At 69.8% G+C, this 57107-nt stretch carries 54 protein-coding genes and 2 tRNA genes; 33 read left to right on the forward strand and 23 right to left on the reverse strand.

Features of this window, described 5'->3' with window-relative positions; all coding sequences use genetic code 11:
- The first annotated feature begins 199 nt into the window (after positions 1–199).
- From AWC02_RS22555 to egtE, 7 genes are all read left to right on the forward strand, one after another.
- Positions 200–1648 (forward strand): catalase, encoded by a 1449-nt coding sequence (locus AWC02_RS22555; protein WP_085128686.1) that lies wholly within the window; start codon positions 200–202, stop codon positions 1646–1648.
- 22 nt (positions 1649–1670) lie between these two features.
- Positions 1671–2303 (forward strand): sensor domain-containing protein, encoded by a 633-nt coding sequence (locus AWC02_RS10295; RefSeq protein WP_419179238.1) that lies wholly within the window; start codon positions 1671–1673, stop codon positions 2301–2303.
- A gap of 63 nt (positions 2304–2366) precedes the next feature.
- The gene (gene egtA, locus AWC02_RS10300) at positions 2367–3653 is read left to right on the forward strand and encodes an ergothioneine biosynthesis glutamate--cysteine ligase EgtA (RefSeq protein ID WP_085128688.1); all 1287 of its coding nucleotides are present in this window, start codon (positions 2367–2369) and stop codon (positions 3651–3653) included.
- Positions 3650–4930: an ergothioneine biosynthesis protein EgtB gene (gene egtB, locus AWC02_RS10305; RefSeq protein WP_085128689.1), complete on the forward strand. Its 1281-nt coding sequence runs from the start codon at positions 3650–3652 to the stop codon at positions 4928–4930. The genes egtA and egtB overlap by 4 nt, the downstream gene beginning before the upstream one ends.
- On the forward strand, positions 4930–5622 hold the full coding sequence (egtC, locus tag AWC02_RS10310; RefSeq protein ID WP_085128690.1) for an ergothioneine biosynthesis protein EgtC: 693 nt from the start codon (positions 4930–4932) through the stop codon (positions 5620–5622). The genes egtB and egtC overlap by 1 nt, the downstream gene beginning before the upstream one ends.
- Positions 5619–6584 carry an L-histidine N(alpha)-methyltransferase gene (egtD, locus tag AWC02_RS10315; RefSeq protein ID WP_085128691.1) on the forward strand — a complete coding sequence of 322 codons (966 nt, stop codon included), beginning with the start codon at positions 5619–5621 and terminating at the stop codon, positions 6582–6584. Before egtC ends, egtD begins: the two co-directional genes overlap by 4 nt.
- Positions 6581–7663, forward strand: coding sequence for an ergothioneine biosynthesis PLP-dependent enzyme EgtE (gene egtE / locus AWC02_RS10320; protein WP_085128692.1), 1083 nt, complete (start codon positions 6581–6583; stop codon positions 7661–7663). The genes egtD and egtE overlap by 4 nt, the downstream gene beginning before the upstream one ends.
- Positions 7664–7680: 17 nt before the next feature.
- Here egtE and AWC02_RS22155 read toward each other — a convergent pair whose 3' ends face one another.
- Positions 7681–10143 carry a DUF7159 family protein gene (locus tag AWC02_RS22155; RefSeq protein WP_085128693.1) on the reverse strand — a complete coding sequence of 821 codons (2463 nt, stop codon included), beginning with the start codon at positions 10141–10143 and terminating at the stop codon, positions 7681–7683.
- 300 nt (positions 10144–10443) lie between these two features.
- On the opposite strand from AWC02_RS22155, the gene glpK reads away from it, so the two are divergent.
- Positions 10444–11961, forward strand: a complete 1518-nt coding sequence (gene glpK, locus AWC02_RS10330) for a glycerol kinase GlpK (RefSeq protein ID WP_085128694.1) — start codon at positions 10444–10446, stop codon at positions 11959–11961.
- Complete coding sequence (locus AWC02_RS10335; protein WP_085128695.1) at positions 11962–12693, forward strand: HNH endonuclease family protein; 732 nt, start codon at positions 11962–11964, stop codon at positions 12691–12693.
- Between the two features lie 40 nt (positions 12694–12733).
- Here AWC02_RS10335 and AWC02_RS10340 read toward each other — a convergent pair whose 3' ends face one another.
- The gene (locus AWC02_RS10340) at positions 12734–13564 is read right to left on the reverse strand and encodes an RDD family protein (protein WP_085128696.1); all 831 of its coding nucleotides are present in this window, start codon (positions 13562–13564) and stop codon (positions 12734–12736) included.
- A 59-nt stretch (positions 13565–13623) separates the two neighbouring features.
- On the opposite strand from AWC02_RS10340, the gene AWC02_RS10345 reads away from it, so the two are divergent.
- The gene (locus tag AWC02_RS10345; RefSeq protein WP_085128697.1) at positions 13624–14616 is read left to right on the forward strand and encodes a stage II sporulation protein M; all 993 of its coding nucleotides are present in this window, start codon (positions 13624–13626) and stop codon (positions 14614–14616) included.
- A 37-nt stretch (positions 14617–14653) separates the two neighbouring features.
- Here the strand turns inward: AWC02_RS10345 and AWC02_RS10350 are convergent, their stop codons facing one another.
- Genes AWC02_RS10350 through AWC02_RS10370 form a run of 5 tightly spaced genes read right to left on the reverse strand, consistent with a single transcriptional unit; the run spans position 14654 to position 19676 of the window.
- Positions 14654–15973 (reverse strand): DUF58 domain-containing protein, encoded by a 1320-nt coding sequence (locus AWC02_RS10350; protein WP_085128698.1) that lies wholly within the window; start codon positions 15971–15973, stop codon positions 14654–14656.
- Positions 15970–16947: an AAA family ATPase gene (locus AWC02_RS10355; RefSeq protein WP_085128699.1), complete on the reverse strand. Its 978-nt coding sequence runs from the start codon at positions 16945–16947 to the stop codon at positions 15970–15972. The genes AWC02_RS10350 and AWC02_RS10355 overlap by 4 nt, the downstream gene beginning before the upstream one ends.
- On the reverse strand, positions 16944–18044 hold the full coding sequence (locus AWC02_RS10360; RefSeq protein ID WP_085128815.1) for a DUF4350 domain-containing protein: 1101 nt from the start codon (positions 18042–18044) through the stop codon (positions 16944–16946). Before AWC02_RS10360 ends, AWC02_RS10355 begins: the two co-directional genes overlap by 4 nt.
- A gap of 5 nt (positions 18045–18049) precedes the next feature.
- Positions 18050–18658, reverse strand: a complete 609-nt coding sequence (locus AWC02_RS10365; protein ID WP_085128700.1) for a DUF4129 domain-containing protein — start codon at positions 18656–18658, stop codon at positions 18050–18052.
- A gap of 10 nt (positions 18659–18668) precedes the next feature.
- Positions 18669–19676, reverse strand: a complete 1008-nt coding sequence (locus tag AWC02_RS10370; protein WP_237160419.1) for a hypothetical protein — start codon at positions 19674–19676, stop codon at positions 18669–18671.
- A gap of 150 nt (positions 19677–19826) precedes the next feature.
- On the opposite strand from AWC02_RS10370, the gene AWC02_RS10375 reads away from it, so the two are divergent.
- On the forward strand, positions 19827–20291 hold the full coding sequence (locus AWC02_RS10375; RefSeq protein WP_085128701.1) for a GatB/YqeY domain-containing protein: 465 nt from the start codon (positions 19827–19829) through the stop codon (positions 20289–20291).
- Here AWC02_RS10375 and AWC02_RS10380 read toward each other — a convergent pair.
- From AWC02_RS10380 to ponA2, 5 genes are all read right to left on the reverse strand, one after another.
- Positions 20288–20689 (reverse strand): hypothetical protein, encoded by a 402-nt coding sequence (locus AWC02_RS10380; protein ID WP_085128816.1) that lies wholly within the window; start codon positions 20687–20689, stop codon positions 20288–20290. The genes AWC02_RS10375 and AWC02_RS10380 overlap by 4 nt on opposite strands.
- Positions 20690–20798: 109 nt before the next feature.
- Positions 20799–20872 (reverse strand) — tRNA-Pro (locus AWC02_RS10385).
- Between the two features lie 336 nt (positions 20873–21208).
- Positions 21209–22315 (reverse strand): L-cysteine desulfhydrase Cds1, encoded by a 1107-nt coding sequence (cds1, locus tag AWC02_RS10390; protein ID WP_085128702.1) that lies wholly within the window; start codon positions 22313–22315, stop codon positions 21209–21211.
- Positions 22312–23277, reverse strand: coding sequence for a metallophosphoesterase (locus AWC02_RS10395; protein WP_085128703.1), 966 nt, complete (start codon positions 23275–23277; stop codon positions 22312–22314). Before AWC02_RS10395 ends, cds1 begins: the two co-directional genes overlap by 4 nt.
- Positions 23278–23312: 35 nt before the next feature.
- Positions 23313–25733: a transglycosylase/D,D-transpeptidase PonA2 gene (gene ponA2 / locus AWC02_RS10400; protein ID WP_085128704.1), complete on the reverse strand. Its 2421-nt coding sequence runs from the start codon at positions 25731–25733 to the stop codon at positions 23313–23315.
- A gap of 393 nt (positions 25734–26126) precedes the next feature.
- Between ponA2 and AWC02_RS10405 the strand changes: the two genes are divergently transcribed.
- Complete coding sequence (locus tag AWC02_RS10405; RefSeq protein ID WP_085128705.1) at positions 26127–26462, forward strand: WhiB family transcriptional regulator; 336 nt, start codon at positions 26127–26129, stop codon at positions 26460–26462.
- A gap of 30 nt (positions 26463–26492) precedes the next feature.
- Here the strand turns inward: AWC02_RS10405 and bagB are convergent, their stop codons facing one another.
- Both bagB and bagA read right to left on the reverse strand, forming a co-directional pair.
- The gene (gene bagB, locus AWC02_RS10410) at positions 26493–27650 is read right to left on the reverse strand and encodes an ATPase BagB (protein ID WP_085128706.1); all 1158 of its coding nucleotides are present in this window, start codon (positions 27648–27650) and stop codon (positions 26493–26495) included.
- On the reverse strand, positions 27647–28669 hold the full coding sequence (gene bagA, locus AWC02_RS10415) for an ATPase BagA (protein WP_179960844.1): 1023 nt from the start codon (positions 28667–28669) through the stop codon (positions 27647–27649). Before bagA ends, bagB begins: the two co-directional genes overlap by 4 nt.
- Positions 28670–28716: 47 nt before the next feature.
- On the opposite strand from bagA, the gene AWC02_RS10420 reads away from it, so the two are divergent.
- Genes AWC02_RS10420 through AWC02_RS10430 form a run of 3 tightly spaced genes read left to right on the forward strand, consistent with a single transcriptional unit; the run spans position 28717 to position 30122 of the window.
- A complete protein-coding gene (locus AWC02_RS10420) occupies positions 28717–28878 on the forward strand; it encodes a Sp36 family protein (protein ID WP_105295166.1) in 162 nt (53 codons plus the stop codon).
- Positions 28875–29339, forward strand: coding sequence for a RidA family protein (locus tag AWC02_RS10425; protein WP_085128707.1), 465 nt, complete (start codon positions 28875–28877; stop codon positions 29337–29339). Before AWC02_RS10420 ends, AWC02_RS10425 begins: the two co-directional genes overlap by 4 nt.
- 6 nt (positions 29340–29345) lie before the next feature.
- Entirely contained in the window at positions 29346–30122 is a 777-nt protein-coding gene (locus AWC02_RS10430) for an MBL fold metallo-hydrolase (protein WP_085128708.1), read from the forward strand.
- 2 nt (positions 30123–30124) lie between these two features.
- Here AWC02_RS10430 and crp read toward each other — a convergent pair whose 3' ends face one another.
- Positions 30125–30799 (reverse strand): cAMP-activated global transcriptional regulator CRP, encoded by a 675-nt coding sequence (crp, locus tag AWC02_RS10435; RefSeq protein ID WP_013830875.1) that lies wholly within the window; start codon positions 30797–30799, stop codon positions 30125–30127.
- 102 nt (positions 30800–30901) lie between these two features.
- Positions 30902–31042: a hypothetical protein gene (locus tag AWC02_RS21905; RefSeq protein WP_165757884.1), complete on the reverse strand. Its 141-nt coding sequence runs from the start codon at positions 31040–31042 to the stop codon at positions 30902–30904.
- 132 nt (positions 31043–31174) lie between these two features.
- On the opposite strand from AWC02_RS21905, the gene nth reads away from it, so the two are divergent.
- The 4 genes from nth to marP are packed head-to-tail and all read left to right on the forward strand — an operon-like array spanning position 31175 to position 34486.
- On the forward strand, positions 31175–31855 hold the full coding sequence (gene nth, locus AWC02_RS10440) for an endonuclease III (RefSeq protein WP_109559667.1): 681 nt from the start codon (positions 31175–31177) through the stop codon (positions 31853–31855).
- A 15-nt stretch (positions 31856–31870) separates the two neighbouring features.
- Complete coding sequence (locus AWC02_RS10445; protein ID WP_085128710.1) at positions 31871–32494, forward strand: TlpA family protein disulfide reductase; 624 nt, start codon at positions 31871–31873, stop codon at positions 32492–32494.
- Positions 32495–32531: 37 nt separating this feature from the next.
- Complete coding sequence (locus tag AWC02_RS10450) at positions 32532–33296, forward strand: NUDIX hydrolase (protein WP_085128711.1); 765 nt, start codon at positions 32532–32534, stop codon at positions 33294–33296.
- On the forward strand, positions 33293–34486 hold the full coding sequence (marP, locus tag AWC02_RS10455; RefSeq protein ID WP_085128712.1) for an acid resistance serine protease MarP: 1194 nt from the start codon (positions 33293–33295) through the stop codon (positions 34484–34486). Before AWC02_RS10450 ends, marP begins: the two co-directional genes overlap by 4 nt.
- 19 nt (positions 34487–34505) lie before the next feature.
- Here marP and AWC02_RS10460 read toward each other — a convergent pair whose 3' ends face one another.
- Positions 34506–35465, reverse strand: a complete 960-nt coding sequence (locus AWC02_RS10460) for an alpha/beta fold hydrolase (protein WP_085128713.1) — start codon at positions 35463–35465, stop codon at positions 34506–34508.
- Positions 35465–36025: a phage holin family protein gene (locus tag AWC02_RS10465; protein ID WP_085128714.1), complete on the reverse strand. Its 561-nt coding sequence runs from the start codon at positions 36023–36025 to the stop codon at positions 35465–35467. Before AWC02_RS10465 ends, AWC02_RS10460 begins: the two co-directional genes overlap by 1 nt.
- Before the next feature lie 211 nt (positions 36026–36236).
- Here AWC02_RS10465 and AWC02_RS10470 point away from each other — a divergent pair, with 211 nt between their 5' ends.
- Positions 36237–36953, forward strand: coding sequence for a chymotrypsin family serine protease (locus AWC02_RS10470; RefSeq protein WP_082109454.1), 717 nt, complete (start codon positions 36237–36239; stop codon positions 36951–36953).
- A 9-nt stretch (positions 36954–36962) separates the two neighbouring features.
- Here the strand turns inward: AWC02_RS10470 and acs are convergent, their stop codons facing one another.
- The gene (acs, locus tag AWC02_RS10475) at positions 36963–38927 is read right to left on the reverse strand and encodes an acetate--CoA ligase (protein ID WP_085128715.1); all 1965 of its coding nucleotides are present in this window, start codon (positions 38925–38927) and stop codon (positions 36963–36965) included.
- A 40-nt stretch (positions 38928–38967) separates the two neighbouring features.
- Here acs and AWC02_RS10480 point away from each other — a divergent pair, with 40 nt between their 5' ends.
- Complete coding sequence (locus tag AWC02_RS10480; RefSeq protein WP_085128716.1) at positions 38968–39714, forward strand: oxidoreductase; 747 nt, start codon at positions 38968–38970, stop codon at positions 39712–39714.
- Positions 39715–40139: 425 nt separating this feature from the next.
- On the opposite strand, the gene AWC02_RS10490 is transcribed toward AWC02_RS10480, so the two are convergent.
- Positions 40140–41006 (reverse strand): HAD-IB family hydrolase, encoded by an 867-nt coding sequence (locus AWC02_RS10490; protein ID WP_085128717.1) that lies wholly within the window; start codon positions 41004–41006, stop codon positions 40140–40142.
- Positions 41007–41450: 444 nt separating this feature from the next.
- Here AWC02_RS10490 and ssd point away from each other — a divergent pair, with 444 nt between their 5' ends.
- The 7 genes from ssd (at position 41451) to AWC02_RS10525 (ending at position 46018) form a co-directional block, all read left to right on the forward strand.
- Positions 41451–42518, forward strand: a complete 1068-nt coding sequence (gene ssd, locus AWC02_RS10495) for a septum site-determining protein Ssd (RefSeq protein WP_419179239.1) — start codon at positions 41451–41453, stop codon at positions 42516–42518.
- Positions 42503–43678, forward strand: coding sequence for a TadA family conjugal transfer-associated ATPase (locus AWC02_RS10500; RefSeq protein ID WP_085128719.1), 1176 nt, complete (start codon positions 42503–42505; stop codon positions 43676–43678). Before ssd ends, AWC02_RS10500 begins: the two co-directional genes overlap by 16 nt.
- The gene (locus AWC02_RS10505) at positions 43675–44487 is read left to right on the forward strand and encodes a type II secretion system F family protein (RefSeq protein ID WP_085128720.1); all 813 of its coding nucleotides are present in this window, start codon (positions 43675–43677) and stop codon (positions 44485–44487) included. Before AWC02_RS10500 ends, AWC02_RS10505 begins: the two co-directional genes overlap by 4 nt.
- The gene (locus tag AWC02_RS10510) at positions 44484–45071 is read left to right on the forward strand and encodes a type II secretion system F family protein (RefSeq protein WP_109560963.1); all 588 of its coding nucleotides are present in this window, start codon (positions 44484–44486) and stop codon (positions 45069–45071) included. Before AWC02_RS10505 ends, AWC02_RS10510 begins: the two co-directional genes overlap by 4 nt.
- Before the next feature lie 97 nt (positions 45072–45168).
- Complete coding sequence (locus AWC02_RS10515) at positions 45169–45336, forward strand: DUF4244 domain-containing protein (protein ID WP_085128819.1); 168 nt, start codon at positions 45169–45171, stop codon at positions 45334–45336.
- 6 nt (positions 45337–45342) lie between these two features.
- Positions 45343–45690, forward strand: coding sequence for a TadE family type IV pilus minor pilin (locus tag AWC02_RS10520; RefSeq protein ID WP_085128721.1), 348 nt, complete (start codon positions 45343–45345; stop codon positions 45688–45690).
- Between the two features lie 16 nt (positions 45691–45706).
- Positions 45707–46018: an Rv3654c family TadE-like protein gene (locus tag AWC02_RS10525; RefSeq protein ID WP_237160420.1), complete on the forward strand. Its 312-nt coding sequence runs from the start codon at positions 45707–45709 to the stop codon at positions 46016–46018.
- A gap of 34 nt (positions 46019–46052) precedes the next feature.
- Here AWC02_RS10525 and AWC02_RS10530 read toward each other — a convergent pair whose 3' ends face one another.
- Positions 46053–47111, reverse strand: a complete 1059-nt coding sequence (locus tag AWC02_RS10530) for a PAS domain-containing protein (protein WP_085128820.1) — start codon at positions 47109–47111, stop codon at positions 46053–46055.
- 290 nt (positions 47112–47401) lie between these two features.
- Complete coding sequence (locus AWC02_RS10535; RefSeq protein ID WP_085128723.1) at positions 47402–49762, reverse strand: DEAD/DEAH box helicase; 2361 nt, start codon at positions 49760–49762, stop codon at positions 47402–47404.
- Positions 49763–50075: 313 nt separating this feature from the next.
- Here AWC02_RS10535 and AWC02_RS10540 point away from each other — a divergent pair, with 313 nt between their 5' ends.
- From AWC02_RS10540 to topA, 3 genes are all read left to right on the forward strand, one after another.
- The gene (locus tag AWC02_RS10540; RefSeq protein WP_003925183.1) at positions 50076–50279 is read left to right on the forward strand and encodes a cold-shock protein; all 204 of its coding nucleotides are present in this window, start codon (positions 50076–50078) and stop codon (positions 50277–50279) included.
- A gap of 135 nt (positions 50280–50414) precedes the next feature.
- Entirely contained in the window at positions 50415–51026 is a 612-nt protein-coding gene (locus AWC02_RS10545; RefSeq protein WP_085128724.1) for a hypothetical protein, read from the forward strand.
- Between the two features lie 114 nt (positions 51027–51140).
- Positions 51141–53948 (forward strand): type I DNA topoisomerase, encoded by a 2808-nt coding sequence (topA, locus tag AWC02_RS10550; RefSeq protein WP_085128725.1) that lies wholly within the window; start codon positions 51141–51143, stop codon positions 53946–53948.
- Here topA and AWC02_RS10555 read toward each other — a convergent pair whose 3' ends face one another.
- On the reverse strand, positions 53949–55625 hold the full coding sequence (locus AWC02_RS10555) for an adenylate/guanylate cyclase domain-containing protein (RefSeq protein ID WP_109560964.1): 1677 nt from the start codon (positions 55623–55625) through the stop codon (positions 53949–53951).
- A 17-nt stretch (positions 55626–55642) separates the two neighbouring features.
- On the opposite strand from AWC02_RS10555, the gene AWC02_RS10560 reads away from it, so the two are divergent.
- Both AWC02_RS10560 and AWC02_RS10565 read left to right on the forward strand, forming a co-directional pair.
- The gene (locus tag AWC02_RS10560; protein ID WP_085128822.1) at positions 55643–56869 is read left to right on the forward strand and encodes a DNA polymerase III subunit delta'; all 1227 of its coding nucleotides are present in this window, start codon (positions 55643–55645) and stop codon (positions 56867–56869) included.
- Between the two features lie 29 nt (positions 56870–56898).
- Positions 56899–56974: transfer RNA gene (locus AWC02_RS10565), tRNA-Thr, on the forward strand.
- The last annotated feature ends 133 nt before the right edge of the window (positions 56975–57107 follow it).

The raw sequence follows: 57107 nt of genomic DNA on the forward strand, positions 1-57107 counted from the left end.
CACCGTACTAGCACACCGCACGATGCAGTATCGACCGTTCGGTCGACAGCGAAGCCGTCCGTCCCGCCGCATCGCTGATCGGCCACGGCACGCGGTCGCGCCGGCAGCCGGCCGGCCGAAAAAGGAAATAAGCACGCTCGTCAGGTTTTAGTCACACGCTTTGCGTCAACAGCTCTTGAACGGCAAGAGGAGACAGCAGATGACCGAGCACCACACCACCACCGATGCCGGAATTCCGGCGCCCAGCGACGACGAATCGCTGACCGTCGGCCCGGACGGGCCCATTCTGTTGCAAGACCACTATCTGATCGAGCAGATGGCGATGTTCAACCGGGAGCGGATCCCGGAACGGCAGCCGCACGCCAAGGGCGGTGGCGCGTATGGGCATTTTGAAGTCACCGCGGACGTCACCCGCTACACCAGGGCGGCGGTCTTTGCGCCCGGCGCCAGGACCGAAACCCTGACCCGGTTCTCCACCGTCGCGGGCGAGCGGGGTAGCCCCGACACCTGGCGGGACCCGCGCGGTTTCGCGACCAAGTTCTACACCACGGAGGGCAACTTCGACATGGTCGGCAACAACACGCCGATCTTTTTCCTGCGTGATCCGCTGAAGTTCCAGCACTTCATCCGTTCCCAGAAACGCCGCGCGGCCAACAATCTGCGCGACCACAACATGCAGTGGGACTTTTGGACGCTCTCACCCGAATCCGCCCACCAGGTCACCTGGTTGATGGGTGATCGCGGGATTCCGAAAAGCTGGCGCCAGATGAACGGCTACTCCAGCCATACCTACAGCTGGATCAATGCGGCCGGCGAGATCTTCTGGGTGAAATACCACTTCATCAGCGATCAGGGCGTTGAGTGTCTTACGCAGGAGGAGGCCGACCGGCTGGCCGGCGTCGACGCCGACTACCACCAGCGTGACCTCTACGACGCGATCGAGCGCGGCGAGCATCCGAGCTGGACGCTGAAGATGCAGATCATGCCGTTCGAGGAGGCGAAGACCTACCGCTACAACCCATTCGATCTCACCAAGGTCTGGCCGCACGGCGACTACCCGCTGATCGATGTCGGCAAGCTGACGCTGGACCGCAACGTCACCGACTATCACAGCGAGATCGAGCAGGCGGCGTTTCAGCCCAACAACACGGTTCCCGGAACCGGCTTGAGCCCGGACAAGATGCTGCTGGCCCGAGGTTTCTCCTACGCCGACGCCCACCGGGCCCGGATCGGGACGAACTACAGTCAATTGCCGGTCAACGCACCGAAAGTCGAGGTGCACAGCTATTCCAAGGACGGTGCCATGCGGTTCGTCAACGTGACGGACCCGGTGTACGCGCCGAACTCGATGGGCGGTCCCAAGGCCGACCCGGCCCGGGCCGCCGAAGTGCGGTGGTACTCCGACGGGGATATGGTGCGCGCCGCCTACACCCTGCGCCCCGATGACGACGATTTCAGCCAGGCTCGCACCCTGGTTCGTGACGTTCTCGACGACGATGAACGCAAGCGGTTGGCCGCCAACATCATTGGCCACGTCTCGGCGGGTGTCACCGAACCGGTGCTGTCGCGGGTGTTCGAATACTGGCATAACGTCGACCCCGATCTGGGGAGCGCGGTCGAGACCGGGGTTCGGGCCAACCTTGCTTGACGGCCGGCGGGCCACCGCAACCCTGCGGGTAGGGCTGGGCCTGGCTGCGGCGGGTGTGGTGGTCGCTCCGGTGGCCGGCGCCGGCCCCTCGGAGCCGGGCGTGGTGTCCTATGCGGTACTGCCCAGGGGGTCGGTGGGCAACATCGTCGGTGCTCCGATGACGTTCGAAGCCGTCTCGGGAGAGCCGTTCCAAGCGTTCTGGGTCGACGACCCGGCGTGCAACAACTGGGCCGATATCGGCCTGCCCGAGGTCTTCAACGACCCTGACCTGGCGTCCTTCAACAGCGCGGTCACCCAGACATCGGCCACCGATCAGGGCCATTTCGTCAAGCAGGCGGTGGGGGTGTTCGCCAGCAACGAGGCGGCCACCGGCGCCTACCACCGTGTCGTGGACCGAACCGTCGGCTGCTCGGGCCGCACCACCGCGATGCACCTGGCCAGTGGAGTCACGCAGGTCTGGACATTCGGCGGCGGACCGGCCACCGCAACCGACGCGGCCTGGACCAAGCAGGAGGCCGGCACCGACCGACGCTGTTTCAACCAGACCCGATTGCGGGCCAACGTGTTGCTGCAAGCCAAGGTCTGCCAGTCGGGCAACGCCGGCCCGGCGGTAAATGTGCTGGCCGGCGCCATGCAGAACTCTTTGGGTCAGTAAACGCCGGACAACGTGTCGGTGCACTCCGGTAGCGTCGGGAGGATCGACGGGGGAGGGGTTGAGATGGGTTTCGCCGCGGCGACGCAGTTGTCCCGCGGCGATGAACCGTGCCTGGGCGGGCCGGAACTGTCCGGTGCCGCCGACGCGGCCGACTACATCATCCAACGTTGCCTCACCGATGCCCCGCATGGCCGGGTAGGCCTGGAAATCGAGGCGCACTGCTTCGACCCGGCCAATCCGCACCGGCGCCCCGGCTGGGCCGAGATCGGTGACGTACTGCGTCACATGCCGGCGTTGCCCGGAGGCAGTGTTGTCACCGTCGAACCGGGCGGCGCCGTGGAGCTCTCCGGCCCGCCGCTGGACGGCGCCCTCGCCGCGATCGAGGCGATGACCGCCGATCAGGCGGTACTGCGGTCCACGTTCGCCGACGCCGGGCTCGGTCTGGTGCAACTGGGCGCCGACCCGCTGCGGCCAACCGAGCGGGTCAACCCGGGCGAGCGTTACGCCGCCATGGAACAGTTCTTCGCGGCCAGTCACACCGGTTCGGCAGGGGCGGCGATGATGACGTCGACGGCGTCCGTGCAAGTCAATCTGGACGCCGGCGCCCGGGCCGGCTGGGCTGACCGGGTGCGGCTGGCCCACGCGCTGGGACCGACGATGGTCGCGATCGCCGCTAATTCGCCGCTGCTCAGCGGTGTCTTCTCCGGTTGGTGCTCCACTCGGCAGCGGGTATGGAGCCGGCTGGATTCGGCTCGCTGCGGCCCGGTCCTGGCCCTTGAGGGCACCGACCCCGCCACCGACTGGGCGCGCTACGCGCTCAAGGCGCCGGTCATGCTGGTGCACACACCCGAAGCGATTCCGGTCAGCAGCTACGTGCCGTTCGCCGACTGGGCGGACGGGCGGGTTCGCCTCGGCGGCCGCCGTGCCGGCATCGAAGACCTCGACTACCACCTGACCACTCTGTTCCCGCCGGTCCGCCCGCGGGGCTGGCTGGAGATCCGTTACCTCGACAGCGTCGGCGACACACTCTGGCCGGCGCTGGTCTTCATGTTGGCCACCCTGCTCGACGACCCGGTCGCCGCCGGCAGTGCCGCCGAAGCCGTCGAACCCGTCGCGACCGCCTGGGATGTCGCCGCGCGAGTCGGCCTGGCCGACCCGCGGCTGCACACGGCCGCCGGGCACTGCGTTCGCCTGGCCGCCGAACGGGCGCCGGAGCCGCTGAGCGAGGGGATGCATCGGCTGGCTGTCATGGTCGAGCGCGGCCGCTGCCCGGCCGACGACGTCACCCAGGAAGCGGCTCAGGCCGGCGTCCCGGCGCTGGTGACCCGGTTGGCCCGCGGGCAGTCATGACCGCACGGGAAACCTTGGTCCGCGACCTGACGCGGGCGCGTGAGCGCACGCTGGCGCTCGTGGCCCTCGATGACACCGAGCTGCTGCGCCAGTACGACCCGCTGATGAGCCCGCTGGTGTGGGACCTGGCGCACATCGGCCAGCAGGAGGAGCTGTGGCTGCTGCGCGAGGGAGATCCCGCACGGCCGGGCATGCTGCCCGCGGATGTCGAGGGCCTCTACGACGCCTTCACCCACCCGCGTGTCAGTCGGGTCGACCTGCCGCTCTTGGCGCCGCAGCAGGCCCGGAAGTACTGCGCCACAGTGCGTTCCAAAGTTCTCGACAAGATCGGTGCGCTGTCCGATGAGAACGGGGACGGGTTCGTCTTGGCCATGGTGCTCAGCCACGAGCACCAGCACGACGAGACCATGCTGCAGGCGCTGAACCTGCGTGCCGGCGTGCCCGTGCTGGGCGCGGGCGGCGCAGTGCCCACCGGCCGGCCCGATCTTGCGGGCACCTCGGTGCTGGTGCCCGGCGGCGAATTCGTGCTCGGCGTCGACGCCGAGCACGAGCCCTCGTCGCTGGACAACGAGCGCCCCGCGCACCGTGTCGAGGTGGCGGCGTTCCGGATCGGACGGGTGCCGGTGACCAACCGGGAATGGCGGGCATTCATCGCCGACGGCGGCTACCGGCAACGGCACTGGTGGAGCGAGCGCGGCTGGCGCCACTGCGTAGAGGCCGGGCTGACGGCGCCGCAGTTCTGGTGTCCCGACCTGCGGTCTCGGGTACGGTTCGGTCACACCGAGGAGCTGCCAGACGACGAACCGGTCCAGCATGTCAGCTACTTCGAGGCGCAGGCGTACGCGGCATGGGCCGGCGCTCGGCTGCCCACCGAGATCGAATGGGAGAAGGCCTGTGCCTGGGATCCGGCGACCGCGACACGCCGGCGCTATCCGTGGGGCAGCGCCGAACCGTCGGCCGCACTGGCCAACCTGGGCGGGACGGCGCTGCGTCCGGCGCCGGTGGGGGCATACCCGGACGGGGCCTCAGCCTACGGAGCCCAACAACTGCTCGGCGATGTCTGGGAGTGGACCAGTTCGCCCCTGCAACCGTGGCCCGGCTTTCGCCCCATGATCTACCAGCGGTATTCCGAGCCGTTCTTCGGCGGCGACTACCGGGTTCTGCGTGGCGGATCGTGGGCGGTTGCGGGCGAGATCCTGCGGCCGAGCTTCCGCAACTGGGACCACCCCTACCGGCGGCAGATCTTCGCCGGTGTGCGACTGGCCTGGGACGCCTGATGTGCCGGCACCTGGGCTGGCTGGGACGGCCGCGAACACTGGCCGAGCTGGTCCTGCAACCGCCATGCGGGCTGCTGGTGCAGTCCTATGCGCCGCGGCGGCAGAAGCACGGCCTACTCAACGCCGACGGTTGGGGCGCGGGCTTTTTCGACGGCGCGACGCCGCGTCGCTGGCGCAGCGCGGCACCGCTGTGGGGTGACACCTCGTTCGCCTCGGTGGCCCCGGCGCTGGCCAGCCATTGCGTCGTGGCCGCGGTGCGTTCGGCCACCGTCGGCATGCCCATCGAGGCCAGTGCCACCGCACCCTTCACCGACGGCACGTGGCTGCTGTCGCACAACGGTGTGGTCGACCGCACGGCGTTACCAGGCGTCACGGCGGCGGAATCGGTCTGCGACAGTGCACTGTTGGCCGCGGCGATATTCGAACGCGGGGTCGAGTCGTTGGGTGCCGTGGTCGCCGAGGTGGGCACGTCCGACCCGCAGGCCCGACTGAACATCTTGGCCGCCAACGGCACTCGGATGCTGGCCACGACCTGGGGGGATACCTTGTCGATGTTGCGCAGTGCGGACGGCGTCGTGCTGGCCAGTGAGCCCTACGACGACGACCCCCGCTGGGTGGACATACCCGACCGGCATCTGATCGAGACTTCCGGCGGCGAGGTCCGCCTCACCGCGTTGGACACGGCCCCGTGACCGTCTCGATCGCCAATCACCTGGCTGCCGACGCGGCTCGCAGCGCGCTGCGGCAAGACGTCCGGCACGGGCTGGTGCAGATCCCGAAGTCCCTGCCGCCCAAGTGGTTCTACGACGACATGGGCAGCGAGCTGTTCGACAGGATCACCCGACTGCCCGAGTACTATCCCACCCGCGCCGAGGCGCAGATCCTGCGGACTCGTTCCGCGGAGGTCGCGGCCCTGTCCGGCGCGGACACCCTGGTGGAGCTGGGCAGCGGAACCTCGGAAAAAACCCGCATGCTGCTGGATGCGTTGCGTGACACCGGGACGCTGCAACGGTTCGTCCCGTTCGATGTGGACGCCGGCGTGCTGGAGACGGCCGGGGAGGCGATCGCCCGCGACTATCCCGGGGTGCAGGTGCACGGCGTCTGCGGCGACTTCGAACATCATCTGGCGCAGATCCCCGACGGCGGCGTAAGGCTGTTCGTATTCCTGGGTTCGACCATCGGCAACCTGACACCCGGACCACGTGCTGACTTCCTGGCGGATCTGGCGGCCGTCATGCGCGGCGGCGACGCCCTGCTGCTGGGCACCGACCTGGTCAAGGACACCGACAGGCTGTTGCGCGCCTACGACGATGCGGCCGGCGTCACCGCGGAGTTCAACCGCAACGTACTCGCGGTGGTGAACCGCGAACTGCATGCCGACTTCGATCTGGATGCCTTCGCCCATGTGGCGCGGTGGAACCGCAGCGAACAGCGCGTCGAGATGTGGCTGCGTGCCCGCAGCGCGCAGCACGTGGCCATCGGGGACTTGGACATGGCTGTCGACTTCGCCGCGGGCGAGGAGATGCTGACCGAGGTGTCCTGCAAGTTTCACCCGGACCAGGTGGCCGCGGAGCTGGCCGCCGCGGGACTGCGGCGCCGCCGGTGGTGGACCGACACCGCCGGTGATTTCGGCTTGTCACTGTCCATCAAATGAGCCTGGCCGCCACCTGGCGCGCGGCGCGCCCACCGGCCGCGGGACTGCACCTGGACAGCGCGGCCTGCTCAAGGCAGAGCTACGCAGCGCTGGATGCCGCCGCCCGCCACGCCCGTCACGAAGCCGAGGTCGGTGGCTACGTAGCTGCCGAGGCGGCCGCACCGGTGCTCGATGCCGGCCGGGCAGCCTTTGCGGCATTGACCGGCATCCCCGACGGCGCGGTGGTGTTCACCACCGGCTCGCGAAACGCGCTGGAGATACTGCTGTCCCGTTGGCCGGGCACTCATCGCACGCTGGCCTGCCTGCCCGGCGAGTACGGGCCCAATCTGGCCGTGATGGCCGCCCAGGGTTTCACCCGGCGGATGCTGCCGGTGGACCGGGCCGGCCGGCTGCTGCTCGACGAAGCGGCAGCAACCCTGGGCGCCGCCCCACCCGATCTGGTACACCTGACCCCGATCGGCAGTCACCGGGGGCTGGTTCAGCCGCTGGCTGAGATGGTCGAGATGTGCCGCGGGCTCGGCATTCCCCTGGTGGTGGATGCCGCGCAGGCGCTGGGCCAGATCGACTGTGCGGTCGGGGCGGACGCCGTCTATTCGTCGTCACGCAAGTGGCTTGCCGGTCCGCGCGGCGTCGGAGCCCTGGCGGTTCGTTCCGAGCTGGCCGAACTGGTGGCGCCGGGACCGGCGGCCGGTGACGTAAATGTGGCGGCACAGGTGGGGTTCTGCGTAGCGCTGGGGGAATACCTGACAGCCGGCCCCGCAGCGATGCGCACCGCGCTGGCCGCAGTGGGCGCCCGCAGCCGCCGCGTGCTGGCCCAGCTGCCCGACTGGCGGGTGGTCGAACCTGACGACGAACCGAGCGCCATCACCACCCTGGCCCCGCTCGGCGGCGCCGACCCGGTGGTGGTGCGTGCGCGGCTGATCGCCGAGCACGGGATCGTCACCACGGCGGCCGGCCTCGAACGCGCACCAGGCGAACTCACCGCTCCCGTGCTGCGGATCTCACCCCACATAGACGCCACCCAAACGGACCTGGAGGTGTTCGCGGCGGCGTTGGCCGGCGGCGCGGGCGCAGGCTGAGTGCCGCACCTACGGTGCTAGTGGCCGAACAGGCCGCCGCCGCGGCCGCCGAACAGCCCGCCGCCTCCGCCGCCGAACAGCCCGCCGCCGGGTTTGCCGCCGCCGAACAGCCCGCCGCCGGGTTTGCCGCCGCCGAAGATGCCGCCGGGTTTGCCGCCGCCGAAGATGCCGCCGGGCTTGCCGCCGCCGAAGATACCGCCCGGATTGCCGCCGCCCAGCTTAGGCAGGGAGGGCGCGGCCGGCGCGGGAAGCGAGGGCAGCGAAGGCGCCTGGGGTGCCGGAAGTGACGGCAGGGCCGGAAGCGCCGGGGACTTGGGCGCCGGGAGGCTGGGCAGCGCCGGCGGCTTGAACGCCGGAATGCTGGGTGCCGCCGGCATCGCCGGCGCGCTCGGCGCCGGGATCGCCGGAAGCCCCGGGAAGATCGGCGCGTTGGGTGCCAGAAGGGCCGGTAGGCCGACGGGCGGAGCCGGGTTCGGCGGCGCGATAGGCAGGTTCGGCAGCTGCAGCGGCGGGCTCGGGTTGGCCACCGGCGGGCTGGGCAGCTGGAACGGCGCCTCGGGCAGCTTGATCGGCACGTCGGGAACCGCGGCCGGCGGGTCGGGCAGCTTCACCGGCAACTCCGGCAACGTGATCGGGACGTTCGGCACGTTGGCCGGCGGGTCGGGCAATTGGATCGGGGGGTTGGGCTTGACCACGGGAAGGTCCGGCTTGATCACCGGGGGGTTGGGTTTGACCACGGGAAGGTCCGGTTTGATCACCGGGGGGTTGGGTTTGACCACGGGAAGGTCCGGCTTGATCACCGGGGGAGTGGGTTTGACCACGGGTGGGTCGGGCAGTTCGATCGGTGGGTTGGGTTTGATGACCGGCGGAATGGGTTTGACGACTGGGGGGTTGGGTTTGACCACGGGCGGGTCGGGCAGTTCGATCGGTGGGTTGGGTTTGATGACCGGCGGAATGGGCACGACGACTGGCGGGTTGGGGTTGACCACCGGAGGGTCGGGCAGCTCGATAGGGGGTTGCGGATTGACCTCCGGAGGATCGGGTCGCACCACCGGCGGGACTGGCGCCGCGGGCTTCTTCCCGGGCAACCCCCGCAGGAATGACAAGCCGGACAGGCCCGCAAGGACAGGCCGGTGCGGGGCCGGCCGCGGGAGCGGCGCCAGCAGGAACGGCAAGGGAGCTTGTACCGCCGGCGCCGCAAGCCCCACCGGCGGGTCGAACACCGGGGCCGGCACGGACGCCGGCCCCATCATTGCCTCCGCGGCAACCGCGATCGGTGCGGGCAGCCCCGGCAATGGGACGCTCGCGGGGACCGCCGCCGGCAGGTCCGGCGTCCCCGGCAGGTCCAGCGGCGCCGGGAGATCCACCGGCGGAAGCGGAATCGGGTTCGCCGGCGCCGGACCCATCACCGGAGGTGCTCCCCCGAAGGGTTCGCTGGCCGGCACCTGAAGGTTGGGTGCCCGGTGCGGAATGGTCAACGCCCGGCCCAGTTCCGGCCGCAACGCAACCAGGTTCGGGGTGATATCCAGCGTCATCGCCACCATCAGCGCCGATGCCGCCGCAAAGGTGGCCGACGCCAGCGCCGCACCGGCCACCAGCAGCGGGCGACGGGGCGGCTGATCCGCGGGCGGCAGGATTTCGGTGACGGCTTCGGCCTCCTCGTCGGGAACAGCGCTGTACGCCATGTCATCGGCGGCGAAACCGGGAATGTCGTAGTAGCTCAGGCCCAGAGCATCGGACGCGGGTTCTCGGGTGTAGGCCAGCGCCGCGGCCGAGGTAGGCGTGCCGGCACCGATCAGGCGGACTGAGGCCAGCGCCGCGCCCCGAGCCAGGGCCGCGTGGGGCTGCTCGGGCTCGCACACCTCGTGGGGAATGGTCGCCTCCAGCCGCGGCCGCAGCGCGGTCGAATCGCCCTCGGAACAGATCAGGAACAGGCCGTCCGGGCACGTCGGCGCCGCGTTCAGGCGGTCGGCAGCGGTGTCGACCGCGGCGGTGGCGTCGCCGTCGTCGAGGTGCTGGCGGAAGATCCGGGTGACGGTGCCGTCGGTGCAGTCGATCATGGCGAGGGTGGCCGCTTCCGGCTCCACGGACAACAGGCCCATCCGGTCGCAGCCGACCGTCTGGCCCAGATTGTGGGTCAGGCTCGCCGCCGCAAGCACCGGGGAGATCAGCGCAACGTTCTCCATGCCGGCGAGGGCACCACTGGAAAGCCGCGAACTCAGGGCGGCTGCGTCCAGTGCGTCAGTCGCGGTAACCCCGGTCGATACCAGGTGATGACCGGCCGCCTCGGCGGTGTCGCGGGCCTGCAGGATCGCCGCGATCAAGGCGTCGACGGCGGCGAACCGTACGGAATTCTCGGAGGGCACGTCGATGCTGAGCTCTTGCAGGGTGACGCCGTCCCCGCGTTCGCCGCAGACCAGGACGGTGTGGATGGTGGTGGGTTCGCTCGACGCAAGTGCCACACCAAGGACGACGTCCATTGATCCTCCGGATTCAGTTCTGACCTGCACGCGGGGGGTTCGCGGCGGGCTGTGCAGCGAACTCATCGGCGGCGTTGCGACACCGTTTGTTCACCAACATGACATCTACTCGCGATATCTCGAAATATGCGTCTGGGTGAATGAATAGCAACTGATGGCTTCGTGAATAAAGCCTAATTTTGTGCGCTGGTGGGCACGGCCGCCGCGATCCTGGCTCGTACCGCCACTCGAGCGGACAACCTGGGCCATGATGGACGCGGCACCGACCAGCACCGGTAGGGACAGGGACAGGAGTCAGACTTGGCCGATTTCGTCGCGTCGATCGACCAGGGCACCACCAGCACCCGCTGCATCATCTTCGACCACGACGGCGCCGAAGTGGGCCGTCACCAGCTCGAGCATGAGCAGATTCTGCCGCGTGCGGGCTGGGTGGAGCACGATCCGTTCGAACTGTGGAACCACACCGCGGCGGTGCTCGTCTCGGCGCTCAACACCACCAAGCTCCACGCGTCGGATCTGGCGGCGATGGGCATCGCCAACCAGCGCGAAACAACGGTGGTCTGGAACAAAAAGACCGGCCAGCCCTACCACAATGCGATCGTCTGGCAGGACACTCGCACCGACGGCATCGCGGCGGCACTTGAGCGCGACGGCCACGGCGAGGTGATCCGGCGCAAGGCGGGCCTGCCGCCGGCTACCTATTTCTCCGCGGGCAAGCTGCAATGGATTCTGGACAACGTCGAGGGGGTGCGCGCCGATGCCGAACGCGGCGACGCGCTGTTCGGCACCTGCGACAGCTGGGTGCTGTGGAACCTGACCGGGGGGCCGCGCGGAGGCGTGCACCAGACCGACGTCACCAACGCCAGCCGCACCATGTTGATGAACCTCGAAACGCTGGACTGGGACGACGAGCTGCTGGCGTTGTTCTCCATCCCGCGGTCGATGCTGCCGCGCATCACGGCGTCATCGACGCGGCGTCGGCACCCTGTCACCGCCAGCACCGGTCCGATACGTGGCGAAGTACCGATCGCCGGGATTCTCGGCGATCAGCAGAGCGCCATGGTCGGTCAGGTGTGCCTGTCGGCGGGCGAGGCCAAGAACACCTACGGGACCGGAAACTTCCTGCTGCTCAACACCGGTGAGCAGATCGTCCGCTCCGACAACGGCCTGCTGACCACGGTCTGCTACCAGTTCGGCGACGCCAAGCCCGTTTACGCGCTCGAGGGGTCGATCGCTGTCACCGGATCCGCGGTGCAATGGCTGCGCGACCAGTTGGGGATCATCAGCGGTGCCACGCAGGTCGAGACACTGGCGCGCCAGGTGGCCGACAACGGCGGAATGTACTTCGTGCCGGCGTTCTCCGGACTGTTCGCGCCGTACTGGCGGTCCGATGCGCGCGGCGCGATCGTCGGGCTGTCCCGGTTCAACACCAACGCGCACCTTGCCCGGGCCACCCTGGAGGCCATCTGCTACCAGAGCCGGGACGTGGCTGAGGCGATGGAAGCCGACTCCGGTGTGCACCTTGGCGTTTTGAAGGTCGACGGCGGTATCACCGCCAATGCCCTGTGCATGCAGATTCAGGCCGATGTGCTCGGCGTCGACGTGGTCAAGCCGGTGGTGCCAGAAACCACCGCACTGGGTGCGGCCTATGCCGCCGGACTCGGCGTCGGGTTCTGGAAGGGGCCTGAGGACCTTCGTGCCAATTGGCGCGAAGACAAGCGCTGGACGCCGAACTGGTCGGACGAGCAGCGCGCCGAGGGTTACGCCGGATGGCGAAAGGCTGTGCAGCGCACGCTGGATTGGGTCGAGCTTCCCTGAATGGCCGCACCCAGGCGGTGGGTGCCCGCCGCGCTGGTTGCGCTGGTCGTGGCGGCGGCGCTCGGCTGGGCGTGGTACCAGCGCGAGGGGACGGCAGGGGGCTGGCAGCCACCGGGCCCCGGGTCCTCAGGTGTTTCGCCTGCGCCGAGCGTGACACCCGACCCGGGCTACGACGACGCTCGTCGGATGCTTCAAACGCTCCCGGTCAAGGCATGGGATCGGCAGCAGGACTTCAAGCGCTACCGGTTCGGTGAGCGGTGGAGCGACGATGTCGACGTCGAGCTCGGCCACAACGGCTGTAACACCCGCGACGATATCCTGCGCCGCGATCTGGCTCGGATCGAACTGCGGCGGGGCACCTGCCTGGTGCAGAGCGGCATCCTGCATGACCCGTACTCCGGGGAGACCATCGCATTCGTCCGTGGCCCGGAGACATCCCAGACTGTGCAGGTCGACCATCTGGTGTCGCTGGCCGACGCCTGGTACAAAGGGGCGCGGTCCTGGGACGACCGGCGCCGCCGCGATTTCGCCAACGACCCGCGAAACCTGCTCGCCGTCAGCGCACAGGCGAACTTCGACAAGGCGTTTCGCGACGCGGCCGGCTGGCTGCCGACGAACACCGCGTTCCGATGCGAATTCGTGGCGCGCCAGGTCGCGGTCAAAACGGTTTACCGACTGTGGGTTTCATCCAACGAAAAGGCCGCGATGGAACAGGTGCTGCACCGCTGTTGATGCATTGACCGGTCGCACTGACGGATCGCGGCAATCGCCGTCAGTTCGGGGGAAAGAATCCGCCGACGTTCGGTGGCGGCCAGGGTGCCCGCGGCCCCGGAAAATACGGGCCGGACGACACGGCCTGCAGCCGCGTCAGCTCGCGTCGATGCCGCTCGGCCAACACCGCGGCCAGCACCAGCTCCGGCGGGGCGTCCGGGGGCGGCGGCGGAGAGATGTGCGCGAGCACCTCCCCGGAGATCCGGTAGGCCATCATCTGCCGGGTATGCGGGTCCAGTTGTGCCGCGCGACCCAGGAACTGCCTTGCCAGCTCCGCGGATTCGGCACGAAGTCCCGACAATTGCAGGGTCGAGGCCCACCAGGCCAGCCCGGGCGGCATAACCGGCGGCGGCGCCGACGCCGGAGCGCGTTCGCTGACGACCACCGTACCGGCGAAGATGTCGCCCAGGCGCTTTCCGCGTGGCGACAGCAGGCTGCAGACCACCGCGGGACTGCCGGTGAGAGCCCAGATTTCGATGACCGCAGCCAGCGCCCGCACGAGTGCCTGCCGAAAGCGTTCCGGGCTGCCGTCATCGGAAACCACCCGCAGTCCCATCGCCATCTTGCCCAGCGAGCGCCCCCGGGTGACCGTCTCCATCGTGACCGGGTAACCGACCAGGAGCAAGACGGCGAAGATGATCATGATCGCGGTGGTCAGCGCATCATCGAACCGGCCAAGGGTGCTGGCCCACAGGACGATCGCGCAGACGTACCCCACCAGCACCACACCGATGTCGATCACCGCGCTGACCGCGCGTACCGGCAGCTGCGCAATCGCGATGTCGAGCACGACCGCGTCGCCGGTCACCAGCTCAGGGCTGCGATACGACATAGCCTTGACGCTACTCGCGAACCGGTGCCGTCGGCGTGCCCGCCGCTAGGCTCGGCAATGTGGATGTCGACGCGTTCGTGCTGACCCATCGACCGACCTGGGAGCGGCTGGAAACGCTGGTCAAGCGTCGGCGGCGGCTCACCGGTGCCGAGGTGGACGAACTGGTCGACCTCTACCAGCGGGTGTCGACCCACCTGTCGGTGGTGCGGGCATCGTCGCCGGATGCGGCGCTCATCGGCCGGCTCTCCAGCCTGGTGGCGCGGTCGCGGGGCGCGGTCACCGGTGCCCACGCCCCCCTGGCCTCGGAATTGGCCCGCTTCGTCACGGTCTCGTTTCCAGTGGTGGCCTACCGGGCGTGGCGATGGTGGCTGGCAACCGCGGTGGCGTTTCTCACGGTCTCAGCGCTCATAGCCTGCTGGGTGGCCGGCAATCCCGATGTCCAGGCGTTGATCGGTACGCCCGCCGAGATCGATCGCTTGGTTAGCCACGATTTCGCCGCCTACTACAGCGATCACCCGGCGGCGTCGTTTGCCCTGCAGGTCTGGGTGAACAACGCCTGGGTGGCTGCACGTGCCATCGCCTTCTCGGTTCTCCTGGGCCTGCCGATCCCGGTGATGCTGTTCGCCAACGCCGCCAACGTCGGGGTTGCTCTGGGGCTGATGTTCCACGCGGGCCGCGGCGGTTTCATGCTGGGTCTGCTCGCCCCGCATGGTCTGTTGGAGCTGACAGCGGTGTTCCTCGCCGGGGCGGTGGGGATGCGCCTGGGCTGGACGGTGATCGCCCCGGGCGATCGGCCCCGCGGCCAGGTGCTCGCCGAACAGGGCCGGGCGGTGGTGGCGGTCGCCGCCGGCTTGGTGGTGGTTTTCGCCGTGGCCGGGTTCCTCGAGGCCGTGGTGACCCCGTCGCCCTTGCCGACGTGGATGCGGATCGGCATCGGTGTGCTGGTAGAAGCGGGGTTCCTGGCATACGTGGTGGTGTTCGGGCGCAGGGCGGTGGCCGCCGGCGAGTCGGGCGACATCGCCGACGCGCCCGATATCGTCCCCACCCGCTGACTTGGATGGCGGTGCCCCGCTGCCCCGATGGCGACCGCTAAAGCCGGCCGGCGGCCTTGAGTGCCAGATAGGCGTCGGCCAGCGCGGGCGCCAGCTCATCGGGCGGGGCATCGATGACGTGCACACCGCTGCGCCGCAACCGCGACGCCACGGCATGGCGGTCGTTGCGGGCGCGCTCGGCGGCGCCCGCGTCGTAGACCGCGGCCGCGTCGCCACGTCCGTGAGCCAACCGTTCCACGCGCGGATCGGCGACCGCGGCAACGATCACCTGGTGTGCGAGCGTCAGTGTCGGCAACACCGGCAGCAGGCCCTCCTCCAGGGCGGAGGCGTTGAGATCGGTCAACAGCACCACCAGGTTCTGGCGACGTGCCCGGCGGGCCAGGGTGGCCACCATCGCCGCGGCGTCGGATTCGACCAGTGCCGGCTGCAGCGGCGCCATCGCATCGACCAATTGGGCGAACAACCGGGTCCGGGACGCCCCGAACACCCCGGCCCGCGTCACCTGATCGTGGGCGAGCAGATCGACGTGGTCACCGGCGCGCAATGCCAACGCGGCCAGCAGGAGTGCGGCATCCATCGACCAATCCAGCCGCGGCCAGCCCGCCGGGTCGCGCGCGGTCGGGTCCACCCCGATCCGGCCGGCGGATGTCCGGCCGGTGTCGAGGACGATCACGACGCGGCGGTCGCGCTCGGGTCGCCAGGTGCGCACCACCACATCACATCGCCGCGCGGTGGCGCGCCAGTCGATGGAGCGGACGTCGTCGCCGGCGACGTATTCGCGCAGCGAGTCGAACTCGCTGCCCTGACCGCGCACCAGCGCCGGCAGATTTCCGTCGACCTCCCGCAGCCGGGCCAGCCGGGCCGGCAGATGCCGGCGGGACAGAAACGGCGGGAGCACCCGCACCTGCCCGGGTACCTGCCGGGAACGCTGCCGGCCCGCCAGGCCCAGCGGACCCAGAGATCGCACAGTGACTCGGGCGGCGCGCTGATCACCGCGGCGGTTCGGCCGCAGTTCGGTGACCGACTGACATTGCTGGCCGGCCGCCAGCACAAGGGGCTGCGAGCGTGGGGTGGCACAGGCGCTGGGCGGCCACGCATCCCGGATCTGCCCGCGGAACCGGCGGCCGCCGTTGACAATCCACAACGAGGTGGTCATTGTCTGGCCGAGCCGGACCGCGCCCTGCATGGACCGCTCGATGCGCAGCGCCGCGGGATCTGTCGTCAACGCGATATCGAGCACCACGGCCACCGCGAGACCGCTCAGCAGCAGCACGAAAGCCGCCGCGGGCCACGGCGCCAACGCAACCGGCACTGCGCCCAGCAGTGCGATCAACGCAGCGCGGCCGGTCAGAATCACCAGCGCGGCACCGGAACCGAGGCCAAGATGGCGTCGAGAACGCCGTCGGCGGTGGCGCCTTCGAGTTCGGCCTCGGGGCGCAGCATCACCCGGTGACGCAGCGTCGAGCGGGCCATCGCCTTGACGTCGTCAGGGGTCACGTAGTTGCGTCCCGACAGCCACGCCCATGATCGCGAGGTGGCCAGCAACGCGGTCGCGCCGCGCGGCGAGACCCCGAGCTGCAGCGCGGGTGAATGCCGGGTCGCGGTGACCACATCGACGATGTAGCCCAGCACCTGGTCGGCCACCAGCACCTGGCGCACCGCGTCGCGGCCCGCCGCCAGGTCCTGCGCTCCGGCCACCTGCGTCACGGCGGACAGGTCGTGCGGGTCGAAGCCGTGCGCATGCCTAGACAAGATGTCGATCTCGGCCTCGCGCGCCGGCAGCGGCACCGTCAACTTGAGCAGGAACCGGTCGAGCTGGGCCTCCGGCAGCCGGTAGGTGCCCTCGTACTCGATCGGGTTCGCGGTGGCGGCGACGATGAACGGATCGGGCAGCGGTTTGGTCGAGCCATCCACGCTGACCTGGCCTTCCTCCATCGCCTCCAGCAGCGCCGCCTGGGTTTTGGGTGGGGTGCGATTGATCTCGTCGGCCAGCAGCAGATTGGTGAAGACCGGGCCGGGACGGAACGCGAACTCGGCGGTGTGGGTGTCATAGACCAGCGATCCGGTGATGTCTCCGGGCATCAGGTCCGGAGTGAACTGGACCCGCTTGAAGTCCAGCTGCAACGCTGCGCTCAGGGTGCGGACCAGCAGCGTCTTCGCCACACCGGGCACACCTTCGAGCAGCACATGGCCGCGACACAGCAGGGCGATCACCAGGCCGCTGACCACGGCGTCCTGGCCGACCACCACCTTGGCGACTTCGCTGCGCAACGCCGCCAGCGCTTCACGGGCCGCGGCAGCCGCGGGATTGTCTGCAGGAGTGTGAGTCACGAGTAGGTGACCTGCCTTTCGATGTCATCGAGTGCATTGGCCAGGGCGACGAGGGCGTCGTCGGAGTCCGGGGGAGGGCCGAACAGTAAGTGCCACAACCAGTCCGGATGGGCTCCCACGCGCGGCGCCACTGCGGCGACCACCGCGGACGGCGCGGGACCCGGCCCCAGTCCCAGCAGCGGCGTCAGCCGGCGCAGCGTCGCGGCGCGCAGGGCGGCCGCGGCTCGGTCGCGTGCCCGGTGCGCGCGGTAGAGCCGGCCAAGGCCCTCGACGGTCTCGGATGCGCGCACGACGACGGGCAGCTGTTCGGCGACCAGCGGACCGAGGCGGCGGCCCTTCCACAGCGCTGTCAGTGCCAGGGCGACGCACAGCTGCCACACCAGCCATCGGACGTTCGACGGGATCAGATCGGCGAGCTCGGTCTGCCCCGAACGGGCTCCCTGAACATGCTGGGGCGCAAACCAAACCAGGCGGTCGGCGGTACCGGCCAGATTCATCGCCAGCGCCGCGTTGCCCTCCCGAGCCAGGTCGGCGTTGGTCATGAAGGAATCGCTGCCGACCACGGTGACGGTCCGCTTGCCCTGGCGGTAGCGCACCAGCGCCCCGTCGTAGCAGCTGTCCACCGGCTGACCCGGGAGGGCGATGTAGGTCTGCGTGGTCCGCAGGTCGACCGGCCCCGCCCGTCTGGCCTCCCGCAGGCCGCAATCCGGCTGGTGGGTGAACGCTCGAGCGGGACCCGACCGAATACCGGGGGCCAGGATGCGGCGGGCCGGGGCGTCCGGTGCCATCAGCAGCAGGTCGCCCGGCAGCCCGGCCAACCGGTTCAGCAGCTGGTCATCGGCGATGCGCGGCGTCCGGGCCACCAGCACCAGCCCGTGGGGACGGGCCTGGCGGACGACGTCATCGACGGTGCCCGCGGGTATCACCTCGACGCCGCGGTGACGCAGCAGGGCGACCAACGCGTGCGCGCCGTCCGGGCCGGTGGCGTTGGGATCCATCCGGCCGCCGGGCCGCTGCGCGGTCAGGTAGGCGCCCACCGCCGCGACCACGACGATCACCGCCAGGGCCAGTGCCGCCCACAGCCACGTTCGCCGCATGGTCGTCACCGGTACTGCCGGACCCGGGTCATGGCCTGTAGCCGATCGTCGAGGTCCGCGACGATCCGATACCCCTGGGCGGTGGCGGGCAGTTCGCCGTAGCTGACATCGTTGAACGTCTCGGCGGCCCGCATCAGTTCACCGGCCAGGCCGGGTAGCGCCGCGCCGGCGTCGCGGGCCAGTTCGGTCGCGGTCCGGCCGGGGGCAGGGCGAATGAGCCCGGCCTCTTCGAGTTCGCGGGCCACCGCTCGCAGTCGGTGCCGGATCGCCGCGCCCCAGTCACCGGCGGCGGCATGAAGTTGCGCGGTGGCCCGGTGTTCGGCGGCGCTGTGCTGCGTCGGGCCGTACAGCGCGGCGTCGCGGTGGCCGTCGTGCAGCATCCGCCGAGTGACGTGGATGGCAGCGGCCACGGCCGCCGCGAGGAGTATCAGCAACAGGCTGATGGTGAACCAGCCGCCGGGCAGCTCCGCTCCTGTGACCACCAGGCGCCGGAGCAGAGTCTCGATGAAGTCAAGGAGCTGATCCTTGGGTGACGGCCGTGGGTACATCGGTTTTGCCAGTTCACGTTCGGCCGCCTCGCGGGCGGTCTCCCGGTCGACGTCGACGATGGGCACCCGGGGCTCCTCAGCCGGGCGGCCGGGTCAGCCACAGGTTGTCGGACCATCCCCCGACGTACCCGCTGGCTACGCCGGTTCGCAGCACCAAGTCGAATGCCTCGCCCCGGATACGGCGATCGGCGTACAGCAGGACCGAAACGCCGGCGGTGAACGGCAGCACGATGATCTGACCGATCGTCGCGCCGATCCGGGTGAACAGGCTCAACTGCGCACCGCCGGCCAGGGCGTCCGCGCCGTCGCTGGCCACCAGCCCGACGATGTTGAACGGAAACGCGACCGCGCTGCTGACCAGGGCGGTGATCAGGGCGGTGAGCGCCAGGATGCCCAGCACCCGCCAGAAGCTGTTGCGCACCAAGAAGAACGAGCGCCGCATCGCCTCGAATATCGGCTGACGCTCCAGCACGATCACGGTCGGGGCGAAGACCAGCACTACGTAGCCGTAACCGAGTGCCGCGATCAAAGCGAGCGCCATGGGCAGGCCGATCAGCACCGCGGCGCCGGTCCCGCCGACACCTGCGGCAAACGCGATGGTCACCGCGACAAAGCCGCACAGCAGCACCATGGCCAAACCGACCAGGGCGGTCAACCCGATCAGCGGGCCGAAGCGGCCCCGCACGGTGTCCCAGGCTTCGGTGATGGTGGTGGGTGAGCCGAATACCGCGCGCCCGACCACGACCGTCAGCATTCCGGTCATCACAATGGTGCCCAGCGCGGTCACGATGCCGGCGCCGGCGTAACCAGTCAGCCACACCAGCACGTCACCGCCGGAGAGTTCCGCAGACGATCGACCCGAATCCAAGGCGCCGATCGACGTCAGCAGGCCGTACATGGCGATCCCGCTGATGACCTGGGTGGCCACCACAACGACGGTGGTGAGACCGAGCACGGTCTTGGGATTGGCCCGAATGTAGCCGACGGCGCCGTTGTAGATGTCGGTCAGGCTCAGCGGGCGCAGGGGAATGATGCCCGGTTTGAGTTCGGGCTGCGGGTATCCCGGATTGGGCCCGTAGCCCATGGGCGAGGGGCCATAGCCCCAGGCGTGGCGTAGCCCGGAAACGGGGGGCCATATCCGGGCGGCGGGCCGTAGCCGGGAGGCGGAAACCCAGGCTCGGGATAGCCGGGCGGCGGCGTATTCACCATGTGGCTGAGCGTAGCGTTATACGGCATGGCGGAACTCAAATCCCAGTTGCGGGCGGATCTGACGACGGCGATGAAGTCGCAGGACAAACTGCGCACGGCGACCCTGCGAATGCTGCTGTCGGCGATCCAGGCCGAAGAGGTCTCCGGCAAGCAGGCCCGGGAACTCACGGACGCAGACGTTTTGAAGGTCCTGGCCCGAGAAGCCCGCAAGCGTGCGGAGTCCGCGGCGATCTACACCCAGAACGGCCGGGGTGAACTGGCCGCCCAGGAACACGCCGAGGCCCGGATCATCGACGAGTACCTGCCTGCGCCGCTCACCGAAGCCGAACTGGCCGACGTCGTCGACACCGCTCTGGCGCAGGTGGCCGAGGAGATCGGGGAGCGGCCGCACATGAAGCACATGGGCCAGGTGATGAAGGCCGCCACCGTGATCGCCGCGGGCAAGGCCGATGGCTCTCGGCTCTCGGCCGCGGTCCGGGAACGGCTCTAGGAACCGGTCTTCGGCAACGGCCGGCTCAGCAGAGCATCGATGAACGCATCGGGATCGGTGACGCTGACGTAGAGGCGGCGAACCGGCCTGTTGAACAGGCCGGCTGTGGGCGCCTTCGTCGGCTTGACGGGCTGACCCAACAGGATCTCGACCAGGCCGTCACGCGAACCGTTGACCAGCCAGCCGTTACACGCCTGATGGACGCCCCAGCCCCACATGCGTTCCGGCGCCGGCCGCGCGGAATCGATGTTGCTCAGCGCAATGTCCATGGCGAAGGCCCAGCCGCTGCGGACCTGCAGAAACCCGTCGGCCACCCGGATGCTCGCCCGGCGAGGACCCAGGCCGAGCACGGTCGCCAGCGGGCGATACCACCGGTCGTAGCGCATCGCGAAGTCCACGATCGACATTGTCTACGGCCGATACAGCCGGTGGACCGCTTTGGCGTACCCCAACGTAAAAAGGCCCCGACCGGATTGACCGGTCAGAGCCCTCTACCTAGAACCTGAGTCGGGGTGGCGGGATTCGAACCCACGACCTCTTCGTCCCGAACGAAGCACGCTACCAAGCTGCGCCACACCCCGTGTGAAGCCACGACAGCGTATCGCACCGGCCCGCCGCTCACCCAAACGGCTGGTGAGAGCCACGGCTGGGCGCGGCTTCCCCGCGTTCGCCCGATACCGCGCAACCACCGCCGGGCGAGGTCTGGGTCACGGACGCCGCAGCGCCATGAAACGCCCCACAATCCGGCGTGGGGGGCTGAAAACCGGGGCCGACCTGGGCCAGACTGTGTAACCAGGATTTAAGTGCAAAGGGAGTCAAATCATGACGCTGTTAGGCGGAGCGGTGTACGCCGGATTCTTCGCTCTGGCCGCGCTGTGGCTCGCGGCCACCAACCCCGACGCTGCCGAGCAGCGGGTTCAGGCGAAGGCGAACCGGCAGGATCGCTCGAACTCGGCCAATACCGCCGCGGGACCGGTCGGATCGACCCCCTGCTGCGCCAGCCAGTCGTCGTCGTAGTAGGTGTCGGCGTAGCGATCACCGCTGTCGGCCAGCACCGTGACCACCGATCCGCTCCGGCCGGTGGCAACCATCTCGGCCAGCAGCGCGAACGCCCCCCAGACATTGGTCCCGGTCGAGGGGCCCACCCGACGGCCTAAGACGGCGCTGACGTGCCGCGCGGTGGCCACCGAGGCGGCGTCGGGCACCTGGATCATCCGGTCCACGACGTCGGGCAGAAACGACGGTTCCACCCGCGGCCGGCCGATGCCCTCGATGCGCGACGACCCCTCGACCACCAGGTCATACCGGCATTGCGTGTAGGCGGGGTAGAAGGCCGAATGCTCCGGGTCCACCACACACAACCGGGTCGGGTGCCGCCGGTAGCGGAGGTAGCGGCCGATCGTCGCGCTGGTTCCGCCGGTACCGGCACCAACCACGATCCACTCCGGGACGGGGTGGGTTTCGTCGCGCATCTGGTCGAATATCGACTCGGCGATGTTGTTGTTGCCGCGCCAGTCGGTGGCCCGCTCGGCGTTGGTGAACTGATCCAGGTAGTGCCCACCGGTGTCGGCGGCGATGCGCGCCGCTTCGGCGTACACATCGGCTGAATGCGCCACGAAATGACATTGGCCGCCCTGCGCCTCGATCAGGGCCACCTTCGACGCGCTGGTGGCGGTCGGCATCACCGCGATGAACGGCAGGCCCAGCAGGGCCGCGAAATAGGCCTCGGACACCGCCGTGGAGCCCGACGACGCCTCGACCACCGTGGTGCCCTCGGCGATCCAGCCGTTGCACAGCCCGTAGAGGAACAGCGAGCGGGCCAGCCGGTGCTTGAGGCTGCCGGTGATGTGGGTGGACTCGTCTTTGAGGTAGAGCGCCACATCGACTTCGCCTGCCCACGCAGCCGGCAGCGGGTAACGCAGCAGGTGCGTGTCGGCGCTGCGCCGCGCGTCGGCCTCGATCAGGCGGATCGCATTGTCGGCCCAGCGGCGGGGATGCTGGTGGTCGGCAAACCGTTCGGTCAACGGGCCGAGACGGAAGGCTGGGTCGAGCCGCGGGTGAGCCGGGAGTCGTCACCGCCGGTCGGTGCAGCCACCAGGGTCAACAGGCTGGCCTCGGGGCGGCAGGCGAACCGCACCGGCGCGAACGGCGAGGTGCCGATCCCCGCCGAGACGTGCAGCCGCATCTGGGCGCCCCATTGCGACGGGCCCTTGGCCCGTGAGCGGTCCAGCCCGCAGTTGGTCACCAGGGCGCCGTAGAACGGCACGCACAGCTGACCGCCGTGGGTGTGGCCGGCCATCACCAGCTGATAGCCGTCGGCGGCGAAGCGGTCGAGCACGCGTGGTTCCGGCGAATGGGTGAGACCGAGGCGCAGGTCGGCGGTCAGGTCGGCCGGGCCGGCGATGGTGTCGTAGCGGTCCCGCTCGATGTGCGGGTCGTCGACGCCGGCCGCCGCGATGCGATGCCCGGCCACGTCGAACTCGCGACGGTTGTGGGTCAGGTCCAGCCAGCCGCGCTCGGTGAACGCCGCCCGCAGGTCCTGCCAGGGCAGCGGGACGCCGTGGATCCGATGCGTCGGCTTGGTCAGGTACTTCGCCGGATTCTTCAGCCGCGGCCCGAAGTAGTCGTTGCTGCCGAACACGAACACGCCCGGCACCGACAGCAGATCGCCCAGGGCCTGCACCACCGCCGGCACCGCCTTGGGGTGCGCCAGGTTGTCGCCGGTGTTGACCACCAGGTCGGGTTCCAGGCGCACCAGTTCCCGCAGCCAGGCCTGCTTGCGGCGCTGGCCGGGCCGCATGTGGATGTCGCTGATGTGCAGCACCCGCAGCGGAGACGATCCGGGGGCCAGCACCGGCATCGTCGCCTCGCGCACCACAAACGCGTTGCGCTCGATGACTGCGCCGTAGCCGACGGCCAGTGCTGCCGGTCCCAACGCCGCCGAGGCGGCGAGAACGGACCGGGTCAGGGCGGGTGAAGGGACCATGGGATTCAGACTACTGCCCGACTTCGGTACCGCGGCTACGGCGGCGGCGGCGGTGCCGGGGGAGGCAGCAGCGGAATGGTGATCGGCGGCAGCCCCGGAATCTCCACGACCGTCGACCCCACCGGCGGCGGCATGCCCTCCGGCGGCGGCGGCGGTGGCGGCGGGATGCCGTTGCTGACCTCGATGGTCACGATCGACCCGGGAATGGTCTGCCCGCTGGGCGATGTTCCCACCACCGCGCCCGATCGGGCGCTGCTGTTGACCCAGTTCGGCTGGTCGGCGACCTGGAAGCCGGAGTCTTTGATGCGCTGGCGCGCGGCGTCGACCTCGAGGCCGACCACGCTGGGCACCCGGGAGTTGGGACCGCCGTCCACATAGCGCGGATCGGTCGGCGGCATGATGACGTCGCCGAAGTCCGTCGCGATCGGCTTCATCGCCGCGAACCAGGTCCGGGCCGGCTCGTTACCGCCGAAGAGGTCGCCGTCCCCACAGTGCCGCAGCGGGAACGAGCACAGGTCGGACGGCGAGCTGGAGTCGTCGAAGACGTAGTTGGCGGCCGCGTAGCGGTTCGTGAAGCCCAGAAAACCCGACGAGCGGTGCGCCTCGGTGGTGCCCGTCTTGCCTGCCATCGGCAGATCCCAGCCCACCGACCCGGCTGCGGGCGCCGCGGTGCCGCCGCCCTGGATGTCCTTGCCCAACGCGTTGGCCAGGGTGTTCGCCAGGCCTTCGGGAACCACGCGTTCGCAGGTCTCGGTGGCGACGGCCACCTCGTTGCCGTTGCGGTCGAAGACCTTGTCGATCGGGTTCGGCGGGCACCAGACCCCGCCGGAGGCCAACGTGGCGGCGACATTGGACAGCTCCAGCGCGTTGACCTCGATCGGGCCCAGGGTGAACGAGCCCAGGTTCTGGCGTTTGACGAAATCGGCCAGGCTCTCGTTGCTGTCCGGGTCGTAGTCGCGGGCGGTGCCCGGATCGGCGTAGGAACGCAGACCCAGTTTGATCGCCATGTCTACGGTGCGGCCCACCCCCACCTGGGAGATGAGTTTGGCGAACGCGGTGTTCGGCGAGGTCGCCAGTGCGGTCGAGACATTCATCGGTGACCGGTAGGGGGCGACGTTGACCACGCACCAGGTCTCCTTGGGACAGCCCTTGGCGCCGCCGCTGCCCATGCCCTTGGTCTGGAACCTGCCGGGGACTTCGAGATCGGCGTTGATACCCATGCCCATCTCCAGTGCCGCCGCGACGGTGAACGTCTTGAAGATCGAACCGGCGCCGTCGCCGACCAGGGAGAACGGTTGCGGTCGCATGGTTTCGCCCACGTCGGCGTTGAGCCCGTAGGTGCGGTTGCTGGCCATTGCCAGCACCGGGTGGGAGTCGGTGCCCGGTTTGATCACGCTCATCACGCTGGCGACGCCCTGCACGTTGGGGTTGGCGAAGCTGTCGATGGCCTCTTTGACCGGGGCCTGCACGTCGGGGTCCAGCGTGGTGCGGATGACGTAGCCGCCGCGGGCCACCTGTTCCTTGCTGATTCCGGCCCGGGCCAGATACTCCTGCACGTAGTCGCAGAAGAAGGCGCGGTCCCCGGCCGCGATGCAGCCTCGCGGCAGCTCGTTGGGCTGCGGCAGGATGCCCAGCGGCTCCTGCTTGGCCGCCCGCAGCGCGTCTGCCTCGGCGGGCAGGTTCTCGATCATGGTGTCCAGCACCAGATTCCGTCGCGCCAGCGCGCCCTCGGGATTGGTGTAGGGGTTGAGGGTGCTGGTGGACTGCACCATGCCGGCCAGCAGCGCGGCCTGCTGCCAGTTCAGGTCGACGGCATCGACACCGAAGTAGGTCTGGGCGGCGTCTTGGACGCCGAAGGAGTTGTTGCCGAACGAGACCAGGTTCAGGTACCGGGTGAGGATCTGCGGCTTGGTGAACGTCCGGTCCAAGGTGAGCGCCATCCGGATCTCCCGGAGCTTGCGCGCGGGGGTGGTCTCGATGGCGGCGCGCTTTTCGGCATCGGTCTGGGCCAGCACCAGCAATTGGTAGTTCTTGATGTACTGCTGCTCGAGAGTGGAGCCGCCGCGGGTGTCGATGTCCCCGGACGCGTAGCCGGCCAGCCCCGTCAGCGTGCCCTTCCAGTCCACCCCGCTGTGCTCGGCGAACCGCTTGTCCTCGATGGACACGATCGCCAGCTTCATGGTGTCGGCGATCTTGTCGCTGGGCACCTCGAACCGGCGCTGCGAGTACAACCAGGCGATCGTGTTGCCCTTGGCGTCCACCATGGTCGACACCGCGGGGACATCTCCGCTGACCAGTTGGGCCGACCCGTTGGCCACCACGTCCGAGGCGCGGTTGGACATCAGGCCGATCCCGCCGGCAACGGGAAACAGCAGCGCCGCGAGCAGGACGGCGGCGAGCAGACAACACCCGGCCAGTTTGAGCACCGTAGGACCGGTCGGGGGACGCTCCGACATGGCTAACACACTAGCGGTGCTCGCACGCACGGCGAAGCCGGGAGAAGCGGGCCACCGCCATCAAGCCGACTCCGACGGCGGGGGTGCTCGCCCGAACACCACGAAGGGCCCGACCACGTAATTGACGTTGACGTGGAGCAAACGGGCTGATTGGGACCCAAATCATGATCGGACTGCACGTTTGTCCCAAAAAAGTGCCGGTCAACCTGTTGCGCAAAGGCCACCTGACCACCTAACTTGGATATCAAGTGCGATTCAGGTAACACTGATGACAGTATGTGGCGTAGGTCGCAATGGCGGGTCCGGCGCCGAGGTTGGATAGGTGGCTGCCGGGGCGGCCGGGACGGAGGATCGTCAGTGTCTGTTGCAGGGACAGCGGTTCGCAACACCAGCATGCCAGCGGCTTCAGTAGCCCAAACTCCCCGAACGGTGCTGCGCGGCGTGCAGGACGAGGGCAGGATCGCCTGGGTCTCCAAGGCTGTGTGTCGCGGCGCAGACCCCGATGAACTCTTCGTGCGCGGTGCGGCGCAACGCAAAGCCGCGGTGATCTGTCGGCACTGCCCGGTCGTGCTCGAATGCCTGGCCGATGCGCTGGACAACCGGGTCGAGTTCGGGGTCTGGGGCGGCATGACCGAACGGCAGCGCCGGGCGCTGCTCAAGCAACACCCGGAAGTGACCTCCTGGGGCGAGTACTTCGCCGCTCAGCGCAAGCAGCGCGACGCCGGCTGACGCGCGGCTGAGACCTCTTCGCCCTTACTTCTACTTTTTGTTCGTGAGCTGATCGGCGATCGCGCCCAGCGCCTCCAGGTCGGAGACGTCGAACGGCAGGGACGGCACCCCGACGATGGGAACCCGTGGGTTGGCCCGGGTGAAGCGGGACAGCAACCGGATTTCGCGCTTGGCCGTCGCGCCGCGCTCGGCATGGATCTGCAGCGCAGCGGTGGTGAGCGCCTTGGCTCCCTCGGGCAACGACGCGCTGACCTCGGGCTCCTGCAGCGTCTCGACGGCGTCGATCGCACGCTCCATCGGCAGGCTGCACAACATCGGGTGCGTCCGGTTGAGGATCAGACCCGCCAGCGGCATCCGCTCGCTCGAGAGCCGGTCGACGAAGAACGATGCCTCCCGCAAGGCGTCGGGCTCGGCGGCCGACACCACCACGAACTGAGTGCCGTGGCGTTTGAGCAGATCGTAGGTGCGCTCCGCCTTCTCCCGGAAGCCGCCGAAAGTGGAGTCCAGTGACTGCACGAAATTCGCTGCGTCGGAAAGCATTTGAGAGCCCAGCACGGTCGAGAGGGCTTTCATCGCCAGGCCCACCGCTCCCGCGACCAGCTTGCCGATGCCGCGGCCGGGACCCAGCAGCAACTTCCACAGCCGGCTGTCCATGAAGCTGCCCAACCGCTTCGGCGCGTCCAGGAAGTCCAGGGCGTTGCGCGACGGAGGCGTGTCGACGACCACCAGGTCCCAGCGGTCCTCGCCCAGCAACTGGCCCAGTTTCTCCATCGCCATGTATTCCTGCGTGCCGGACAGCGAGGTGGCCACGGTTTGGTAGAACTGGTTGTCCAGGATCGCCTCGGCCCGCTCCGGGCCGGAGTACTGCGTCACCATCTCATCGAAGGTGCGGCGCATGTCGAGCATCATCGCGTACAGCTGGCCGGGCACCTCTGGGGACAGCGGCACCCGCTGCGGGTGGTTGCCCAAGTCGTCGATGCCCAGCGCCTGGGCCAGCCGCCGGGCCGGGTCGATGGTCAGCACCACCACGGTGCGGCCGTATTCAGCGGCCCGCAGCGCCATCGACGCCGCCGTGGTGGTCTTGCCGACGCCACCGGCGCCGCAGCACACCACCACGCGGTTGGCGGTGTCGGCCAGGATCGCCGCCAAGTCCAGAGCCAGCGGTTTGCCGGTCGTGTCGGGTGTCATCGAACCCCCTGTTGGCCGAGAATCTCGGACAGCTCGTAGAGACTGCCGAGGTCGATCCCGTCGGGGATCGTCGGCAGGTGCAGGCGCGGCACATCCAACTGCTCCAGCTGCTCGGCCGTCTCCGTCCGGGCGCTGATGCGGGTGGCGTGCTGAATGGTCTCGGTCAGCAGGCCGGCGAAATCGTCGTCGTCGAGCGTTATGCCCGCCGCGGCCAGCCCGGCCCGCATCGCATCGGCGTCGACGACCCCTTCGGCTGCCTTGGCCAGGTCGGCGGGTTGCAGGTGTGCGGGGATATCGCGGTTGACGATCACGCTGCCGATCGGCAGGTCCAGTTGCCGCAGCTCCTCGATGGCCTCGAGGGTCTCCTGCATCGGCAGGGCCTCCAGCAGTGTCACCAGATGAATCGCGGTCTCATCGGAGTGCAGCAGCTTCACCACGCCCTCGGCCTGCGAGTGCACGGGGCCGCCCTTGGCCAGTTGCGACACCGCCTTGGTGACGTCGAGGAACCGGGAGATCCGGCCGGTCGGCGGCGCGTCCACCACGATGGCGTCGTAGACCGGCTTGTTGTTCTTGTCGACCTGGATCACGTGGTACTTGATCTTGCCGGTGAGGATCACGTCACGCAGGCCGGGCGCGATGGTGGTCGCGAACTCGACGGCACCGACGCGCCGCATCGCCCGCCCGGCCAGACCCAGGTTGTAGAACAGGTCGAGGTATTCCAGGAACGCGGCCTCGATGTCCATCGCCAGGGCATCGACGTGCCCGCCGCCCTCGGCGGTCGCGATTTTGACCGGCTCAATGGGTAGCGGTGGCACGTCGAAGAGCTGCGCAATGCCTTGGCGCTCTTCCACTTCCACCAGCAAGACCCGGCGCCCGCCGGCCGCCAGCGACAACGCCAGCGCGGCTGCCACCGTGGACTTGCCGGTACCGCCCTTACCGGTCACGAAATGCAGCCGGGCCTTCGTCAATCGCGAAGGCCAGCCGAGAAGCGGCTCGCTGCGGGATGTCGCTGTCACCACTGCATGCTAACCAAGTGCTCGGGTGCCCTAGCGATAAGCTCGCTGCCATGAGTCAACGCACGGTCTGGGAGTACGCCACCGTCCCCTTGATCACGCACGCCACCAAGCAGATCCTCGACCAGTGGGGAGAAGACGGCTGGGAGTTGGTCTCGGTGCTGCCGGGGCCCTCCGGTGAGCAGCTCATCGCCTTCCTGAAGCGTCCCCGATGAGCTGGCGAGCCCGGCTGGACGAACTCGGAATCGTCTTGCCCGAGGTGGTCGCACCGCTGGCGGACTACGTCCCGGCGGTGCGAACCGGCGACCTGGTCTACACCTCCGGTCAGCTGCCGATGCAGGACGGCGCCTTGCGCACCGGCAAGGTGGGCGCCGCGGTCAGCCCGCAGGACGGGCGGGCGCTGGCCCGGATCTGCGCTCTGAACGCGCTGGCCGCCGTGGATGCCCTGGTCGGGCTCGACGCGGTGGCGCGCGTGGTCAAGGTGGTGGGGTTCGTCGCCTCGGCGCCCGGTTTCCACGGGCAACCCGCCGTGGTCAACGGGGCCTCCGAATTGTTGGGTGAGGTGTTCGGCGACGCCGGCAAGCACGCCCGCTCCGCGGTCGGGGTCTCCGAACTGCCGCTGGATGCGCCGGTGGAGGTCGAGCTGATCGTCGAGCTGAAGGCCGCGGCGGAGTAGCCGACAGTGTCGGCCAGTCATCCCGCCTACGGTCGGCTGCGGCCCGTCACCGAGACCGCGTCGGTGCTGCTGGCCGACAATCCCGGACTGATGACCCTGGACGGCACCAATACCTGGGTGCTGCGGGGACCGGGCAGTGACGAGCTGGTGCTCGTCGACCCGGGGCCCGACGACGACGAGCACATCGGCCGGCTCGCCGAACTCGGCCGGATCGCCTTGGTCCTGATCAGCCACCGGCACTTCGACCACACCGATGGGATCGACAAGCTGGTCGAGGCCGTCGGCGCCCCGGTGTACTCGGCGGGCAGTGGATTTCAGCGGCGGATGGGCGGCGGGCTGACCGATGGTCAGGTGATCGATGCGGCCGGGCTGCGTATCACCGTCTTCGCCACGCCGGGGCACACCGCGGACTCGCTGTCGTTCGTGCTCGAGGACGCCGTGCTGACCGCCGACACCGTACTGGGCCGGGGCACCACCGTCATCGACTCCGAAGACGGCGACCTGACGTGCTACCTGGACTCGCTGCGGCGGCTGCGCGGCCTGGGCGGGCGTACGGTGCTGCCGGGGCACGGTCCGGAGCTGCCGAACATCGAAGCGGTGGCCGAAGGCTACCTGCGGCACCGCGAACAGCGGCTCGACCAGGTGCGCGCGGCCTTGGTCGCGCTGGGCGACGACGCCACCGCCCGCCAGGTTGTCGAGCACGTCTACACCGACGTCGACGAGGAGCTCTGGAGCGCCGCCGAGTGGTCGGTGCAGGCCCAGCTGGACTACCTGCGCCGCTGACCCTAGCGCGCGCGCCGCGCCAGCCGCTCGGAGTCCGAGATCAGCACGCTCTTGCCCTCGAGCCGAATCCAGCCGCGGTGCGCGAAGTCGGCGAGCGCCTTGTTCACTGTCTCCCGGGAGGCTCCGACCAGCTGAGCGATCTCTTCCTGAGTCAGGTCGTGGGTGACCCGCAGGGCCCCGCCTTCCTGGGTGCCGAACCGCTGCGCGAGCTGCAGCAGCTGCTTGGCCACCCGGCCGGGCACGTCGGTGAAGATCAGGTCCGCCAGGTTGTTGTTGGTGCGCCGCAACCGGCGGGCCAGCACCCGCAGCAACTGCTCGGCGATCTCGGGGCGATCAGAGATCCACGACCGCAAGGCGTCGCGGTCCATCGACACTGCGCGCACCTCGGTGATGGTGGTCGCGCTGGAGGTCCGGGGACCGGGGTCGAAGATCGACAGCTCACCGAACATGTCCGAGGGGCCCATGATGGTCAGGAGGTTTTCCCGGCCATCGGGGGAGCGCCGACCGATTTTCACTTTTCCGGAGACAATGATGTACAGCCGGTCGCCGGGCTCTCCCTCGGCGAACACAGTGTGTCCGCGCGGAAAGTCCACGGGCTGAAGCTGCTTGGTCAGCGCGGCTACGGCGCTGGGCTCAACTCCCTGGAAGATTCCGGCCCTGGCCAGGATCTCGTCCACGATGCCCCTTAGATGTTTTGATGAAGGTTTAACGCATAATCGTCGGCCGCTGACCGGCCAGCCACCTGAGTCTAGAGCCAGGCGTCAAGAGACGTTACAACGCTACACACGATCGGCATGGGAATTCGGGGGAAACCGCGGATTGGCGTTGTCCGGCTGGCTCAGCCCCGTTTCGATGCGTTCCAGCCCGACTGCCGACAGCATCAGCAGCGTCGGGATGGCGGTGATCAGCAACCAGGACACAAGTCGCCAGTAAACCTGGGCAAGGTCTCGTTGGGATCACAAATTAGTACCCTGTCGGAGGTGACAGTGGACAAAACGCCCCGCGTGGCACGGACGGAGACCCGGACGGGACTCATCCGGCGCGCTCGCCGGATGAATCGGACTCTGGCTCAGGCGTTTCCGGACGCCCACTGTGAGCTGGACTTCACCACACCCCTGGAACTGGCCGTCGCCACGGTGCTCTCGGCCCAGTGCACCGACGTTCGGGTGAACCTGACGACACCGGCGGTGTTCGCCCGTTATCCCACGGCGCTGGACTACGCCCAGGCCGACCGCACCGAGCTCGAAGAGCTGATCAGGCCCACCGGCTTCTACCGCAACAAGGCCGCGGCGCTGATCAAGCTGGGCCAGGCGCTGGTGGAACGCTACGACGGGGAAGTGCCCCGCACCATGGAAGAACTTGTTCAGCTGCCCGGCGTCGGCCGCAAGACCGCCAACGTGATCCTGGGCAACGCGTTCGGCGTCCCGGGCATAACCGTCGACACGCACTTCGGTCGCCTGGTGCGGCGCTGGGCCTGGACCAGCGAAGAAGACCCGGTCAAGGTCGAGCACGCGGTCGGTGAGCTGATCGAGCGCAAGGAATGGACCCTGCTCAGCCATCGGGTGATCTTTCACGGCCGGCGGGTCTGCCACGCCCGCAAACCGGCCTGCGGGGTGTGCGTGGTGGCCAAGGACTGCCCGTCCTTCGGGATCGGACCCACCTCCCCGATGGAGGCGGCCGCGCTGGTCAAGGGCCCGGAGACCGAGCACCTGCTGGCGCTGGCCGGGCTGTAGCGAGTCGCCGCACCCATGAGCAGATCGACCCGATGGACTGTCGCGATAGTGGCGGTGCTGGTTGCGCTGCTGGCCGGGTTGGTCGCCGAGCTACGCCGCGAGCCGGTTGCAGTGGCGCCCGGCGGCGGCGGTGCGGTGGCCGGTGCCGGACAGGATGTCGCCGCTGCGCGCCGGCGCGCCGACCTGCCGCCCTGCCAGGCGGGTCCTGGCGGTCCCGGCCCGAGTGTCCTGCGCGGCGTCGTCCTCGAGTGCGCCGCCGATGGGGCGCCGGTAGACGTCGCTGCGATGGTGGCCGACCGGCCGGTGGTGCTCAACCTCTGGGCGTACTGGTGCCGGCCATGCCGCGACGAGTTGCGGGCCTTCGCCGAGTACCAGCGCCGGGCCGGCGCGGGCGTGACGGTGGTGACGGTGCATCAAGACGACAACGAAGCCGCAGGGTTGGCATTGCTGGCCGAACTGGGCGTGCGGCTGCCCACCCTCCAAGACGGCCGGCGCCAACTTGCTGCGGCGTTGCAAGTGCCCAACGTGATGCCCGCGACCGTGGTTCTCGCCGCGGACGGTAGCGTTGCCCGCATCCTGCCGCAGCCCTTCGCCAACGCCGAGGAGATCGCCGCCGCCGTCGAGAACAGCGGCCGCTGATGTGGGACGGTCAGGTTCCGGCACAGAGGGAGGCGCGGTGAGCGCTGGCGAGTCCTGCCCGTGGGCCCCGTCGCGTGCCCCGTCCTGGCTGCAGCCGCTGCTCGACAATGTGGACAAGGTGCCCACGGCGTATCTGCGGCGGGTACCGGCCGACGTTCGCGCCATGATCGCCGCGGCCGACGCCAAGGCACGCGTCACCGGCGCGCGGCGAGACGCTGCGGTCCTGGTGCTGTTCTCCGGGCCGCCTGGCGGCCCACCGGAGGCCATATCGGAATCGGCTGACCTGCTGGTCACGGTGCGGGCCTCGGCGCTGCGCCATCACGCGGGGCAGGCCGCCTTCCCGGGCGGAGCGGTCGATCCCGGCGACGACGGGCCGGTTGCCACCGCGCTGCGGGAGGCGAACGAGGAGACCGGGATCGACCCGGCCCGGATCCATCCGCTGGTGGCGCTGGAGAAGATTTTCATCGCGCCGTCGGGATTCCAGGTGGTGCCGGTGCTGGCGTACTCCGAGGATCCCGGGCCGGTGACCGTGGTGGACCCGGGCGAGACCGCAATCGTGGCGCGTGTTCCAGTCCGGGCATTCATCAACCCCGAGAACCGGTTGATGGTTTACCGTGATGCGCGCAGCCGGCGTTGGGCCATGCCGGCGTTCCGGCTCAACCAGATGCTGGTCTGGGGATTCACCGCCCAGGTGATCTCGGCGATGCTGGACGTGGCTGGCTGGGCGCAGCCCTGGGACACCACCGAGGTGCTGGGGCTGGACGAGGCCATGGCGCAGGTTGGAGGAGAAGGCGGAATATGACGTCGTCGCAGTGGCTGGACATCGCCGTGCTGGCGATCGCCTTCGTTGCCGCAGTGTCCGGCTGGCGTTCGGGTGCACTGGGCTCCCTGCTGTCCTTCGTCGGCGTTGCGCTGGGCGCCATGGCCGGCGTGCTGCTGGCGCCGCATCTGATCGAGAGCGTTTCCGGTCCCCGCCTGAAGCTGTTCGCCGCGCTGTTCCTGATCCTGGCCATGGTCGTCGTCGGTGAGGTCGCGGGGGTGGTCCTGGGCCGAGCGGTGCGCGGAGCGATCCGCAGTCCCGGCGTCCGGACCATGGATTCAGTCGTCGGGGTGGTCTTGCAGCTGGGGGTGGTGCTGATCGCGGCCTGGCTGCTGGCCACCCCGCTGACGGCGTCGGATCAGCCCGCCCTGGCCGCCGCCGTCAACGACTCACGGGTGCTGCGTCAGGTCGACGACATCGCGCCGCCATGGCTCAAGAACGTCCCGCGGCGACTGTCGGCCGTGCTCGACGATTCCGGGCTGCCCGCCGTACTGGAGCCCTTCAGCCGTACACCGATCGCGGCGGTGGATGCGCCGGACCCGGCGCTGGCCGCCAGCCCGGTGGTGGAAACCACTTCGCCGAGCGTGCTGAGAATCCGGGGTGTGGCGCCGGACTGCCAGAAAGTACTGGAGGGCACCGGATTCGTGATCGCGCCCACGCGGGTGATGACGAATGCGCACGTGGTGGCCGGGTCGGACAGTGTCACCGTGGAGAGCGGGTCCAAATCGTACGAGGCCACGGTGATCTCCTTCGACCCCAGCGAAGACATCTCCATCCTGGCGGTGCCCGATCTGCCGTTGCCGCCGTTGACGTTCGCCTCCTCGCCCGCCGGTGCCGACACCGACGCGCTGGTGCTGGGCTACCCCGGCGGCGGCGTCTTCGAGGCCACCCCGGCCCGAATCCGCGACGTCATCAACCTCGAGGGCCCCGACATCTACCGCAGCACGACGGTCACCCGCCGGGTTTACACCATCAGAGGCACTGTGCTGCAAGGAAACTCCGGTGGCCCCATGATCGACATGGACGGGCGGGTGCTCGGCGTGGTGTTCGGCGCGGCCGTCGACGACCCGGACACCGGATTCGTCATGACCGCGGAGGAGGTGGCGGGCCAGCTGGCCCGCATCGGCAACACTCAGCCGGTCTCCACCCAGACCTGTGTCGGGGGCGAGTAGCCCAGGGCCGCAGCCCGTTTCACCCGGCTTCGCCGCGCAAGAACCGCGTCAGGTGCTCGTTGACCACTGCGGGCGACTCTTCGTGAGCGAAGTGTCCGGCGTCGGGCACCGACACGTACCGGCCGTGCGGGGCATACCGCCGGGTCTTCTCGACCGGATCGGTCAGCACGTAGGGGTCGTGCTCGCCGCGTAGATGCAGCAGCGGAATCCCCAACGTGCGCAGGTCCAGCGCCTTCATGAACCGCCGGCCCTCGGCGCGCAGTTGGCTGCGCACCGCCCAGCGCTGGTACTCCAGCGCGCAGTGGGCCGCCGACGGGATTCGCACCGCGGTGCGCAGATGCCCGATCGTCTCGGTGAAATCCGCGCTTGCCTGCCATCTCGCCCCGGCCCTGCTGCGTACCAGCCGCTCGATCTCGGCTCCGTCACGCCGGGTCAGGGTGCGCTCCGGCCAGAACGGCACCTGGTAGCGCAGCAGCCACGGCAACAGTGCCCGGCCCTGATCGGCGTGGGTCAGCGCCGAATTGCGCAGCGCCGCCGGGTGCGGCGAGCTGACCACCGCGATGTCGCGCACCAAGCGGGGGTGCAGCAGCGCGGTCGCCCAGCACACCAGGCCGCCGTCGGCGTGGCCGACCAAGGTGGCCGAGGAGTGTCCCAGGGCCCGGATCAGCCCGGCCGTATCGCCGGCCAGCGTCCAGCCGTCATAACCGCGGGGCGGCTTGTCGCTGCCCCCGTAGCCGCGCAGGTCGACCGCGACGACTCGAAAGCCGCGCAGCCCGCGCAGTTGATGGCGCCACGTCCACCAGAAAGCCCCGAACCCGTGCAACAGCATCACCAGCGGCCGTGCCGTCGGCGGGCCGTCGGCGGCGACGTCGCCGTCCGGAGCCGCCTCGACGACATGGAAGCGAATGCCGTTGGCGTGGATGTCCCAGTGTCGCCACGGCCCGTCGATGCGGGTGATCGACGGATCCGGTGGTGGCACTACCAGCCCGACGGATCGGTGGTCGGCTTGCCGTCGGTGGCGACCGTCGCCGACGCACCGTGCAGGCGGTCCGGGTCGGGGCGCAGCGCATCGCGTGCCTCGCGCACCGTCTCGATGGTCTTGCGCGGCCCGCGGATGCGGCGAACCCGCAGGTAGCCGATCAGCGCCAGGGCCACCGTGAACACCAGCATCAGCCCGAACACGATCAGGTAGGCAGCCCAGGACTGCAGCCACATGTTGAGCAGCTCGGCGACGAAGAAGAAGAAAAAGAAGGTGGAGTAGAACAGCACGACCAGGGCCGCGATGAAGAACACGCTGCCGGTCAGGCCCTTCTTGACGTCGCGGGTGATCTCGGCGCGGGCGAGCTCGACCTCCGCGCGCACCAGGGTCGAAATCTGCGCCGTGGCGTCCTTGACCAGATCGCCCAGCGACGGGTCGGCCGGTAGGGCGTGCGGGTCGGCAAGCGGGATGGTCGCCAAGCTGTTGGGTACGCCGTTGCGGTCCGTCCTGGCGGATCTGTTCGAGGCACGTGATGCATTCCTGCGATCGGCCTTGCTCACTGGCTGTCCTCCCGTTCGCCGTCGTCGCGGCTTAATGTTGCCATGCGCTGGCCGGCCCCACGAGTGACCCCGGCAAAGCCGCGGCCGATGTAGACCGCTCAGCGGAGGTGGGTGGGGGCGGCTCGCGGCGCGCCCAGACCCGCGGTGAGCCGTCGGCGCCGCTAGGCTGTTTATTTACCACTGAGGTGGGTTAACCGACGGGAGAACCGCAGTGCAGATCGCACACCGCTGGTCGCTGCGCGCCGTGATGGCGCTGCTGGCAGGAGTGACTGGTGTCGCCCTGGCCACGGTCGCCGTACCGGCGGTCCGGGTAGCCGCCGACGACAAGGTGGTGCTCGGCGGGGGCGCGGGCCTGGTGGTCGACGAGGACACGCTGTGCACGCTGACCTCGATCGGTCACGACAGGACCGGCGCCCTGATCGGTTTCACCTCCGCGCACTGCGGCGGCCCGGGCGCCCGGGTGGCCGCCGAGGGCGCAGAGCGCAGCGGCACGATCGGTCACATGGTGGCCGGTAACGACGCCCTGGACTACGCGGTGATCGAGTTCGACCCGGACAAGGTGACCCCGGTGCCTAACTTCGGCGGCTTCGTGATCGGCGGCATCGGGCCGGATCCGTTGTTCGGCCAGATCGCGTGCAAGCAGGGCCGCACCACGGGCAACTCGTGTGGAGTCACCTGGGGGCCCGGCCAGGATCCCGGCACCATCGTGATGCAGGTCTGCGGACGCCCCGGCGACTCCGGCGGGCCGGTCGTGGTGAACAACATGCTGGTCGGCATGATCCACGGGGCGTTCAGCGACGCGTTGCCCACCTGCGTGATCAAGTACATCCCGTTGCACACGCCGGCGGTCGTGGTGTCGATCAACGCCGTCCTGGGCGACATCACCGAAAATGGCCGCCCCGGAGCCGGATTCGTGCCGATCGGCTAGGCGCCCTTCCTAGTCGGCAGCCCGTATCGCGTCGAACACGCTGGGGTCCACCAAGGTTGAGGTATCGCCGAGTTCGCGGCCGTCGGCGATATCGCGCAGTAGGCGCCGCATGATCTTGCCGCTGCGGGTCTTGGGCAACTCCGGGACGATATGGACGTTGCGCGGCTTGGCGATCGGCGAGATCTCCACGGTGACGCGCTCGCGCAGTTCGTCGACGATCGTCCCGCCGACGTGTGTGTGGGAGGCCGCCAGCACCACGAACGCGCAGATCCGCTGACCGGTCTGCTCGTCGACGGCGCCGACCACGGCGGCCTCGGCCACCGCCTCGTGACTGACCAGTGCCGACTCCACCTCGGCGGTGGAGATGCGATGCCCGGACACGTTCATCACGTCGTCGATGCGGCCCAGCACCCAGATGTCGCCGTCGGCGTCGTAGCGGGCGCCGTCGCCGGCGAAGTACCAGCCCTGCTCGGCGAACCGCGACCAGTAGGTGTCGATGAAGCGCTGCCGGTCGCCCCAGATACCCCGGGTCATCGCCGGCCAGGGCTGGTCGATGACCAGGTATCCCGACACCGGCTCGCCGGACGCCTGATCCGGCGCCAGCTGGTCACCGTGATCGTCGACGATGCGCGCGGAGATCCCCGGCAGCGGCGTCATCGCCGCACCCGGCTTGGCCGCAGAAACCCCGGGCAGCGGGGAGATCATCGCCGCACCGGTCTCGGTCTGCCACCAGGTGTCGACCACCGGAACCGCGTCCTTGCCGATCACCCGCCGGTACCAGCGCCACGCCTCCGGGTTGATCGGCTCACCCACCGAGCCCAGCAACCGCAGACTGGACAGGTTGTGGGCGTCGGGGACCTCGTGGCCCCACTTCATGAAGGTGCGGATCAACGTCGGAGCGGTGTAATAGATTGTGACACCGTACTTTTCGATGATCTGGAAGTGCCGGTGGTGGTCTGGGAAGTCGGGGGTGCCCTCGTAGATCACCTCGGTGGCGCCGTTGGCCAGCGGTCCGTACACGGCATAGGTGTGCCCGGTGACCCAGCCGACGTCGGCGGTGCACCAGAAGACGTCGGAGGCGGCCTTGAGGTCGAAAACGTAGTGGTGGGTGTAGGCGGCCTGGGTCAGGTAACCGCCGCTGGTGTGCACGATGCCCTTCGGTTTGCCCGTGGTCCCCGACGTGTACAGCAGAAACAGCGGCTGCTCGGCGTCGAACGCCTCGGGCGTGTGCTGCGCGGCGGCCGGCTCCACCACCTCGTGCCACCACAGGTCGCGGTCGGGGTTCCAGGACACCTCGCCGCCGGTGCGCCGCACCACCAGCACGCGTTCGACGCTGGGAGCCTCAGCCACCGCCTCGTCGACGGCGGGCTTGAGCGGTGCCGGCTGGCCGCGGCGGAACTGGCCGTCGGAGGTGATGACCACCTTGGCCTGGGCGTCATCGATGCGCGACCGCAGCGCGTGCGCGGAGAACCCGGCGAACACCACGGTGTGCAGGACGCCCAACCGGGCGCACGCCAGCATCGCGACCACCGCTTCGGGGATCATCGGCAGATAGATCGCCACCCGGTCACCGGCGACCAGGCCCAGGCCGGTCAGCGCGTTGGCCGCCCGACAGACGTCGGCCTGCAGGTCGGCATAGGTGATGGTGCGGGCGTCCCCGTCGGGCTCGCCCTCCCAATGGATCGCCACCCGCTCGCCGTGGCCGGCTTCCACGTGGCGATCCACGCAGTTGTAGGCGACGTTGAGCTTGCCGTCGGCGAACCACCGGGCGAACGGGGCATCGGAGTAGTCCAGCACTTCGGTGAACGGTGTTGCCCAGCTCAACCGGTGGGCCTGCGCGGCCCAGAAGCCGAGCCGGTCGTCGTCGGCGGCGCGATACAACTCAGGACCCGCGTTGGCCTGGGCGGCGAACTCGGCCGAGGGCGGGTACGACGACGCGGATGGGGCGGGGGTGGTGTCTGAGTTGCTGCTCACCGTCAGGAGCCTAATCACCTCGCCGGTAGTGTCACAGCATGTGACCACTGAGGAGGATCCGCTGGCGCCGTTGCTCGATCTTCCGGGCGTTGCGGCGGCAAGCGAGCAGGTCCGCGACGAGTTGGCCCGCGTGCATCGGCACAAGACCAACATGCGCGGCTGGCCGGTCAGCGCCGCGGAGGCTTCCCTGCGGGCGGCACGGGCCTCGTCGGTTCTGGACGGGGGGCCCGCGGCGGTGGACGCCGACGCGACTTCCGACCCGGTGTTCGCCGGCGCGCTGCGGGTGGCCCAAGCGTTAGAAGGCGGGGAGACCGCACTGGTCGAGGTGTGGCGACGTGCTCCGCTGCAGGCGTTGGCCCGGTTGCACGTGTTGGCCGCCGCGGACTTGGTCGACGAGGAGCGGCTCGGCCGGCCGGAAGGCGGTGCGGCCGTCGGGCGCCGGCTGGAGATGCTGGCCGATCTGGCCACCGGGGGCACCTCGGTGGCCGCCCCGGTTTTCGCCGCGGTGGTGCACGGCGAACTGCTGACGCTGGCGCCGTTCGGCAGCGCCGATGGGGTGGTGGCCCGGGGCGCGGCGCGCCTGGTCACGATCGCCAGCGGCCTGGACCGCCATGGACTGGGCGTTCCGGAGGTGGCCTGGATGCGCAAGGCGCGCGACTACCGGCGCGCGGCGGAGGGTTTCGCGACCGGTTCGCGCGAGGGTGTCACCGGGTGGCTGCTGCTGTGTTGCAGCGCGATGCGCACCGGTGCACTCGATGCGCTGGAGATTGCTGAGGCGGGGCGCTAGGCGCCGGTTCCAGCGACTTGGCGGCGAACAAAGCGGGCGGCGCTCCGAAGGATTCGGCTCGCCGCCCGCTAGCACGGTACACGGTTACCAGGCGTCCAACATGGGCTGCGTGGGTGGCCTCGGCGCTCCTACGGCGTTCTTCGGCTGCAGCCCCACCCAAAGGGCTGGCATCACCGATCACGTACCGGAATTACGCAGGCCCGCAACACTTCTGCCATCTTCGCGGCTATGGCTACGCGTGGGTACCGCTTTCCGCACTCCGGAATCGGTTCGGGAGATCGATCCTTCTCTTCCGGGTCGACCCTGGCCTTACCGGCTTCCGTGGTTCCTTTGTACTACGTGATGCACGCCACAGCAAGGGGTAATGGCCGCAGCCCGTTCGCGTGTCACCGGATTGTGACCGGGGTTGTTTGCTGGCCGCTCGGTCAGGGTGCCAGCCGGCGCAACAGGGAATAGGTCAGCGCGCCGGCGGCCAGCGCGCTGATGCCGACCGCGGCGGTGGTGGCTAGTGCCGCGCCGGACGGTGCCGGGATGCGGTCCCGCAGCGACACCGGCCGAGAGAAGGTCAGCACCGGCCAGCCGTTGGCGAGCGCCTCTTTGCGCAGGGCGCGGTCGGGGTTCACCGCCGAGGGGTGGCCGACTGCCTGCAGCATCGGCAGGTCGGTGATCGAGTCCGAGTAGGCGTAGCAGTGCTCGAGCGGATAGCCCTCGCGAGCGGCCAGTTCGCGGATGGCCTGCACCTTGCCCTCGCCGTAGCAGTAGAACGCGATCTCGCCGGTGTACTTGCCGTCGGCCACGACCATCCGCGTGGCCATCGCATGGGTGGCGCCGAGCGCCCGGGCGATGGGCGCCACGATCTCCTCGCCGGAGGCCGAGACCACCACGACGTCGCGGCCGCAGAGTTTGTGGTCGGCGATCAGCTCCGCGGCCTCCGCGAAGATCAGCGGGGTGACGATGTCGTGCATGGTCTCGTTGACGATCGCCTTGACCTGTTCGACGTTCCAGCCGGTGCACATGTTGGTCAGGTGGGCGCGCATCCGCTCCATCTGATCGTGGTCGGCGCCGGACAGCAGCATCAGGAATTGCGCATAGCTCGACTTGAGAACCGTCCGACGGTTGATCAGTCCCTGGGCCATGAAGGGTTTGCTGAAGGCCAGGGCGCTGGACTTCGCGATCACCGTCTGGTCGAGGTCCAGGAAGGCCGCTGTGCGGGTTGGCCCGGGCGCCGAGGGGGCCGGGGAGGCCGGCGCCGGCGTGGGTGGTGACTGCGGCTGCGGGGTGGAGGCGGTCACCGGCTCAGCATAGGTCCGAGAGGTCGGCCGGACCGGCGCTACGCCCGAAACAGCACTTCACACGTAGTCCGACATAATGAAAACACTTTCAAAGTGATACTTGCGCCCCACCGCCCTGTCGTGTGTATAGTGGACATCACTCGGCTTATGTCGAGGGTGTATCGGCCCGACCCCCCGGGGTTGATACGCGACGACCTCCGCCTCCTCCCCCCCTGGCGGGGGTCGTCTTTTTCTCCGGCAATATGTTCGCCGGGACCCCCTCTTCGCCGACTGGAACGTGTTACAGATCCGGCTTTTCGTGCCATTTGTCCGGTTTTTCCGGAAACACTCAACCGAAGTTGTCCACAGGCGACCAATTCATCCACATGCGCCTGGGATCCGATGGCGCTGCCGGGACCCCGGGGTGACGGTGAAGCGGTGAGTTCACCCGCCGGCCTGCTGTCCCTGGTCGCCCATGCCGCCCTGCGAGAAGAGGTGGACCGGGTGGCCGCGGCGGTCGGTACGCACGTCCGCCATCTCGGCGCGGCCCTGCCGAGCCGCAGCACCTGGTCGGCTGCCGCGGCGGTCGTGCTCGACGAGGACGCTGCCGCCCGTTGCGGCAGGGCACGGCTGCCGCGCCGGCCCGGCGTCATCGTGCTCACGGCCGCCCAGCCGAGCGCGGCGTCATGGCGAACCGGCGTGGCCGTCGGCGCGCAACGGGTCCTGGCGTTGCCGGCCGAGGGCAACGAGTTGGTGGCTGCGCTGGCCGAGGCGGGTGAGTCGGCGGCTGACGGGCACGGCCGCGGTGCCGTCGTCGCGGTGATCGGAGCATGCGGAGGAGCAGGCGCCTCGCTGCTGGCCACGGCGTTGGCGCAGCGCGCCGGCGCTGCGCTGTTGATCGATGTGGACACCTGCGGCGCCGGCATCGACCTGCTGGCAGGTACCGAGAACGCCGCCGGCCTGCGCTGGACTGACTTGGCTCAGCACAGCGGGCGACTGACCTGGCCGGCATTGCGCGCAGCGCTACCTCGCCGGCACGAAGTCAGTGTGTTGTCGGGCCCGGGCCGCGGCCACCGCGCCCAGCAAGAGCCGGACGCCGAATCCGGCGCCCTGGACGCCGTCATCGATGCGGGCCGTCGCGGTGGGGTCACCGTCATCTGCGATCTGCCCCGGGCGCTGGCCGAACCCACCGAGACCGCCCTGAGCCTCGCCGACCTTGTCGCGGTGGTCAGCCCGTGCGACGTGCGGGCGTGCGCGGCCGGCGCGGCGATCGCACCCCGGCTGCGGGCGCTGAACCCCAACGTCGGCGTGGTGGTGCGCGGCCCGGCGCCCGGCGGCCTCAGGGCCGGCGACGTGGCCCAGATCCTCGGACTGCCCCTGTTGGCCGCGATGCGGGCCGAGCCACGCCTTGCCGAGCGGCTCGAGCACGCCGGTCTGCGGTTGCAGCGTCGCTCCGCGCTGGCGGTGGCCGCCGGCCGGGTTCTGGAAGCGCTTCCGCAGCGCAGGGACGTGGTTCCGTGCCGGACTCGCTGATAGACCGCGTCCGCGAACGGCTGGCCGCCGAGGCCGGAGAGCCCTCGGCGTTGCGTCCCCAGGCGGTCGCCGCTGCGCTGCGGGCCGAGTCCGGCGGCGTGCTCGGCGACACCGAGATGCTGGCCAGCCTGCGGATACTGCAGACCGAGCTGACCGGAGCCGGGGTGCTTGAACCGCTGCTGTGTGCGGCGGGAACCACCGACGTGCTGGTCACCGCACCCGATGCGGTGTGGGTCGACGACGGCGCGGGCTTGCGGCGCACCGAGATCCGGTTTCCCGACGAAGCGGCGGTGCGCCGGCTGGCTCAACGCCTGGCGGTGGCCGCCGGGCGCCGGCTCGACGACGCCCAGCCGTGGGTCGACGGGCAGCTGCGCGGCATCGGCACCGGCGAGTTCGCCGTGCGCCTGCACGCGATCCTGCCGCCCCTCTCCGCCGGCGGCACGTGCCTTTCCCTGCGGGTGCTGCGGCCGGCCACCCAGAACCTCGCCGCGTTGATCGCCGCGGGTGCTATCGCGCCGGCCGCGGCGGCCCTGCTCGCCGACATCATCGCCGGCCGCTTGGCGTTCCTGATCTCCGGCGGCACCGGCGCCGGGAAAACCACGATGTTGGCCGCCCTGCTCGGGGCGGTAGACGAGCGGGAGCGGCTGGTCTGCGTCGAGGACGCACCCGAACTGCTGCCCCGGCATCCGCATCTGGTCAGGCTGGTGGCGCGCGCGCCGAACGTCGAAGGCATCGGCGAGGTGGGGCTGCGCGAACTGGTCCGGCAGGCGCTGAGGATGCGGCCGGACCGGTTGGTGGTCGGCGAGGTTCGCGGTGCCGAAGTGGTCGACCTGCTCGCCGCCTTGAACACCGGCCACGAAGGCGGGGCCGGAACAGTGCACGCCAACCGTCCCAGCGACGTGCCCGCCCGGCTGGAAGCCCTCGCCGCCCTGGGCGGCCTGGACCGGCCGGGCCTGCACAGCCAGCTGGCGGCAGCCATCCACGTGGTGGTGCACGTCGCGCGCGGCAGCGACGGCCAGCGGCGCCTCACCGACATCGCGATGCTGCGGCGCAATCCAGCCGGCCTGGTGCAGGCCGAACCGGTGTGGGAGGCCGACCGTGGGCTGACCGGCCACGTCACCGAATTTCGTGCTTTGCTGCGCGATCGGCGCGCCGCATGAGCGGCCCGGCGGCCGCCGCACTTGCGCTGGCCGCGGCGGCACTGCTCGGTGTTTCGCCGCGCCGCCGCCTCGCGGCGACCGTCCGCCCCGGCGGCCGGCTCGCTGAGACGGCCGGCCGCTGGAGCGTGCTCGGGGTGGCCACCGGCGCCGCGGTGGCGACCACGCTGGTCCTGCCGCCCTGCGCATGGCTGGCCGGAGCCGTGTTCGGAATCACCGCCGCCGTGCGCCGGCACCGCCGCCTGCGGCGCCGCCGAGCCAGGGCGGAGTCATGCGCCCTGGAAAGCGCGCTCGATGCCCTGGTGGGTGAGTTGCGCGTGGGAGCGCATCCGGTGCGGGCCTTCGCCGTCGGCGCCGCGGAAGCCGGCCACGGTGGGGTGGCCGCGGGTCTGGGCGGCGTCGCGGCCAGGGCCCGGTTGGGCGCCGACGTCGCGACCGGCCTGCGCGATGCCGCCGCAGCCTCGGCGCTGCCCGCACAGTGGGAACGCCTCGCCGTGTATTGGCAACTCGGCGAACGGCACGGCCTGGCGATCGCGGCCCTGATGCAAGCCGCCCAACGCGACATCACCGCCCGGCACAGGTTCTCGGCGCGGGCCGAAGCCGGTATGGCCGGGGCCCGCGCCTCGGCGGCGCTCTTGGCCGGCCTGCCGGTGCTCGGGGTGGTGCTGGGCCAACTGATCGGAGCCCGGCCGATCGGATTTCTGCTGGGCGCCGGCGGCGGCACGCTCATGCTCATCGGGGTGAGCCTGGTCTGCGCCGGGCTGTTGTGGTCTGACCGGATCACCTCAGGCGCCGGCGGTGCCGGCGCATGACCACGGCCGCGCTGCTGCTGGCGGCGGCAGTGCTCGCCGCCGCCGGCCCGCAGACAGCCCGGTCGCGTGTCACGCCCCGCCCGGGCAGCGGCCGGCCGGCCCCTCGGGGCCCGGGGGTTGACGCGCTGGCGCTCGCCGCGGACATGGACGTGTTCGCCCTGTGTCTGACCGCGGGCATGTCGGTGTCCGGTGCGGCGGCAGCCACCGCGGCGCACGCGCCGCCGCCGTTGGCGCAGGCTTTGCGCCGCGGCGCGGATCTGCTGGCGTTGGGTGCCGAACCGCGCCTTGCCTGGTCGGCGCCGGGCGGTCCGGCCGGCGCGGCAATCGACCCGGTCACCGCGGCGGTGCTGCGCCTGGCCCGCCGGTCGGGGTCATCGGGTACCGCGCTGGCCGCCGGGCTCGGCCAACTCGCCGCGCAGTGCCGAGCCGAGGCCGCCGACAAGGCCACCGCCGCCGCGGAGCGAGCCGCGGTGCTGATTGCCGGGCCACTCGGGTTGTGCTTCCTGCCCGCGTTCGTGTGCCTGGGCATCGTGCCGGTGGTGGCCGGCCTGGCCGGCGACGTACTGCGGTCGGGCCTGCTGTGACGGCCACCGCGACAGTGCAGAGGAAACCGATGAAGGAGGATCTGTGAGAACACCGGTAGTGCAGGCACGCAACAGGTTCCGCGTCATCGCGCTGAGGATGGCGCTGCTGGCGTGCGACGAATCCGGGATGTCCACGGTGGAGTACGCGATCGGGACGATCGCCGCCGCGGCGTTCGGCGCGATCCTTTACGCCGTGGTGACCGGCGATTCGATCGTATCGGCACTGAGCCGTGTCATCGGGCGTGCGCTGAACACCAAGGTCTGAAGGACCGTGACCGGCCGTGCGCGCCTTGGGCGGGACACCGGCGCCAGCACCGTCGAGGCGGCGTTCGCGCTGGCGGCCCTGGTTTCGGTGCTGGTGCTGTGCCTGGCCGGGATCAGCGCGGTGTCGGCCCAGGTGCGGTGCATCGACGCGGCGCGGGAAGCCGCCCGGCTGGCGGCCCGCGGCGACGCACCGGCGGCCACCGCGCTGGCGCGGCAGATCGCTCCGGCTGGCGCGACGATCCGGCTGCGCACCGAGGGCGACGTGGTGGTCGCGATGGTCACCGCGCGACCGGTTCTGTTGCCGGGCTTGGCGATCAATGCCAAGGCGATCTCGGTGGCCGAGCCGGTGGGGTGAGGCCGGCGGGGCTACCGTGGCCGCCGCTGCCATGGTCGCGGTGCTGCTCAGCCTCACCGGCGGCGGCTTGGCGCTCGGCTGCGCGGTGATCGCCCGGCATCAGGCGCAGGCCATCGCCGACCTGGCCGCGCTGGCCGGTGCGGCATCGGCTCCCGCCGGGCCCGCGAGAGCCTGTGCGCAGGCCGGCGCGCTGGCCAGGCGGATGCACGCCACCGAGATCAGCTGCACCACAGACGGACTCGATGTGGTGGTCGCCATCGCGATACCGGTTCCCGGGTGGCACCTCGGGTCCGCCCGGGCCTCGGCCCGCGCGGGGCCGCCCGGCTGAGGGGCCACGGCGGTCGCCGGTGCGGGCGCGACCGCTAGGGCGCATCGAGCGCGTAACGCGCCCCGGAGCTTTCCGCATCGCCGTGCCCCGCCTCGGCGAGCTCGGCGGCGGTGGGTAGGCGCAGTGCGATCAGCCCGGCAACCGTGTCCTCCTCGAGCTCCACCCGGTTGACGGTGACATGGACCGGCGCCCAGCCCCCGTCCGCCTGGCGCAGGCGCAACACTCCGCTCGCCGGGGACTGGGTCCGGGCCAGCGTGCTTTCCATGCGGGAGATCTGCGCGTGGTCATCGGGGTGAACCCGCGGCACGCCCGCGGGGCTGCGCCAGTCGTAGAACGGGCACGGGTCGTCCAGCCACTTCAGCAACCGCCGGTTGGACAGATCCACCATGGCCCGGTGCACGCCCGGCTGCGCCAGGGCGCGCAGAATCTGTTGCGCCAGGAAGTCCGGGCGCTGCACCGAGCCGTCGAACTGGGCCCGCCAGTTCATTCCGCGTGTCACCAGATGCTCACGCCCGCCGACGGTTTCGTGTGCGGTGCGAACCACGAATCCCACCCGGATCGAGTCGCCGTGAAAATCGGTGACATCCCAACTGCTGCAGATGGTCTGGCCGGGCTCGGCGCGGATCGCCAACGCCAGCACCTTGTTCTCGTTGGGGCTGAACTCGCGAGTGGGCAGTTCCTCGACGAAGGCCCGGTCCTGGGTGGCCTCCACGTCCGGGTCCTTGCCGCTGTTGGCCAGGGATTCGCGGGTGTCGGTGGCCACGCCCAGGGTCAGGTCCCACTTCAAGGGACCGGGGATGGGCCGCTCGGGCGGTTCGGTGTCGGCCGGCCCAGCCCACACGTGGATGCCGTGCACGCGGCCGTCGGACATCACCACCGGTTCGGTGCGGATGACCCGATCGCGCCGCGGTGTGATGCTGGCCAGGCTCTGCCCGCTGCGCGCCGATTCGGCGATCGCGGCCTGGATCGCCGCCAGGTGAGGGCTGCGTCGCAGGAACTGGGTGAGCGGCACCAGGTTCTTGAGCTGGCGACCCTGCGCGACGACTGCCGGTTCACTACCGAGCGTCTCCACCAGCAGCCAATCGCGCGTCATGATCGGAAATAGTACGACCATCATGGCTCTACCTGCACTATTAGCGGACCATCTTCCTACGCCTGCGTAAATGTCGCACCGTCGGCCGGTCGGCTGAGTTGCGCAGCTTCCGGTGTAGGCGGTAACTTACGAGCGCATCCGGTCATCTGCCGGATTGGGAGCGGATCGCTTTTCTCGACCGTTCGTCCTACTGTCCCGCTTGTTCTTGCGTGGTGACGCCTCTGCGGCGCCACTGTCGCGGTGAGGGCTCGGGGGAGTCGGCCGTTCGGGGGGTCGGCCGACTCCCGGAGTCACCCGGCGGCGCCGTCGAGCGCGCCCAGCACCAGGCGCAGCACGCGTACCGCGCCGTCCTTGTCCAAGGGGTCGTTTCCGTTGCCGCACTTGGGCGATTGCACGCACGAAGGACAACCATGCGGGCATTCGCAGGATTCAATGGCCTCTGCGGTGGCGGTCAGCCAACTCGCCGCGGCGCGGAATCCCCGCTCGGCGAAGCCCGCGCCGCCCGGATGGCCGTCGTAGACGAAGACGCTGGGCAGGCTGCCCAGCGCGTCGGGTCCCAGCGCGGTGGACAGTCCGCCGATGTCGCCGCGGTCGCAGCTGGCCACCAGCGGCAGCAGTCCGATGGCGGCATGTTCGGCGGCGTGCAACGCCCCGGGGATGGCGTTCTCGGCGACTCCGCAGGCGGCCAACGCCTCGGGGGTGATGGTGTAGGCCACCGCCATGGTCGGCAGCGTCGCCGGGGGCACGTCCAGGTCGATGAAGTCCAGCACTTCCCCGGTCGGTAGCCGCCGGAGATATCCGACGATCTGCCGGGTCACCGTCACCGGCAGCAGGCCGAGACTGACCGGCCCGAACCAGGCGCGTTCGCCGTCGCCGGTCACGGCGATGTCGGTGATCTCGCGGGCAAAGGTGGCGTAACCGGGGTCCTCGGCGTGCACGAACGCGATCTGCCGCTCGGTGTCGAGTGAATCGACCAGATAACTCTCGCCCTGATGCAAATACACCGCGCCGGTATGCACCGTCGCGGGCGCCTGCCCGGCGTCGACGCCGCCCAGCAGCCGACCGGTGTCGGCCTCCACGATCGCGACCTGGCCACCGGCCGACCCGCGGATCTCCACCGCGGCATGCGGCTCGAGCCCGGGGGCGGGGAAGTAGCGGTCGGATCGCCGCCGCAGCAACCCGTCGGCCACCAGGGCGTCGGCCACCTGCTCTGCCCCCAGCCGGGCCACTTCGCCGGCCGTCAGCGGCAATTCGGCGGCAGCGCACAGCAGCTGCGGACCCAGCACATACGGGTTGGCCGGATCGATCACCACCTGCTCGATGGGCCGGCCCAGCAGCGCCTCGGGGTGGTGCACCAGATAGGTGTCCAGGGGGTCGTCGCGAGCGACCAGCACGATCAGCGCCGTCTGACCCCGCCGGCCCGATCGGCCGGCCTGCTGCCAGAACGACGTCACGGTGCCCGGAAAGCCGGCGATCACCACCGCGTCCAACCCCGCGATGTCCACCCCGAGCTCCAAGGCATTGGTGGTGGCCAGGCCGTACAACTGACCGTCGGCCAGCGCGCGCTCCAGGGCGCGGCGATCCTCGGCCAGGTACCCCGCGCGGTAAGAGGCGACCTTGCCGGCCAGCGCCGGGGCAATCGACTCCAGCCGGGTGCGCGCCGCGAGTGCGGTCAGCTCCGCGCCCCGCCGCGACCGCACGAAGGTCAGGGTGCGGGCCCCCTCGGCGATCAGGTCGGCCATCACACGGGCTGCCTCGGTACTGGCGGCGCGGCGCACCGGCGCGCCGTTCTCGCCGGTCAGATCGGTGCGCAGGGCCGGCTCCCACAGGGCCACCGTCCGGGCCCCGTGCGGCGAACCGTCCTCGGTGACCTCGGCGACGGGTTGTCCGATCAGCGCGGACGCGCTGGCGCCCGGAGACGCCGTGGTGGCACTGGCGAAGATCACCGTCGGGCCCGCGGGCACCGCGGCCCCCGGCGGGGCGTACCGCTCACACAGGCGCAGCAGCCGTCGCAGCACCATCGCCACGTGGGACCCGAAGATCCCCCGGTAGTAGTGGCATTCGTCGACGATCACGAACCGCAGCCCACGCAGGAACGCTGCCCAGCGAGTGTGGTTGCGCAGCAGAGACAGATGGATCATGTCCGGATTGGAGAACACCCAGCGGGACCGCTCGCGGGCGAACCGGCGGATCTCGGCGGCGCTGTCGCCGTCGTAGGCCACCGGTGCCACGTCTGCGCCCGCACCGCACAGGCGCGGAATCGCCGCGGTCAGTGCGTGCGCCGTGCGCAGCTGATCGTGGCCCAGCGCCTTGGTCGGTGACAGGTAGAGCGCCCGGGCGCGGGGATCGGCCGCCAGGGCCTGCAGCACCGGCAGCTGATAGGCAAGGGATTTCCCCGACGCGGTGCCGGTGCTGATCACCACATGACGGCCGGCGTGTGCCAGTTCGGCGGCCGCCGACTGGTGCGACCACAGGGCCTCGATCCCGCGCTCGGCGAAGGCGGCGATCACATCGGGATCGGCCCAGTCCGGCCAGCCGCATCCCCGGCCTGACGACGCCGGCAGGTTGGCGACGTGACGCAGCGGTTCTTCTCCCGCCTCGACCCCGGCGAGCGCGGCGGCCAGCAATTCACCGCCGAAATTCGCCGTCATATGTCGCTTCCTCCATTGTCCGCTGCCAAAGCCCGCCGCCGTATTGTTCACCCTTCGGCCGAGATTTCGGCACCGCAGTCTGTCCTCAGGGCGACGAACGTGGTTGACTGATGGACGGTCGTAGCTTCTGTGTTCGTGTTAAGCCTTCGCAGGATCTGTGGTTGCGGCCGCAGTGCCCGCGGGGGAACGTCGGTGGCAGCACCGACCGACCGCCAGGGTAGGGCGGTCGGAACAGGCCCGGGGCAGCGAAAATCGGTGCCCCGAACAACGGTGTGCACTGCACCGGGCAAGAAGAGTAAGGAAAGATCGACAAATGCCACAGGGAACTGTGAAGTGGTTCAACGCAGAGAAGGGCTTCGGCTTCATCGCGCCCGAGGACGGGTCGGCGGACGTGTTTGTCCACTACACGGAAATCCAAGGGTCCGGCTTTCGCACCCTCGAGGAAAACCAGCGGGTGGAGTTCGAGGTCGGACAGAGCCCTAAGGGCCCCCAGGCCACGGGCGTCCGCTCCATCTAAGCCACTGGATTCGACGACACCCCCCGGGCAGCTCCCGCGAACGGAGCACCGCCGGGGGGTTTCGTTTCGGGCGGGTCGGGCCGAAAGGCCCGACCCGGAGGCCGCCGGACGGTGGACCGGCTTACTGTCGGTGACGTGAGCCAGCTTTCCTTCTTCTCGGCCGAGTCGGTGCCGCCCAGCGTCGCCGACCTCACCGGGGTGCTGGCTGGTCCGGGACAGATCGTCGTGTCCGGGGACGGCGCGCGGGTCTCGGTTGTGGTCGACGCTCAATGGCGAGCCGCGGCCCTGGCCGAGTTGATCGAGGAGGCCGGTCTACGGCCCGAAGTCACCCGCACCGACGAAGACACCCCGCTGGTGCGCACGGCGGTCGACCCGAGGCTGCGTGTTCTGGCTTCGGCGTGGACCCGCGGGGCGGTCAAGACCGTTCCGCCGCAATGGCTGCCGGGTCCGCGTGAATTGCGGGCGTGGACGCTGGCGGCGGGAACCGCGGAAGGTGACCGGTACCTGCTCGGGCTCGACCCGCATGCGCCGGACACCTTCGCGCCGTTGGCCTCGGCCCTGATGCGGGCTGGGATCGCGCCCACGCTGATCGGCAGTCGTGGGGGCCGCCCGGCGTTGCGGATAACCGGCCGGCGCCGGTTGATGCGACTGGTCGAAAACGTCGGGGAATCGCCCCCAGGCCCCGACGCGTTGGGTCAGTGGCCGCGTGTCGGAGCCACGATCCCGGGCCACGCGGACGGGTTTTGAGAGAATGCACTGCTGAGCGCCAGTTTGCATCGGCACGGGAGTGAGTGCGAGATTGTCAGTTGTCCACCGGCGGCGTGACGTGGCGGTGCGGACAGAAGTGGAGTGTAAGCGCAGTTGGCTGACCCCGGCCGCAACGGCGGCTCAAGTTCACCCGTGCGGCGGCTCGTCATTGTCGAGTCGCCCACCAAGGCACGGAAAATTGCGGGCTACCTGGGCAGTAACTACGTAGTCGAGTCCTCGCGGGGTCACATTCGGGACCTGCCGCGCAATGCCGCCGATGTGCCGGCGAAGTACAAGACCGAACCCTGGGCGCGCCTGGGTGTCAACGTCGACGCCGACTTCGAACCGCTCTACATCGTCAGCCCGGATAAGAAGAGCACCGTCACCGAGCTCAAGGGTCTGCTCAAGGACGTCGACGAGCTCTATCTGGCCACCGATGGTGACCGGGAGGGCGAGGCGATCGCCTGGCACCTGCTGGAGACGCTCAAGCCGCGCATCCCGGTCAAACGGATGGTGTTCCACGAGATCACCGAGCCGGCGATCCGCAACGCCGCGGAGAACCCGCGCGACCTGGACATCGACCTGGTGGACGCCCAGGAGACCCGGCGCGTGCTGGACCGGCTGTATGGCTACGAGGTCAGCCCCGTGCTGTGGAAGAAGGTCGCGCCGAAGCTGTCGGCCGGCCGGGTCCAGTCGGTGGCCACCCGCATCATCGTGCAGCGCGAACGCGAGCGGATGGCGTTCCGCAGCGCCTCCTACTGGGACGTGGTGGCTCAACTGGATGCCAGCGTCTCCGACCCCACGGCCTCGCCGCCCACCTTCACCGCCCGCCTGGTCGCCGTGGACGACCTCCGGGTGGCCAGCGGTCGTGATTTCGACTCGCTGGGGGCGCTGCGCAAGCCCGCCGAGGTGCGGGTGCTCGACGAAGCCGCGGCCACCGCACTGGCGGCCGGGCTGGCCGGTGCGTCCCTGTCGGTGACGTCGGTGGAGGAAAAGCCCTACACCCGGCGGCCCTACGCACCCTTCATGACCTCGACGTTGCAGCAGGAAGCCGGCCGCAAACTGCGGTACTCCGCCGAACGGACGATGAGCATCGCCCAGCGGCTCTACGAGAACGGCTACATCACCTACATGCGTACCGACTCGACGACGCTGTCGCAGTCGGCAATCGACGCCGCGCGCACCCAGGCCCGTCAGCTCTACGGCGAGGAGTACGTCTCGCCGTCGCCGCGGCAGTACACCCGCAAGGTCAAGAACGCCCAGGAAGCCCACGAGGCGATCCGGCCGGCCGGCGAGACGTTCGCCACCCCCGACGCAGTCCGCAACGAACTGGGCAGCGACGAGTTCCGGCTCTACGAGCTGATCTGGCAGCGCACCGTCGCCTCGCAGATGGCCGACGCCCGCGGCACGACGCTGAGCCTGCGGATCGGTGGCCAATCGCGCGACCAGCAGGTGATGTTCGCCGCCAGCGGCCGCACCATCACCTTCCCGGGCTTCCTCAAGGCCTACGTGGAGACCGTCGACGAGTTGGCCGGCGGTGAAGCCGACGACGCGGAGCGGCGGCTGCCGCAGTTGACCCAGGGTCAGCGGGTGGACGCCGCCGAGGCCACCCCGGATGGCCACGCCACCAACCCGCCGGCGCGCTACACCGAGGCGTCGCTGGTCAAGTCGCTCGAGGAGTTGGGCATCGGCCGGCCGTCGACCTACTCCTCGATCATCAAGACCATCCAAGACCGCGGCTACGTCTACAAGAAGGGCAGCGCGCTGGTCCCGACCTGGGTGGCGTTCGCCGTCATCGGGCTGCTCGAACAGCATTTCGGCCGGCTGGTCGACTACGACTTCACCGCGGCGATGGAAGACGAACTCGACGGGATCGCCGCGGGGCGTCAGCGCCGCACCGACTGGCTGCACAACTTCTACTTCGGTGGCGACTACGGGGTCGAGGACTCCATCGCCCGGGCCGGGGGACTCAAGAAGCTGGTCGGGGTGAACCTGGAGGGCATCGACGCCCGGGAGATCAACTCGATCCGGCTGTTCGATGACGAGCAGGGCAGGCCGATCTATGTGCGGGTGGGCAAGAACGGCCCCTACCTGGAGCGCATGGTCACCGGCGACGACGGCGAGCCGACCCCGCAGCGGGCCAACCTGGACGACTCCCTGCCGCCCGACGAGCTGACCCTGGCGCTGGCCGAGGAACGCTTCGCCACCCCGCAAGAGGGCCGATCGCTGGGCATCGACCCCGACAGCGGTCACGAGATCGTCGCCAAGGACGGCCGCTACGGCCCCTACGTCACCGAGGTCCTGCCGCCGCCCCCGGACGACGAGTCCGGCGCCACGGCCAAGAAGGGCAAGAAGCCGACCGGCCCGAAGCCGCGCACCGGCTCGCTGCTGCGCAGCATGAGTCTGGACACCGTGACGCTCGAGGATGCGCTGAAGCTGCTCTCGTTGCCGCGGGTGGTCGGGGTCGATCCCGAGTCCGGCGACGAGATCACCGCACAGAACGGTCGCTATGGGCCGTACCTCAAGCGCGGCACCGATTCCCGGTCGCTGGCGAGCGAGGAGCAGATCTTCGACATCTCCCTGGAGGAGGCGCTGAAGATCTACGCCGAGCCCAAACGCCGGGGGCGCCAGTCCGCGGCGGCTCCGCCGCTGCGCGAGCTGGGTGCCGACCCCGCCAGCGGCAAGCCGATGGTGATCAAGGACGGCCGGTTCGGTCCGTACGTGACCGATGGCGAGACCAACGCCAGCCTGCGCAAGGGCGATGAGGTGGCTTCAATCACCGATGAGCGTGCCGCCGAGCTGCTCGCCGATCGGCGGGCGCGGGGGCCGGTCAAGAAGGCCGCGAAGAAGGCCGTCCGCAAGGCGCCCGCGAAGAAGGCGCCCGCGAAGAAGGCAACCGCCAAGAAGGCCGCCAAGCGCTGATCAGTCGGCGGCTGCCGAGGCCTCGGCGTCTTCTGCCGGCATGGTCTCCAGCGTTGCCAGGTTCAACGGCCGTGCCAGCTGCGTCGGCACGGTGCGGCCGCGCAGCTCGACGATCTCGCCGACCTCCCAGCACAGCGCCTCGGCGTCCACCGCGCCGCTGACCGCGACTGCCGACGCCAGCACGTGGCCGTCGTCCAGTTTCGCCAGTTCGGTCAGCCGGGCGGCCTCGTTGACCGGGTCGCCGATCACGGTGTACTCGAAGCGGGCCCGGGCGCCGATGTGCCCGGCGATCGCCCGCCCGGCCGACACCCCGATGCCGAACTCCTCGGAACCGAGCACCGGCAGCAGGCCGTCGTGCAGCTCGCGGGCCGCGGCCAGGGCGGCACTGGAGGCGTCCGGGTGCTCGATGGGCGCACCGAAGATGGCCAGTGCGGCATCACCCTGGAACTTGTTGACGAAACCGCCGTGGCGCCCCACCGCCTCGACCACCACCCGGAAGAACTCGTTGAGCAGGTTGACGACCTCGCTGGGCGGCCGGGTGGCGGCCAGCTGGGTGGAACCCACCAGGTCGATGAACAGCACCGCCACGTCGCGTTCCTGGCCGCCCAACTCGGTGCCGCGCTCCAGGGCACGCCGGGCCACATCCTCGCCCACATAGCGTCCGAACAGGTCGCGCAGCCGCTGCCGCTCGGCGAGGTCGCGCACCATGTCGTTGAACCCGGCCTGCAGCAGGCCCAGCTCACTGGCGTCATAGATCTGCATGTGCGCGTTGTAGTTGCCGCGCTGCACCTCGCCCAGCGCCCACCGCAGCTGTCGCAGCGGGTCGGCGATCGACATCGACACCAGGACGGTGCCGGCCAGCCCGATGACCAGGGCGGCCAGTGCCATCAGCAGGATCGGGGTGAACAACTTGTCCGGTGAGGCGTTGAGCAGGGACGCCTTGCCGGCCAACACCGACAGCACGATCGCCAGCACCGGCACGCCCGTGGACAGCAGCCAGGTCAGCAGCTGGCGGAGGATGACACCGGGTGCCCGCAGGTTCTCCGGAGTGCCGTCGCGCAGGGCGGCGACGGCCACCGGTCGCAGCACCCGCTCGGACTGCAGGTAGCCGATGATCGCGGTGGCCGCTGCCCCCAGGGCCGTGGCGGTGACCACCACGGGCACGACGTGGTGCACCACCGGCCAGCTGATGGCGACGAACACCACCCCGCCCACCGTCCAGTAGCCGATGCTGATCAGGGACCGGTAGAACGGCATCCGCAGCGCCCGGGATCGCGCCAGTTCGGTGTCCGCGGGATCGGAGTCGCCGTGGGTCTCCAGATCGGCCAGCAGCGCCTCCCGGCGCTGCCAGCGGAACACCGGCATCAGCAACGCGGTGCTGATCGAAAAGCCGAGCCCGAACAGGAACAACAGCACGACGCCGAAGAGCACCAGATTCAGCCGCGGCAGGTCCTGCAGGTTGATCCGGTCCTCGTCGGGCAGGCCGAACCGCAGGAAGCCGAAGACGAACAGTGCGCCGATGATGTCGGCCTGCAGCATGCTCAGCGTGAAAACGGGCCAGGGTGTGCGCACAACCCAGCGGACGAATCGCTCGATCCGCCCGACCAGGGTCGTGGTGCTCACCAGCACACCGTATCGGGCGAGACGGCAAAGCCCGAGTCCGAATGTCCGGTCCAGGCACTACTGTGACCGTGATGTCCGGAGTTTTCACCCGCTTGGTGGGTCAGCAGACGGTGGAGGCCGAACTGCTGGCAGCCGTGCGGGCATCGCGGCAGCCCGGGGCGCCCGGGGCGATGTCCGCGGGCGGTATGTCGCACGCGTGGCTGATCACCGGCCCGCCCGGCTCGGGCCGGTCCATTGCGGCGGTGTGTTTCGCCGCGGCGCTGCAATGCACCGCCGAGGAGGAGCAGGGCGGCCCCGGTTGCGGCCGGTGCCGGGCCTGCACCACGACGATGGCCGGCACCCACGCCGACGTCCGGCGTGTCGTGCCGGAGGGGCTGTCCATCGGTGTCGACGAGATGCGGGCCATCGTGCAGGCCGCCTCGCGGCGGCCCGGGACCGGGCGCTGGCAGATCGTGGTGATCGAGGACGCCGACCGGCTCACCGAGGGAGCGGCCAACGCCCTGCTCAAGGTGGTCGAGGAGCCGCCGCCTTCGACGGTTTTCCTGTTGTGCGCGCCCTCGGTGGATCCCGAGGACATCGCGATCACCTTGCGGTCCCGGTGCCGTCATGTCGCGCTGGTGACCCCGCCGCTGACGGCGGTCGCCCAGGTGCTGATGGAGGTCGACGGCCTGGACTCGGCGACCGCGGAGTGGGCGGCGGCGGTCAGCGGCGGCCATGTCGGGCGGGCTCGGCGGCTGGCCACCGATTCGGAGGCCCGGCAGCGCCGGCAGCGGGCGCTTTCGCTGGCACGGGACGCCGCGACCCCGTCGCGGGCCTTCGCCGCGGTCGATGACCTGGTGGCCGCGGCCGAATCCGAGGCCCGGGACCTGACCGCCGAGCGTTCGGAGGCCGAGACCGAGGAGCTGCGCACCGCGTTGGGGGCTGGTGGCACCGGCAAGGGCACCGCCGGCACCCTGCGCGGCACCGCCGGACTGATCAAGGACCTGGAGCGGCGGCAGAATTCCCGCCACAAGCGGGCGTCGCGGGATGCGCTGGACCGCGCGCTGATCGACCTGGCCACCTATTTCCGCGACGCCCTGCTGGTCGCCATGGCCCCGGCCGGGGTGGCCCGGCCCAGCCACCCGGACATGACCGACGCGGCCGCAGCGATCGCGGCTCACGCACCGCCGGACCGGTTGTTGCGCTGCATCGAGGCGGTCCTCGAATGCCGCGAGGCGCTGGCGGCCAACGTCAAGCCCCGCTTCGCCGTGGGCGCCATGGTGGCAACCGTCGGACAGGCCCTGCGAGACGACCTGTAGACTGACCCGGCCCGGTTTAGACCGGGCGCGCCACCTTAGCTCAGTCGGTAGAGCAATTCACTCGTAATGAATAGGTCAGGAGTTCGATTCTCCTAGGTGGCTCCACAACGGCAGGTCCAGTAGGCACCGTGCGCCGGGCGCCTCGCCCGTTTTGAGTTACCCGTATGGCACGGCGCGCATTTGATGACAATCATTTTCATTAGCCCGGTGGCGACGCTAGGCTCAGTCACGCGCACAC

This window comes from Mycolicibacter engbaekii (assembly GCF_002101585.1).
In the GTDB taxonomy this organism is placed as follows: domain Bacteria; phylum Actinomycetota; class Actinomycetes; order Mycobacteriales; family Mycobacteriaceae; genus Mycobacterium; species Mycobacterium engbaekii.

Bases quoted from the DNA above. Each gene is read 5' to 3' on its own strand.
- AWC02_RS22555 (WP_085128686.1), top strand. From the start codon at position 200: ATGACCGAGCACCACACCACCACCGATGCCGGAATTCCGGCGCCCAGC.
- egtA (WP_085128688.1), top strand. From the start codon at position 2,367: ATGGGTTTCGCCGCGGCGACGCAGTTGTCCCGCGGCGATGAACCGTGC.
- egtB (WP_085128689.1), top strand. From the start codon at position 3,650: ATGACCGCACGGGAAACCTTGGTCCGCGACCTGACGCGGGCGCGTGAG.
- egtC (WP_085128690.1), top strand. From the start codon at position 4,930: ATGTGCCGGCACCTGGGCTGGCTGGGACGGCCGCGAACACTGGCCGAG.
- egtE (WP_085128692.1), top strand. From the start codon at position 6,581: ATGAGCCTGGCCGCCACCTGGCGCGCGGCGCGCCCACCGGCCGCGGGA.
- AWC02_RS22155 (WP_085128693.1), bottom strand. From the start codon at position 10,143: ATGGACGTCGTCCTTGGTGTGGCACTTGCGTCGAGCGAACCCACCACC.
- AWC02_RS10335 (WP_085128695.1), top strand. From the start codon at position 11,962: ATGGCCGCACCCAGGCGGTGGGTGCCCGCCGCGCTGGTTGCGCTGGTC.
- AWC02_RS10340 (WP_085128696.1), bottom strand. From the start codon at position 13,564: ATGTCGTATCGCAGCCCTGAGCTGGTGACCGGCGACGCGGTCGTGCTC.
- AWC02_RS10360 (WP_085128815.1), bottom strand. From the start codon at position 18,044: ATGCGGCGAACGTGGCTGTGGGCGGCACTGGCCCTGGCGGTGATCGTC.
- AWC02_RS10370 (WP_237160419.1), bottom strand. From the start codon at position 19,676: ATGGGCTACGGGCCCAATCCGGGATACCCGCAGCCCGAACTCAAACCG.
- AWC02_RS10375 (WP_085128701.1), top strand. From the start codon at position 19,827: ATGGCGGAACTCAAATCCCAGTTGCGGGCGGATCTGACGACGGCGATG.
- AWC02_RS10395 (WP_085128703.1), bottom strand. From the start codon at position 23,277: ATGGTCCCTTCACCCGCCCTGACCCGGTCCGTTCTCGCCGCCTCGGCG.
- ponA2 (WP_085128704.1), bottom strand. From the start codon at position 25,733: ATGTCGGAGCGTCCCCCGACCGGTCCTACGGTGCTCAAACTGGCCGGG.
- AWC02_RS10405 (WP_085128705.1), top strand. From the start codon at position 26,127: ATGCCAGCGGCTTCAGTAGCCCAAACTCCCCGAACGGTGCTGCGCGGC.
- bagB (WP_085128706.1), bottom strand. From the start codon at position 27,650: ATGACACCCGACACGACCGGCAAACCGCTGGCTCTGGACTTGGCGGCG.
- AWC02_RS10420 (WP_105295166.1), top strand. From the start codon at position 28,717: ATGAGTCAACGCACGGTCTGGGAGTACGCCACCGTCCCCTTGATCACG.
- AWC02_RS10425 (WP_085128707.1), top strand. From the start codon at position 28,875: ATGAGCTGGCGAGCCCGGCTGGACGAACTCGGAATCGTCTTGCCCGAG.
- nth (WP_109559667.1), top strand. From the start codon at position 31,175: ATGAATCGGACTCTGGCTCAGGCGTTTCCGGACGCCCACTGTGAGCTG.
- AWC02_RS10445 (WP_085128710.1), top strand. From the start codon at position 31,871: ATGAGCAGATCGACCCGATGGACTGTCGCGATAGTGGCGGTGCTGGTT.
- marP (WP_085128712.1), top strand. From the start codon at position 33,293: ATGACGTCGTCGCAGTGGCTGGACATCGCCGTGCTGGCGATCGCCTTC.
- AWC02_RS10505 (WP_085128720.1), top strand. From the start codon at position 43,675: ATGAGCGGCCCGGCGGCCGCCGCACTTGCGCTGGCCGCGGCGGCACTG.
- AWC02_RS10510 (WP_109560963.1), top strand. From the start codon at position 44,484: ATGACCACGGCCGCGCTGCTGCTGGCGGCGGCAGTGCTCGCCGCCGCC.
- AWC02_RS10515 (WP_085128819.1), top strand. From the start codon at position 45,169: ATGGCGCTGCTGGCGTGCGACGAATCCGGGATGTCCACGGTGGAGTAC.
- AWC02_RS10530 (WP_085128820.1), bottom strand. From the start codon at position 47,111: ATGACGCGCGATTGGCTGCTGGTGGAGACGCTCGGTAGTGAACCGGCA.
- AWC02_RS10535 (WP_085128723.1), bottom strand. From the start codon at position 49,762: ATGACGGCGAATTTCGGCGGTGAATTGCTGGCCGCCGCGCTCGCCGGG.
- AWC02_RS10540 (WP_003925183.1), top strand. From the start codon at position 50,076: ATGCCACAGGGAACTGTGAAGTGGTTCAACGCAGAGAAGGGCTTCGGC.
- AWC02_RS10560 (WP_085128822.1), top strand. From the start codon at position 55,643: ATGTCCGGAGTTTTCACCCGCTTGGTGGGTCAGCAGACGGTGGAGGCC.